The organism is Pseudomonas sp. CAU 1711, assembly GCF_039888625.1.
Taxonomy (GTDB): domain Bacteria; phylum Pseudomonadota; class Gammaproteobacteria; order Pseudomonadales; family Pseudomonadaceae; genus Aquipseudomonas.
Genome location: NZ_JBDQQT010000003.1, coordinates 286,526 through 330,365, shown reverse-complemented (window position 1 = coordinate 330,365; position 43,840 = coordinate 286,526). Strand labels below are relative to the sequence as shown.

Below are 43,840 nucleotides of genomic sequence, written 5' to 3'. Positions count from 1 at the left end.
CGCCGCTGAAGTCGGCGCTGGCATCGATGGACAGGTCGCTCTCGTCCACCACCAGGGTCGGGTACTCGGCGTCGGCCAGGCTGATGCTCGGGCCGTCGTCATGGAAGCTCAGCAGCCCGCCCATATCCAGGCTGGCACTGGCCTGGTCGCCATCGCGGTCGGTGATGGTCGCCACCAGGCTCACCGCGCCGCTGGCCAGGCTCACCGCGTCGTTCGGGTCACTGCCGTCCGGGTGTTGCAGGGCGCGCAGCTGGTCGAGGGTCACCGTGCCGCTGGCGTCCACGCTGAGGGTGAAGGCCACCACCGCCGGGTTGCCACCGACCCAGCCTTCCACCACGCCGCCATTCAGGCCCAGCACGATATTCAGGCCGCTGGCCACGTCCACCAGGCCGCTGGGGCCACCTCCGAGGCTGAAGGCGTAGCTGATGCCGCCGGCACCGTCTGCGCCGAATGCCGAGCTGAAGGCGCCGCTGAAGTCGGCGCTGGCATCGATGGACAGGTCGCTCTCGTCCACCACCAGGGTCGGGTACTCGGCGTCGGCCAGGCTGATGCTCGGGCCGTCGTCATGGAAGCTCAGCAGCCCGCCCAGATCCAGGCTGGCGCTGGCCTGGTCACCATCGCGGTCGGTGATGGTCGCCACCAGGCTCACCGCGCCGCTGGCCAGGCTCACCGCATCGTTCGGGTCACTGCCATCCGGGTGTTGCAGGGCGCGCAGCTGGTCGAGGGTCACCGTGCCGCTGGCGTCCACGCTGAGGGTGAAGGCCACCACCGCCGGGTTGCCACCGACCCAGCCTTCCACCACGCCGCCATTCAGGCCCAGCACGATGTCCAAGCCACTGGCCACGTCCACCAGGCCGCTGGGGCCACCGCCGAGGCTGAAGGCGTAGCTGATGCCGCCGGCACCGTCTGCGCCGAATGCCGAGCTGAAGGCGCCGCTGAAGTCGGCGCTGGCATCCAGCGCCAGGTTGCTTTCATCCACCACCAGGGTCGGCAGTTGAGTTTCAGCCAAATCGATGACCGGGCTATCGTCATTGACCGCAATAGACAGGCTGCCGGAGGCAGTGCTGCCGTTAGAGTCGGTAATGGTGTAGCCGAACAGGAAATTCAGGTTGTTCTCGTCACTGGTTCCCGGCAGGGGCAGTGGATGATCGAGGGGTTGCAACAGCGTGAAGGTGTATGCCCCCGTCGCCAGGTTAGTCAGCGTCAGGGTAAAAACCGTCGTTTCCCCTGCCGTGGCTGTCAGCGTCAGGCCATTTGCGCTGACGCTGTAGACCAATGCCACGCCACCGGATGTGACCGCCGGCAGACCTGCCGTACTCCAGGAGAAGCTACCGGGACCGTCCGGCCCGAAGCTGTAACCCAGCACGCCGCTGACACTTCCGCTTTCGCCTGCTATGTCATTCGGACCCCCGGGGATACCACCGGGCAGGCCTTCCTCATCCACCGCCCCGGTATCTTCGCCGGCTGTCGGCAAACCATCGACCACGATGGCGGGTGCCGGCTCGTCCGTCACGATCGGCTCTGCATCCGGAAACTCTGGGCCGGTGTTGAAGCCCTCGGTCGGGAAACCGATCACAGGGTCAAGCGCGCCACCGACCTCACTCAGCAGCACGAAGCTGTGCCCACCGCCGAGAGCACCGGCACCGCCTGCGCCACCCGCACCACCGGCACCGGGACCGGCCGCGGTGGCCTCGCCCTCGACAGTCGGGTCGACACCGGCCTCGATAGCGGCCTGCAGTTGTTCGACATCAGTCAGTTGGGAATCGGAGGGCGCCGGAGGCGTATCGCTAGGCTGGGCCGCGACAGTCGGGCCTTCACCGGCCGCGATCATCTGTTCGGTCAGAGCAAGAGAGCTGTCGCGCCCGAGCGTAAGAACCTCACCATTGCTGAGGCTAATCGCGACCGCTCCCCCGGCACCAGTAACCAGTTGCTCGCCGGCATAGACCCGATCGCCTTCGACTAGCGGTCGACGCGTTCCATCGCCGGCTACCGCATAGACTTCGCCGACAACCTGACTGACGACACCAATCAAAGTAGCCATGATTCCTTCCTCCGCACTACAGCTGCCGACCACCGTCGACACGTTTCAAAAGGGCCTAACCACCTTTCGAACCTGGGATTGCGTGCGAAGAAGAAACTGAACGGACTGAAACGGTGCGATAACCCAACTCTTGAAACGCGACAAAAAAGTGTCGCCCCAACTGCACCCGCTTACTGCCTCAGAACATCCCCGCCCCTTATGCTCCAAACTGCGATTGCCCACCTGCTTTAACTGCGAACAGAGCTGAAAGCCCCGTTTTTCGCGGCTTACACCCGAAACAATGTGCCCGATCTCACGGAGTGCATAAGACTTTTTTCTCATTAACCTTGTGCAGATTTTTTCTTAGCTACTCTTATGAATGTTCTTAGCTGTGATGTTAAAGGCTTGGGCAGGTCTCCAGGCAGAAGCGTCAGCAATTTGGCGACAGGAACCGAGCATATATAAATAAGGAGAAACCTCATGCGCGTTCTGACCCCGCTCTGTAGTGGCATCCTGCTGGCCATGGCCTGCTCCCAAGTACAGGCCATGACGCTCTCGGAGGCCATCCAGAGCACCATCGACAATCATCCCGAGCTGCACTCCAGTATGAACGACCGTCTCTCGGCGGATGAGGACGTGAAAGTCGCCAAAGGGGGCTACCTGCCGACCGTCGACCTGCTGGTAGGCTACGGCCGCGAACAAACCGACAGCCCGACTACCCGCGCGCTCGGCGACCACAACAAGGAAACCCTGAACTATCGCGATGCCGAACTGCGCCTGCGGCAGATGCTGTTCGACGGCTTCAACACCCCCAACGAGGTGGCCCGCACCGAGGCAACGGTCAACTCACGCGCCTACTACGTGCAAGCCACTGCCGAGAGCCTGGCTCTGCGCACCGTCGAGGTCTATCTGGACGTGCTCAAGCGCCGTGAGATGGTGACCCTGGCACAGAACAACCTGCAGGCCCACGAGCGGGTCAACGATCAGATCAAGCTGCGCAGCGAACGCGGTGTGGGCAGCACCGCCGACCTCGATCAGTCCGAGGCTCGTCTCGCCCTGGCCGCCAACAACCTGTACACCGAGGAAGTCAACCTGGCCGACGCCGAGGCCAACTTCTTCAGCGCCACCGGGCGCATGCCGGACGAACTGGAGCAGCCCGGCACCATCAAGGGCGAAATGCCGGAAAGCCTGGACATGGCCCGGCAGATGATGATGGACAGCAACCCCTATCTGAAATCGGCCCAGTCCGACGTGTATGCCGCCGAGAAACAATACGAAGTGGCCAAGTCGCCCTTCTACCCGCGCTTCGACCTCGAGTTGGCCACCACCGCCGACGACAACACCCAGGGCGACGAAGGCCACTACAACACCTGGCGCGCCGCCGTGGTGATGAACTACAACCTGTTCAACGGCATGCGCGACAAGGCCCGTCTGCAGGGGGCGGCGCACAAGATCAACCAGTCGATGGACATCCGCAACAACGCCTTGCGGGTACTCAACGAGAACCTGGCGCTGGCCTGGAACGCCATGGAAAACGCCCGCCTGCAGACCCCGAAGGCGCGCGACTACGCAGACTACTCCTCGCGCTCGCGTGAGGCCTACCAGCAGCAGTTCAGCCTCGGCCAGCGCACCCTGCTGGACCTGTTGGACAGCGAGAACGAACTCTTCACCGCCAACCGCCGCTACACCGAGGTGCGCTACACCGAAGAGTTCTCCATGTATCGCGCCATCGCAGCCATGGGCGAGCTGTTGAAGAAACAGAACGTCGTGGTACCGGCTGAAGCCGTAGCCCTCACCGAAGTGAAGAGCGAGGCCCGCCTGCCGGCAATGAAGTAGCCCCGGCGAAGACGCTGCCCGGCACCCGCCGGGCAGCGTCTCAGGAGTAGTGACCTTGACCACCATGGAGCGGAGACCCTCCGATGACCAGCGGCAGAGTCACGACGATCCGCTGCTGGATGGACTCCTCATTCTCTGCAACCTGCACGAATGCTCGGCCAGCCGCGCCAGCCTGACGGCGGGGCTACCCATGCCCGAGCAACGCCTCAGCCCGGAACTGCTGCCGCGTGCGGCGGCCCGCGCCGGCCTGCAGGGACGCATCCTGCGCCGTGAGCTCGCCTCCATATCACCGCTCAACCTGCCCGTGCTGTTGCTGCTCAAGGACGGCCGCAGCGCCGTGCTGCGCAAGATGGCGCCGAAGAACCAGATGCTGATCCTGCCCTGCGAGGCCGATGGCGGCGAGCAGTGGGTCAACCGTGACCACCTGGCCATCGAGTACAGCGGCCAGGCCTTCTTCGCCAAGCCGCAGCACGAGCTGGAGGATGCCCGCACCCCGTTGGTGCCACGGGTCGAGGCCTGGTTCCGCGACACCCTCAAGCTGTCGCGCTGGCTCTATACCGACGCGGTGCTGGCCAGCCTGCTGATCAACCTGCTGGGCCTGATGGTGCCGCTGTTCGTCATGCAGACCTACGACAGGGTGGTGCCCAACCAGGCCGTGGCCACCCTCTGGGTGCTGGCCATCGGCCTGTTCATCGGCACTTCCTTCGAGCTGCTGCTGCGGGTGCTGCGCGCCTATCTGCTGGACGTCGCCGGGAAGAAGACCGACGTGGTGCTGTCCGCCACCCTGTTCGAGCGCATCACCGGCATGTCGATGAAGGCCAGGCCGGCCACGGTTGGCGGCTTCGCCCAGAGCATCCACGACTTTCAGGGCCTGCGCGAGTTTCTCACCGCGGTGACCCTGACCAGCCTGATCGACCTGCCCTTCTCCCTGCTGATGATCCTGGTCATCGGCCTGCTCGGCGGCTGGCTGGTGGCCATCCCGCTGCTGGCCTTCCCCATCACGGCGCTGTTCGCCTTCATCATCCAGACCCGCCTGCGCGACACGGTGCAGAAGAGTCTGGCCCTGGGCGCCGAGCGTCAGGCCCTGCTGATCGAGACCCTCGGCGGCCTGGAAACGCTCAAGGCCTGCAGCGCGGAGAGCGAACGCCAGCACCACTGGGAGAAGACCCACGGCGCCCTCACCCGCCTCGACAGCCATGCGCGCTTCCTCGCATCCCTGGCCACCAATGGCACCCTGTTCCTGCAGCAGTTCGCCGGCATGTCCACCATAGTCGCCGGGGTCTACATCATCATCGATGGCAAGCTCAGCGTCGGCGCCCTGGTCGCCTGCTACATGCTCGGCAGCCGGGTGCTGGCGCCACTGGGGCAGATCGCCGGGCTGATCACCCGCTATCAGCAGGCACGCCTGACCATGGTCAGCACCGACGCCTTGATGGCCCTGCCACAGGAGCGCCAGCCCAAGCAGAGGCCGCTGGAGCGCACCCACCTGAAAGGCGCCCTGGATGTACGCCAAGTCAGCTTCAGCTACCCGGGGCAGAGCACGCCCGCGCTAAGCAAGGTCAGCCTGCACATGGCCACCGGCGAGCGGGTCGGCATCATCGGCCGCAGTGGCTCGGGCAAGAGCACCCTGGCGCGCCTGCTGATGAACTTCTACAGCCCGGACGAAGGCCAGATCCTGCTCGACGGTCTGGACCTGCGCCAGCTGGACGTAGCCGACCTGAGGCACCAGATCGGCTATGTCGCCCACGATCTACCGCTGCTGGCCGGCAGCCTGCGCGACAACCTGACCCTGGGCGCTCGCTATGTCAGCGACGCACGCATGCTGGAGGTGGCCGAACTGGCCGGCGTCTCCGAGCTGGCCCGGCAGCATCCGCAGGGCTTCGACCGGCCGGTGGGCGAGCGCGGCCAACTGCTCTCCGGCGGTCAGCGTCAGGCCGTGCTGCTGGCCCGCGCCCTGCTGCTCGACCCGCCGATCCTGGTACTTGACGAGCCGACCAGCGCCATGGACAACACCAGCGAGGACATCCTGCGCAACCGTCTGCAGGGCTGGTCACAGGGCAAGACCCTGCTGCTGATCACCCACCGTGCCTCCATGCTCAGCCTGGTCGACCGGCTGATCGTGCTGGACTCTGGGCACATAGTGGCCGATGGTCCGAAGGAAGCCGTGATCGATGCCTTGCGCAAGGGCCGCGTCGGCCCCGCCGCGGTCTAGCCGGAGGCAGCCATGCAACTGAACCAGGGCCTGCGCGACTACTTCGGTAGCCTGAACCGCTCTAAACCGGATACCGAGTTCATGCCCGAAGTGGATGGCGCCATCCTCGAGGACTCGCCCTGGCTGGCCCGTGCCACCGTCTGGGCGGTCACCGCCTGCCTGATCGCGGCGCTGGTCTGGGCCAAGTTCGCCGAGCTGGAAGAGGTCACCACCGGCGAAGGCAAGGCGATTCCCTCGAGCAAGGTGCAGGTGATCCAGAATCTGGAGGGCGGCATCGTCACCGAGATCTTCGTGCGCGAAGGCCAGGTGGTGGACAAGGGCGATGTGCTGCTGCGCCTGGACGCCACCCGCTTCATCTCCAACAAGGGCGAGACCGAGGCCGACCGCCTGGCCCTGCTGGCGCGGGTTGAGCGCCTCAGCGCCGAGGCCGAGGGGCGCCCCATCGCCCTGCCGGAAAGCCTGGTCAAGCAGGCGCCGCAGCTCGCCGAGGACGAACTAGCCCTGTACCGCTCGCGCCAGCAGCGCCTGGCCAGCGAGCAGAACACCCTCAATGAACAACTGCGGCAGAAGACCCAGGAACTCGCCGAGTTTCGCGCCAAGGCCCAGCAATACCGCTCCAGCCTGGGCCTGATCCAGCAGGAGCTGAACATGTCGCAGCCGCTGGTGGCCACCGGGGCGATCTCCGAGGTGGAGATACTCCGCCTGCGCCGCAGCGCGGTAGAGATGCGCGGCTCCCTGGAGGCCACCAACCTGGCCATACCCCGCGCCGAGGCGGCCATGCAGGAGATCGAGAGCAAGCTCAAGGAGTCGACCCTGGCCTTCCAGACCGAGGCGCTGAAGGAGCTCAACGAGGTGCGCACCGAGCTGACCAAGATCACTTCCACCAGCATGGCCATCGAGGACCGGGTCAGCCGCACCACAGTGGTGTCCCCCGTGCATGGGGTGATCAAGTTGCTCAAGGTCAACACCATAGGCGGCGTGGTACAGCCCGGCGACACCATACTCGAGGTGGTGCCGCTGGAAGACAACCTGCTGATCGAGGCGCGCATCCGCCCGCAGGACGTGGCCTTCCTGCACCCCGGGCAGAAGGCCATGGTCAAATTCACCGCCTACGACTACACCATCTACGGCGGACTCAAGGCCAAGCTGGAGCTGATCAGCGCCGACACCATCACCGACGAGGAAGGCAACAGCTTCTACCTGATCCAGGTACGCACCGATAAGAGCCACCTGGGCAACGACGACCACCCGCTGCTGATCATCCCCGGCATGGTCGCCACCGTGGACATAGTCACCGGCGAAAAGAGCGTGCTGGACTATCTGCTCAAACCGGTACTCAAGGCCCGTGCCGAAGCGCTGCGCGAACGCTAGAAAGGAAACCTAAGCGACTCTCCCCTCTCCCTCCGGGAGAGGGGCCGGGGGTGAGGGAGCTCTAGGCAACAGCTTCTTCGCGGGTCGCACAGCACTACGACTGCACCTCCCTCATCCGGCCTTCGGCCACCTTCTCCCGGAGGGAGAAGGAAGAGAGCCCCTACTCCAGTACCTCGACCGGCATGCCGACACGCAGCTCGCCGACCCCGCGCGGCAGCAGGTTCTGCCCGAAATACACATCACCCTCGCGCTCGCGGTAGCTCTTCAGGGTGGTCAGCGGCTCGCGGTCGGCACTGCGCTCGCCGGTCTGCGGGTCGATGGTAGTGAGAATGCAGCGGCTGCAGCCCTTGGCCACCTCGAACTCCAGCTCGCCGATGCGGATGCGCTTCCAGCCGTCTTCGGCATAGGGCGCGCTGCCCTCGATCACCAGGTTGGGACGAAAGCGCAGCATCTGCAGCGGTCGGCCGACCCGCGCCGACAGGTCGTCCAGCGAAGCCTGGCCGATCAGCAGCAGTGGAAAACCATCGGAGAAGGCCACCCTGTCGCCGGGCCGGGCGTAACCGGTGTCGACCTGGCGGGCCCGCGCCTCGGGCACCTGCACCAGGCGACAGGGCCGGCCGATGAAGGCGCTCAGCCACTCGGCCGCGGCGTCGCCGGCATCCGGCACGCGCAGGCTGTCGCGCCATACGGTGACGCCGCGCAGATCGGCGTCCGGCTGCGGCAACGCCACCTCCAGACTGCCGAAACCCGGCGCACTCAGGCTGAGCCCTCCTGCGGCGTTGTACAGCGCCGTCAGCTGGCTCATCTGCGGCAACAAACGCTGGGTCAGGAAGCGTCCGCTCTCCGGCTCCACCAGCATCCAGCGCCGGTCGCCGGCGAGGCCCAGCGCCTCCAGCGGCGAACTGGACAGACTCTCGCCGCGGGCGGACTTGAGCGGGTAACGGTAGAGGGCGGAGAGCTGCATGGGACCGGCATCCTTGAGGTTGAGATGCCGGTTATACGGGGAGCGCGACGAGCGCTCAAGCGTCGCGACGCAAACGGTCCAGGATGACGTCCACCAGCTTGTCCGGCTGGAACTTGGAAAGGAAGTTGTCGCAGCCGACCTTCTTCACCATGGCATCGTTGAAGCTGCCGGACAGCGAGGTGTGCAGCACCACGTAGAGGTCGCGCAGGCGCGGGTCGTTGCGGATCTCGGTGGTCAGGCGGTAGCCGTCCATCTCCGGCATCTCGGCGTCGGTGATCACCATCAGCAGCTTGTCGGTCATGTTCTCGCCGGCGTCGGCCCACTTCTTCAGCAAGTGCAGGCCCTTGAGGCCATCGCTGGCGGTGTGCGGGCGAATGCCCAGCTGGGTCATGGTGTCGCGCAACTGATTGAGGGCCACGCTGGAGTCGTCCACCAGCAGCACCTCGCGGCCCACGGCGCGGGCCAGCAGAGGTTCGGCCAGCTTCTCGTCGGAGACCTTGGTGTTCATCGGCGCGATCTCGGCCAACACCTTTTCCACGTCGATGATTTCGACGATCTGGTCGTCCACCTTGGTGATGGCGGTCAGGTAGTGCTGACGCCCGGCGCCCCCCGGCGGCGGCTGGATGGACTCCCAGTTGAGGTTGAGGATGCGGTCCACCCCACCGACCAGGAAGGCCTGCACCGAGCGGTTGTACTCGGTGACTATGATGGTGCTGTTCTCGTTGGGGGTCAGCGGGCGCATGCCGATGGCCTGGGACAGGTCGATCACCGGCAGGGTCTGGCCGCGCAGGTTGACCACCCCGCAGACGTAAGGATGGCGATGCGGCATCAGCGTCAGCTTGGGCAGCTGCAGGACTTCCTGCACCTTGAACACGTTGATGGCGAACAGCTGACGCCCGGCCAGGCGGAACATGAGAATCTCCAGACGGTTCTCGCCCACCAACTGCGTGCGCTGATCAACGCTATCGAGAATGCCGCCCATCGTTCACTCCTATCGTGTCTTTCGAGTCTAGCCCAGTACTACGGGACCTGGTCCAGATATCGGCCGATGGCGCCGCCGCTGAAGCCGGCCGTTTGCCATCATGCCAGTGCGTGTATCGGGGCGCCAGCGGGGGTGCCAGCGGAACTCCCCCTAGGGGCGTCTAGGGGGCTCCCCGATTTCGGCCCTGCCTGGGCGCCTCTATCGTTCATGGCATAGTCCACCGCCGGGACCCTCTCCGTGCTCGTCTACTCCCTGCTCTGGCTGGGTCTGCTGATCGCAGGCATCGGCATCTCGCTCACCCAGCCCTGGCTCGCCGCCGCCGGCCTGCTGCTTGCCGCGGGCGCTGCGCTGCCACTGCGCCCCCTGGGCCAGGCCGAGGCGCGCCAGCCCGAGGCTGCCGCCGCCCCCGAACCCGCCCCGCCGCCCTACCCGCCGCTGCTGCAGGCGGTGCTACCGGTCTGGGCGGAAAACCTCGGCCAGGTCCGCAACGTCCTGCGGGACAACATCGGCCAGCTCTTCGAACGCTTCGCGAGCCTGACCCAACGCCTGGAGCAGACCCTCGGCCACTCCGAGAGCGTGATCGGCGGCGACGGCATCGCCGCCGACCTGCGCCACACCAACCAACGCCTGGACGAAGTGTCCTCCGCCTTCCACGCAGCCGGCGAACGCAAGCACCAGCTGCTCGGCACCATCGGCAGCCTGAACCAGTTCGCCAGCGAGCTGCAGGCCATGTCCAAGCACGTCCAGGACATCGCCAGCCAGACCAACCTGCTGGCCCTCAACGCCGCCATCGAGGCGGCCCGCGCCGGGGAATACGGCCGCGGCTTCTCGGTGGTGGCCGACGAGGTACGCAAGCTGTCCAGCCTGTCGGCGGAAACCGGCCAGCGCATGGTGGAGAAGGTCAGCGAAATCAATGCCGCCATCCGCGGCACCGTCACCGCCGCGGAAGAGATGTCGGTCAGCGAGGACAGCAACCTGCAGTACCTGGACCAGGTCACCGGCGAGCTGATGAGCAGCCTGTCCGGCAATCTCGCCGAGCTGAGCGAGACCACGCGCTTGCTGCAGCAGGACCTGCGCATCACCCAGGCCGACATCCAGCAGATAGTGGTCGGCCTGCAGTTCCAGGACCGCGCCGACCAGATGCTCGACCACCTGCAGGCCGACCTGCACAGGCTCGAAGGCACCACCGCCGAGCCTCATCCCGAGCTGCAGCCCGAGCGCTGGCTGGCCGACCTGCGCCGGCGCTTCACCACCACCGAGGAGCGGCACGGCCGTCGTGCGCAGCCCCAGGACGACATCACCTTTTTCTGAGGCCCTCCCATGAGCAAGACCATCCTGATCGTCGACGACTCCCTGTCCATGCGCCAACTGGTGAAGATGACCCTCACGGGAGCCGGCCACCAGGTCATCGAGGCGGTCGATGGCCAAGACGCGCTGAACAAGCTCAACGGCCAGAAGATCAACCTGATCATCAGCGACGTGAACATGCCGAACCTGGACGGCATCGGCCTGGTGAAGGAGATCAAGACCCGCAACGAGTACCGTTTCACGCCCATCGTCATGCTCACCACCGAGGGCGAGCAGAGCAAGAAGGCCGAAGGCCAGGCGGCAGGAGCCAAGGCCTGGATCGTCAAGCCGTTCCAACCCCAGCAACTGCTCTCGGCCGTCGACAAGTTGGCCAGCTGATGTTCGCCCTGAACCAGACCACCGCCAGCGACCTCAGCCTGGCCGGCAGCCTCACCATCTATGAAGTGGCCCAGGCGCGCGACGCCCTGCTCGCGGCCTTTGCCGAAAGCCGCGATGCCAGTTGGCGCCTCGACCTGCACGAGCTGGGCGAGCTGGATAGCGCCGGTGCCCAGCTACTGCTGGCCGCCCACCGTCACCTGCGCGAAGCCGGTGGCGACCTCCAGCTGAGCGCCCTCAGCGAGGCGGCGCGCGAGCTGCTCGGACTGCTGAATCTGGGCACCCTGCTAACGGGAGAACCGCATGCTCAATGAGAACCAGTGGGGACAGCTGCTGCGCGGCTTCATCGAGGAAGGCCGCGACCTGGCCAAGCAGGCGGAGGAATACCTGCTGGCACTGGACCAGCAGCCGGACGACGAACAGGCGATCAATGGCCTGTTCCGCGCCGTACATACGCTCAAGGGGTCAGCCGGGTTGTTCACCCTGACGCCGCTGGTGAACTTCGCCCACCACCTGGAAAACCTGTTGATGGCGGTGCGCGACGGCGAGCGGCGGCTGACCCCGCCGCTGATCTCGCTGATGCTGCGCTGCATGGACGAGATCGCCTCGATGCTCGAACTGATCGACCCGGACAGCGGCGACCTGCCGGTGGACGAGGCCCATCAGGCCCAATTGCTCGATGCCCTCGCGCAGGAGACCGGCGGCCCCAGGCTGGCCGTCACCGCGCAAGAGGAAGAGAGAGCGCGCGCCGCCGATTGCAAGGTGAGCGGCGCCTGGCACATCTCCCTGCGCTTCCAGCCGGACCTGCTGCGCAACGGCTTCGATCCGGCCGCCTTCGTCCGCTATCTGGCCCGGCTGGGCGATATCCTGCATCTGGAAACCCTCGCCGAGCAGATGCCCGATCTCGCCGAGATGGACCCGGAAAGCTGCTACCTGGGCCTGGAAATCGCCCTGCACAGCGACGCCAGCAAGGTGGAGATCGAGGAGGTATTCGAGTTCATCCGCGACTTCTGCACCCTGCGCATCCTGCCGCCGAACAGCGCGCTCGGCGACTACCTGCAACTGATTCACGAGCTACCGGAAACCGATGAGCGCATCGGCCGCATCCTGATCGCCAGCGGCCTGCTCACCGAGCGCGAACTGGCCGAGGGCCTGGCCCTGCAGGCCCAGGATCGGCAGAGTGCCAAGCCGCCGCTCGGCAGCGTGCTGGTGGAGGCCGGCCTGGTCCCGCCGCAGGCAGTCAGCGCGGCACTGGCCAAGCAGCAGTCGGCCCGCGAGCGCGCGCCGCGTGAGAGCAGCCACATCCGCGTCGCCGCGCACAAGCTGGACGAGCTGATCAACCTGGTCGGCGAACTGGTGATCAGCGCCGCCGGCGCCCAGCTGCAGGCCCAGCTACAGGGCAGCACCGAGTGCATCGAGAGCAACCAGACCGTCAATAACCATGTCGAGGCCATCCGCGAGGCGGCGCTGAAGCTGCGCATGATCGAGATCGGCGACACCTTCAACCGCTTCCACCGCGTGGTACGCGATGTCAGCCAGCAACTCGGCAAGCAGATTCGCCTGGAGATTCAGGGCGCCGACACCGAGCTGGACCGCTCGGTGATCGACAAGCTGGCCGACCCGCTCACCCACCTGGTGCGTAACGCCATCGACCATGGCATCGAGTCCGCCGAGCAGCGCCTGGCCGTCGGCAAGCCCGCCGAGGGCCGGCTCGGTCTGAACGCCTACCACGACTCCGGCATGATAGTGATCGAGGTGACGGACGACGGACGCGGGCTGAACACCGAACGCATCCGCGAGAAGGCCATCGAGCGCGGGCTGATCGATGCACAGGCCGCGCTCGGCGAGGCCGACACCCATATGCTGATCTTCGCCGCCGGCTTCTCCACGGCCGATGCGGTGTCGGACCTGTCCGGGCGGGGCGTCGGCATGGACGTGGTGCGCAGCGCCATCGACGCCCTGCGCGGCAGCATCGAGATCGAGTCGCGCCCCGGCCAGGGCTGTACCTTCCGCATCCGCCTGCCGCTGACCCTGGCGATCATCGACGGCTTCCTGGTCAGTCTGGGCGACGAACACTTCGTGGTGCCGCTGGACCTGGTCACCGAATGCCTGGAGCTGGACGCACCGCTGGAGGGGCGCTACGGCTACCTCAACCTGCGCGGCCGGCCCCTGCCCTGCATCGACCTGGCGGCGCACTTCGAGCTGCCTTCGCGGCCCCATGGGCGGCGCAACATCCTGGTGGTCAACCTGGGCCGACAGCGGGCGGGGCTGATCGTCGACCGCCTGCACGGCGAACTGCAGACCGTGATCAAGCCGCTCGGCCTGCTGTTCCAGCACCTGCAGGGCATCGGCGGCTCGACCATCCTCGGCTCCGGACAGATCGCCCTGATCCTCGATGTCACCAGCCTGCTGCGCCATCTGCAACGGCAAGTCGAAGCCGAACTCAATCCCCCCCAACCGCGCGTCGAACTGACCGGCGCGTAGGAGATCCGCCATGCAATTCATCCGCAACCTGAGAATCGGCGTGCGCCTGATCGCCGGTTTCACCCTGGTGGTGCTGCTGACCGCCCTGGTTGGCGCGCTCGGCATCCTCAACCTGGCCAAGGTCAGCGAACTGTCGGATCAGATGTACGAGCGCGAAATGCTCGCTCTGGACTCCATGCAAACGGCCAACCTGAATCTGGTCTATATCGGCCGCGGACTGCGCTCCGTCCTGCTGGCCACCACGCTGCAGGATCGCGATGCCGCCCTGGCCCAGGTGCAAAACGCCATCAAGGCCATGCATGAGGCGGTGGAGAAAGCCGACCCCAGTTTCGCCAGCGCCGAGTCGCGCGCCGATCTGGAACGCCTCGGCCAACTGATGCGCGACTACGAGCAGAGCGTACAGCAGGTCATCGACAGCCATCGCGCCTCCGGCAGCCTGGCCGAGGCCAGCGCGATCGACAGCCTGATGCCGCAGTTGCGCGAGCGGGGCAGTGCCGCCGACAAGGCCATGACCGAACTGGTCGAGCACAAGAAGCAGCGCGCCAAGGAAGCCAGCGAAACCATCGCCGACATCTACCTGGGCTCGCGCACGCAGATGATCGCCCTGATCCTGATCTCCGCGCTGGTCGGCTTCGCCATCGGCATCTTCATCACCCGCAGCATCTCGCGGCCGCTGAACCGCGCCGTGAGCGTGGCCAACAGCCTGGCCGAGGGCGACCTCGGCGTGCAGGTGGTGGTCGACAGTCAGGACGAGACCGGCCGCCTTCTGACCTCCATGCAGCACATGACCGAGCGCTTGCGCAACGTCATGGCCGACGTACGCAGCGCCGCCGACTCGCTGTCCTCGGCCTCCGAGCAGGTCAGCGCCACATCCCAGTCCCTCAGCCAGGCGGCGACCGAGCAGGCCGCCAGCGTCGAAGAGACTTCCGCCTCGGTCGAGCAGATGTCCGCCTCCATCGCCCAGAACACCGACAGTGCACGGGTCACCGACGGCATCGCCGGCAAGGCCGCCAACGACGCCGTGGAAGGTGGCCGCGCCGTGCGCGAGATGGTTCAGGCCATGAAGCAGATCGCCGACAAGATCGGCATCATCGACGACATCGCCTACCAGACCAACCTGCTGGCGCTCAATGCCGCCATCGAGGCGGCGCGCGCCGGCGACCATGGCAAGGGCTTCGCCGTGGTGGCCGCCGAGGTGCGCAAGCTGGCCGAGCGCAGCCAGATTGCCGCCCAGGAGATCGGCGGCGTGGCCGGCAGCAGCGTGCAGCTGGCCGAACAGGCGGGCGCCCTGCTGGATGAAATAGTGCCGAACATCCAGAAGACCTCCGACCTGGTCCAGGAGATCACGGCCGCCTCCCAGGAGCAGAGCAGCGGCGCGGCGCAGATCAATATCGCCATGGCGCAGATGAGCCAGATCACCCAGCAGAATGCCTCGGCCTCCGAAGAGCTGGCCGCCACCTCCGAGGAGATGAACGCCCAGGCGGGCCAGCTGCTGGAGCTGATCGGCTACTTCCGCCTCGGCAACCAGAGCCCGGCGGCGAACCCGCGGCGCGTCCAGGCGCCACGCCCGAGCAACCTGCGCGAGCTGCGCCGTCCCGAACGCCAGGCCCCGGCGGCGCTGGGCGACGATGGCCAGTTCGTCAGCTTCAACTGACGGAGCGCGCCATGACCGCCCTCGAGACCCTCGACGAGCCGCTCGACTACAAGGTGCAGCACCTCTCCTTCCGGGTTCGCCAGGCGCGCTATGCACTGCCCATAGAACTGGTGCGCGAGATCATCGAATACGGCCAGGTCACCGCCGTGCCGATGATGCCGAGCTTCATCCATGGCGTGATCAACCTGCGCGGCAACGTGGTGCCGGTGCTGGACCTGGCGGCGCGCTTCGGCTTCGAGCTGACCCAGCCCGGCCGGCGCACCTGCATCGTAATCATCGAGCTGTCGCTCAATGGCGATGACCAGGCGCAGCGCACCGGCCTGGTGGTGGACGCCGTCGACGCCGTGCTGGACATCGACCCGCACGACGTGGAGCAGGCGCCGCCCTTCGGCACCGGCATCCGCACCGACTTCATCGCCGGGATGGCCCGCGACGAGCGCGGCTTCACCATCATCCTCGACGTGCGCCGGGTGCTGTCGGTCGACGACATCCGCCAGCTGAGCCTGGCGGTGCAACAGGCGAGCTGATGGCTCAACCACGACTGCCGCACCTGTCCGACGAAGATTTCCGCTACCTGCAGCAGGTCATGCTGCAGGCCTCGGGCATCCACATGGCCGAGAGCAAGCGCATGCTGGTGGCGGGGCGGCTGATGTCGCGCCTGCGCGCACTGGAGCAGGGCGACTTCTACGAGTACGTCAGCTTCCTGCGCCAGCCGGCCAACGAGGAGGAGCGCCGGCTGGTGGTCGACCTGCTGACCACCAACGAGACCTACTTCTTCCGCGAACCACAGCACTTCGCCTTTCTCGGCGACTGGGTCGCCGCCCAGCGCGGCCCGCTGCACCTGTGGAGCGCCGCCAGCTCCTCCGGGGAGGAGGCCTACAGCATGGCCATGACCCTGGCCGAGCACGCCCGCACCCCGCACTGGTCGATCTTCGCCAGCGACCTCAGCCGCCGCGTGCTGGAGCGTGCCCGGCAGGCCATCTACCCTCTCGAGCAGGCCCGGCAGTTTCCCTCCGGCTGGCTGCAGCGCCACTGCCTGCGCGGCGTCAACGAGCATCAGGGGCACTTCCGCATGAACCAGGCGATGCGTCACCGGGTGGCCTTCGCCGAACTCAACCTGATGCGCGAGCTGCCCCAGGAGGTCGGCCCGTTCAACGCGATCTTTCTGCGCAACGTGCTGATCTATTTCAACAACCCGGACAAGCTCGGCATCGTCCAGCGCCTGGTCGAGCGCCTGCGCAGCGGCGGCCTGCTGTTCATCGGCCATGCCGAAAGCCTGCAGGGCTTCAAGCTACCGCTGCGCACCCTGCGCCCCTCCGTCTTCGAGCGCCTGTGAGGCTTTCATGATCAAGGTATTCATAGTCGACGACTCGGCCCTGGTGCGTCAGGTACTGACCGCCTGCCTCGACAGCCACCCGGGCATCAGCGTGATCGGCCAGGCCGCCGACCCGCTGTTCGCCCTGGAGAAGATGAACCGGGAGTGGCCGGACGTGCTGGTGCTGGACGTGGAGATGCCGCGCATGGACGGCATCACCTTCCTGCGCAAGATCATGGCCGAGCGGCCCACGCCGGCGATCATCTGCTCCAGCCTCACCGAGAGCGGCGCGAACATTACCCTGGAGGCCCTGGCTGCCGGCGCCGTGGGGGTGTTCACCAAGGCCCGGCTGCGCCTGAAGGAGAGCCTGCAGCAGCTCGCCGGCGATCTGGCCAGGCAGATCGAGACCGCCGCCCGCAGCCGGCCGCACGCCATGCCGCGCACGGCGCCTACCCCGGTCGCTACGCCCAGCCCCGGCAAGGTCACCAGCACGACGGGCTTCGCCACCACCGACCGGGTCGTGGCCCTGGGCACCTCCACCGGCGGCACCCAGGCCCTGGAAGTGCTGCTGCGTCAGTTGCCGGAGGATTGCCCCGGCATCGTCATCGTCCAGCACATGCCGGAGAAATTCACCGCCGCCTTCGCCCAACGCCTGGACGGCCTGTGCCGCATCGAGGTGCGCGAGGCCCAGAATATGGACAGGGTGCGCACCGGCCTGGCGCTGGTGGCCCCGGGCGGGCGCCATATGCAGCTCAAGCGCAGCGGCGCGCAGTACTTCGTGGAGATCCTCGACGGTCCGCCGGTCAATCGCCACAAACCCTCGGTAGACGTGCTGTTCCGCTCGGTGGCACGGCATGCCGGGCACAACTCGCTGGGCGTCATCATGACCGGCATGGGCGACGACGGCGCCCGCGGCCTGCTGGCCATGCGCGAAGCCGGAGCCCGCACCGTGGCGCAGGACGAGGCCAGCTGCGTCGTCTTCGGCATGCCCAAGGAGGCCCTGCGCCTGGGCGCGGCGCAGCATTGCGAGACGCTGCAGGACCTGCCCAGGCTGATCGTCCAGTACGGACGCAGCGGCTGAGCGCGAATAGCGTCGGGCGAACCTTGACCACTCGGACGAATCCTTAACTACAGTATTCGTTAGCCCCCGACGTCGCCCATGGCCGACGCGGCGAATCGGGGCGCCGGGAGGGAACCGAGTATGCCTTGTATGCCTTTGCTTGAGTGCCTTGTACCGCATGCGCCAGAACACCCGGGGAGACGCTGATGAGCTGCCGTCTCCTGCTCGCGGACGACCATGCCATGATCCGCGTCGGCGTTCGCGCCATGATCAGCGAGTTGCCCGGCTTCGAGGTGGTCGGCGAAGCCGAGGACGGCCAGCAGGTGGTCGAGAAGGCGCGCGAACTGAAACCGGACATCATCCTGCTGGACATCTCGATGCGGGATGTCAGCGGGCTGGACGCCCTGCGGCCACTGGCCGAAGTGGCGCCGTCCTGCAAGGTGCTGATGCTGTCCATGCATGACGAGGCCGAGCTGGTGCTCGACTCCCTGCGCCGCGGCGCCCATGGCTATCTGCTGAAGGATGCCGCCATGGCCGAGCTGCACCTGGCCCTGCGCGCCATCGACCGCGGCGAGCGCTACCTCAGCTCGGCCATCGCCCAGGCGGTGATCGATCAGGCGCTGGCGCAGCGGGCGCCGCTAGAGCATGGCCTGACCCAGCGCCAGATCGAGATCCTGCGCCTGATCACCCGGGGCGCCGGCACCCGCAGCATAGCCAACGGCCTCGGCCTCAGCGTGAAGACGGTGGAAGCGCACCGCGCGCAGATCATGAAGCGCCTCGGCATCCACGACGTACCCGGACTGGTCTTCTACGCCCTGCGCGAGGGCATCATCAGCACCGACGACTAGGGCCCGCCGAGCAGCGGCGAGCCGTCCGGCAAGTGCAGGCGCAGTGCCGCCGCGCGCACGCCGAAGCGCGACGCGCTGCGCCGCAGCGGCTCGCCATCCAGATTGATGTCCAGGCCCTCGGGCGCCTCCACCTCCAGCCAGGGCAGGCGAGCCGTGACGGCCACCGCCTCCAGGCCGAGAATGCCACCGGACAGCAGGGTGCCCAGGGTCTGCACCGGGTCCTGGGGAGCCGGCAGGATGCAGATGTCCAGCCGGCCGTCGTCGATGCACGCCTGCGGACACAACAGATGGCCGCCTCCGGCCTGCCGACCGTTGCCGATGCCGAGGGCGAGAAACTCGCCCTCCCAGGCGAAACCGGGCCCGCGGAAACGGCCGAAGGCCGAGTGCACCTCGGTGAAGCGGCTCAAGCCGGTGAGAAAGTAGGCCGCACCGCCGAGCAGGCGCTTCAGCTCTTCCGGCGTATGGGCCGTCACCTTGGAGCCGAAACCGCCGGTGGCCATGTTGAGAAACAGCTGGCCGTCCATCTCACCCAGATCGACCGCGACCGCCGGGCGCTCGAGCAAGGCCAGGGCGGCCTCGGCCGCCTGGGGGATGCCGGCGGCGTGGCAGAAGTCGTTGGCCGTGCCCAACGGCAACAACGCCAGGCTGGCCTGGCCACCGCTCAGCGCCAGGGCCTCGGCCACCTCGCGCAGGGTACCGTCGCCACCGCCGGCGATCAGCCTCGGGTAGCCGGCGGCCAGGGCCTCGTCGACCAGGCGCGCGGCATCGCCGCCCTCCCAGGTCAGGCGCACGGCCAGTTGCCAACCGCTGTCGCGCAGCGCCTGCACGGCGGCGCGCACCTCCTCGTTCTGGGCCTGCTTGCCATGCAGAATCAACAGCGCCTTGCGCTCGCTCACGGCTCGTCCCTCCGGCTGCTCTCCCGAGTACAGCAGACCGCCGGAGAGGAGCGAAAGTTTAGGCCGGGTAGCCGGTGATCTCGCGGATGCTGCCGTACAGCGGCTTGAGCTGCTTGTACATGCGCAGGTAGACCTCGCGATACAGGCGCTCGTACACCGCCACCGCCTGCGGGTTGGGCTGGAACACCCGGCCGACGCGGGTCATGGCGGCGATGGCGGTGGGGAAGTCCGGGTGCAGGCCGAGGCCGACGGCGCAGTCGATGGCCGCGCCCAGGCCGGAGGTCTCGTACAGGTGCGGGCGCTCGGCCGGCAGGTTGAAGATGTCGGCGGTCAGCTGCATCGCCGCATCGCTCTGCGAGCCGCCGCCGGAGATGCGCAGGCGGCGGATGCGCGTACCGGAGCGCTTCTCGATGCGCTCCTTGCCCTGGCGCAGGGCGTAGGCCAGGCCTTCGAGGATGGCGCGATAGAGGTGGGCGCGGGTGTGCACATCGCCGAAGCCGATGATCGAGCCCTTGGCCTCCAGCCCCGGCTCGCGGATGCCCGGCGACCAGAACGGCTGCAGCATCAGGCCCATGGAGCCCGGCGGCACGCTCTCCACCAGCTCGTCGAACAGGGTCTCGGCCGCCACCCCCAGCTCCAGGCCGCGCTGGCGCTCGGCGTGGCCGAACTGCTCCTTGAACCAGCTGACCATCCAGAAGCCACGGAACACCATGACCTCGGTGTTGTAATGGTCGGGGATCGCCGCCGGATACGGCGGAATCAGCGGGATGGTCTCCAGGTACCTGGCCCGCGTGGTGTTGATGGTCGCCGTGGTGCCGTAGGACAGGCACGCCGTGCTCGGCTCCACGCCGCCGGCGCCTATCACCTCGCAGGCCTTGTCCGAGGCCGCGGCGATCAGCGGCAGGCCCTCGGGAATGCCGGTGTGTCGGCTGGCCTCGGCGCTGATGGCGCCGAGGCGTTCGCCCGGCTTGACCAGCTCCGGCAGCATCTGCGGGCGCACCGGCATGGCCTGCCACTTCCAGTCGCTGGGCCCCGCCCAGCACAGGCGCTTGTAGTCGAACGGCAGGTAGGCCACGCAACTGCCCACCGAGTCGGCGAAGCGCCCGCACAGGCGGTGGGTGAGAAAGCCCGACAGGAGCAGGAACTTGTGCGTGCGCGCCCACAGGTCCGGCTGCTGCTGGGCGATCCAGTTGGCCTCGGCCTGGCTGCGGAAATGGTCGATGGTCTCATCGATGCGGATCAGCTTGAACAGCCAGCCCCAGGGCCCCTCGATGCCCCCCTCGACCTCGGCGCGGCGCTGATCCAGCCAGAGGATGGCCGGGCGCAGCGGCCTGCCGGCCTCGTCCACGTTGATCAGGGTGCCGCGCTGGGTGGTCAGCGACACGCCGGCGATCCGGCTCCTGTCGATCTCGACGCTGGCCCACAGGCGGCGACAGGCCTCGCCCAGGCTCTCCCAGTAATACTCCGGGTCCTGTTCGGCCCAGCCGGGATGCTCGGAGTAGTAGGGTTCCAGCTCTACCTTGCCCTTGCCGAGCAGATTGCCGGCCAGGTCGAAGAGCAGCGCGCGCACGCTCTGGGTGCCGTTGTCGATGGCCAGCAGATAGTTCTTGTCGTTCACACGGAAGCCCTTTTGATCTGTAGTAGCGAGGGACGCGCCTACTCCGGCAGGCTGTAGCAGTCGCGCCACAGCTGCAGATAGCGTTGTTGTTCCTCATCCCAGCGCGCATCGCTCCAACCCAGACGCGCCTGGCACAGCTCGCGGATGCGCGGCAGCTCGGCCGCCGCACCGTGCGCCAGGAGCAGGCCGATGCGCGTGCGGCGCAGCAGCAGATCGTCCAGATGCAGCACCAGCTCACCTTCGCAGGCCAGGGCCAGCTCGGCCCAGAGCGTGGCGCTGGCGCCTATGCATTGCGCGCCGACCTCATTAAGCAGTTCGGCCAGACGCGGCAGCGCGCGGCCATGGCGACCGGCCAGGCGGCGCTGCTGGCTCAGGCACAGGCCCGGCAGCGCCACTGCCGGCGGCGCATGGAAGACCGCCTGGCCGATGTCCGCCACCTCGCGGCCGAGCATGGGCGCGCAGGCGCGCAGCACTTCCAAGGCCAGCAGGCGGAAGGTGGTCAGCTTGCCACCGGCCAGGGTCACGCAGCCGGGATCGACCCACAGGGCGTGCTCGCGCTTCTCGTCCGAAGGCTTCCTGCCGGCGCCCTGCTCCTCGCTGACCACCGGGCGCACCCCGGCCCAGCTGGACAGCACGTCGGCACGGCCCACGCCGGCATGCGGGAACGCGTTGGCGCAGGCCGCCAGCAGATACTCGACCTCCTCGTCGCTGATGCGCGCATCGCGGTTCAGCGCCTCGCCATGGTCCAGATCGGTGGTGCCGATCACCGTGGCGCCTTCCCAGGGGAAAACGAACACCGGACGCTGGTCGGCCGGGTGCATGAAGCTGATGGCCTGGGCCACCGGCAGGCGCCAGGCCGGCAGCAGCAGGTGGCTGCCGCGCAGCGGGCGGATATGCTCCAGGCCGTTCCTGCTTCTCAGCTCGTCGGCCCAGGCACCGGTGGCCTGGGCCACGACGCGGGCGCGGAAGGCGAAGCGTCGGCCGCTCTCGGCATCCTCGGCCGTCAGCCCGCTCACGCGGCCATTGTCGCGGCACAGCTCGACCACGCGCAGGCCATTGAGCGCCTCGCCGCCGTCCGCGCGCGCCTCCTGCAGCACGCGCATCACCAGGCGGGCATCGTCGGTGACCGCATCGAGGAAGCGGGTGGCCCCGAGCAGCTCGGCATCGCGCAGCCCCGGCGCCAGGTAGTGCAGCTCTCCGGCCGGGTGGTAGCGATGCAGGCGCTGGCCGGCCAGGGCGTCGTAGACGCCGAGCAGGCCGCCGAACACGCGGGGGCCGGGAAACTGGCCGCGATAGTGGGGGAACAGGAACGGCAGCGCATCGACCAGGCCCGGCGCCTCGCCGAGCAGGCGCTGGCGCTCGCGCACCGAGTCGCGGGTCAGCCCCAGCTGGCCCTTGGCGATATAGCGCAGGCCGCCGTGGACCATCTTCGAGGAGCGGCTGGAGGTGCCCCAGGCGAAGTCGCGCTGCTCCAGCAGCAGGCAGCGCCAGCCGCGCCGCGCCGCCTCGCGCAGGATGCCGGCGCCGCTGATGCCGCCGCCGATCACAATCAGGTCCCAGTCGCGCGCCGCCAGCTCGGGCAGCGCCGTCTCGCGCCAGGCGGCGTTCCAGGCTGGCATTATCGAAACCCTTGAAGAAGCCGTCGCGAGCGCCCCGAGAGCAAGGCGGACGGAGCGCAGCGACGAGACATATCAAGTCGATAGGCGAGGAGCGAGCACCGCCTCACAGCCGCTTGCGGCTGAACTGCCACAGGCAGGCCCGCAGGGCGAGCGCAGCGAGTCACGCAGCTATCGGGGCGCGCAGTAGGCTTATTCATGGGTTTCCAGCAGCACGCCGGGGGCGAGGCGCTGCTCGGGGTCGAAGTGCCTGGCCATGGCCTTGAGCGCCGCCATGCCCAGCTCGCCCTTCTCCACCGTCAGATACGCCGCATGGTCGCGCCCCACGCCATGCTGGTGGCTGATGGTGCCGTGGTTGAGGGCGATGGTCTGGCTGGCCGCATGCTTGAGCCTGGCCCAGCGCGCCTCGGTCTGGGCGTAGTCGTCGCCCGGGCGGAACACGTAGGTGGTGTAGATGCTCGACCCCTGGCCATAGACATGCGACAGGTGGGTGAACACATGGACCCTCTCGCCCTCCTCGGCCAGCCCCTGGCGCAGGCTGTCCTCGACCCGGTTCAGCAGGTTGTCGACGTTGTGCCAGTCGGTGGCGGTCTCCAGGGTGTCCACCGCGTAGCCGGCCTCCCACAGACCATGGCGCAAATAGGGGAAGCGGAAGCGGTTCTGCGCCCACTTCTTGCCCAGCAGGGTGCCGGTGAACACGCCGCCGAACCCCTTCAGCAGCTTTTTCGCCTGTTTCACCGACAGGGCGTTCTGGCTGCGGTTGCCGGTGACGCCGAAGGTCAGCATGCACTTGCCGGCGCGGGCGCCGCGCAGGGCCAGGTATTTTTCCAGCAGGGCGATCTGCTCGGGGTGGCCGGCCAGGGCCAGCTGGGTCTCGGTCTCGATGGCGTTGGACAGGCGCAGCATGGACAGCGGAATGCGCGCCTGCACCAGGGCGCGAATGCCGGCCAGGGCCTGCTGCCAGCTGGGCAGGAACACGGCGAAGAACTTCTCCTGCTCGGCCAGCCTGGTCACCCGCACCTTGACCTCGGAGATCACCCCGAAGCGGCCCTCGCTGCCGAGGATCAGCTCGCGCAGATCGGGGCCGGCGGCCGAGGCCGGGAAAGTCGGGATGTCCAGGGTGCCGGCGAAAGTCTCGACCTTGCCGCCGGCGAACAGCTGCTCGATGCGCCCGTAGCGCAGCGACTGCTGGCCGCTGGAGCGGCTGGCGACCCAGCCGCCGAGGGTGGACAGCTCCCAGGACTGCGGGAAATGGCCGAGGGTGTAGCCACGCGCGCGCAGTTGCGCCTCCACCTGCGGGCCGTTGGCACCGGGGCCGAAGGTGGCGATCTGGCTCTCCTCGTCCAGATCGAGCAGGCGCGTCATGCGCTCCAGCGACAAGGTCAGCACCGCCTTGGCCCCGGCCACCGGGTTGATATGCCCGGCCACCGAAGTGCCGCCGCCGTAGGGGATGACGATGGCGTCCTGCTGCCGGGCCCAGGCCAGCAGCTCGCGAATCTGCGCCGGCGTCTCCGGCAGCGCCACGCCGTCGGGGAACACACCGAACTCGCCGGAGCGCATGGCCAGCCAGTCCGGCAGGCTCTGGCCACGGGCGTGGCGCACGCGCACTTCGGCATCGACGCTGACCAGCGGATGGCGCAGCACCAGGCGCGACTGCGGCACCCGCGCCAGCACCTGCGCCAGGGTGGCGTCGGGCAGGCGCCGGCCGGCGCCGATGCGCTCCTCGAGGAAGGCCGCGCCATGCGCCGGCAGCTCCACCACGGTGGCCTCGTCGCCCCATCCGTTCCAACGTCTCATGCTCGGTCCTGCCTATTCCGGTCGTTCTCGATGGCTGCCTATACTAGCCAGCCGCCCTGCCCGGTCACTGTCGAATCGGGCCAGCGACTGTCGCCAATCAAGACAAGCAGAACAACAAGAAAACATGCTGACCCTCGGCTATACCTCGGTTCCCGCCCTGCTCAAGTACCTGCGCCACGCCGAAGCCCTCGGCCTGGACCTGGAGGCCGCGCGCGCCGCCGCCGGCGTGACCCTGGATGACCTGGCCGACAACGGCCGGCGCATTCCCAGCGAGGCGCACGAGCGCCTGCTGCAGCACCTGACGCAGGTCTCAGGCGACCCGCTGTTCGGCCTGCATGCGGCGCGCTACGTGCAGCCCGGCTCCTGGAGCGTGCTCGGCTACATCACCATGAACTGCGCCACCCTGGGCGAGGCCATGGGCCGCATCGTGCCCTATGAGAAGCTGGTCGGCGACATGGGCACCAGCCGCCTGGAGACGGTCGGCGACCATGTGCGGCTGATCTGGAACTGCCGCCACCAGAGCCCCGGCATCCGCCGCCATATGGTGGAGAACGTGCTGGCCTCCTGGCTGCTCTACGCGCGCTGGATCGCCGAGATGGACGAGTCACCGCGCGAGGTGTGGTTCGAGCACCAGCGCCCCGCCGAGGCGCCGCAGGCGGACTACGAGGCCGTGTTCGGTTGCCCCGTGCTGTTCGGCCAGAGCTGCAATGCCCTGCTGGTGCCACTGGACTACCTGGCCATTCCCCTGCGCCAGGCCGACGCCAACCTGCTGCGCACCCTGGAAGAGCACGCGCTGACCATGATGGCCGGCCTGGACGACGACGAGCCCCTGCCGCTACGGGTGAAGAACGCCCTGCGCCTGCTGCTCAAGGACGGCCTGCCGCGCAAGGAGAAGGTCGCCGAGAAGTTCCACATGACGGTGCGCACCCTGCAGCGCCACCTGCAGCAGGCCGGCACCAGCTACCAGGAGATTCTCGACCAGCTGCGCCAGGAACTGGCCGAGCATTACCTGCTGCGCAGCGACCTGGCGATCCAGGACATCGCCAGCTACCTCGGCTTCACCGAATCGCGCTCATTCCACCGCAGCTTCAAGGCCTGGACGGGGATGACCCCGGGCGAATACCGCGAAAAGCGCAAGGGCGCGCCGCTGTAGGGTGGGTCGGACCGCGCAGGCTAGCCGCATAACGGCGTAACCCCGCGAACGGAGTGTCGAGCGACTCGGTGCTGGGTTACGGCCTGCGGCCTAACCCAGCCTACGTTCTGGGCCGGCACATCAGGACAGCAACTCGCTCAGCGGGATAAAGCGCAGCCTATCGCCCTCGGCATAGGTCCTGTTCTCCAGCACCTCGACCAAGCCATCGGCCCAGGCAACGCCGCGCAGCACGCCGGAACTCTGGTTCGCGTAGAGCACGGCGCGGCCGCCCTCGATGCGCGCGCGCAAATACTCGCGGCGCGTGCCCGGCTTGCTCCAGGCGAAGCCGGCCGCCACCTCGAAGGCCAGTGGCTCGACCCGTTGCACGCCCAGTCGGCGCAGCAGATAGGGCCGCGCCAGCAGGGCGAAGGTCACCAGGGTAGAGGCCGGATTGCCCGGCAGGCCAAGCACCGGCACGCCACGGAAGTGCCCGCAGGTCAGCGGCTTGCCCGGCTTGATCGCCAGCTTCCACAGCGCCAGCTCGCCTTCCTCGCGCAGCGTCTGGCCGAGGCAGTCGGCCTCGCCCACCGAGACGCCACCGGTGGACAGAATCAGGTCGGCGTCGCCCAGCGCCGCCAGCGCCTCACGGGTGCGCTGCAGGTCGTCGGGCAGGATGCCGGCGTCGCGCACCTCGCAGCCCAGGCGCTGCAGCCAGGCGCAGAGCAGGCTGCGGTTGCTGTTGTAGATCTGCCCCGGACCGAGTGACTGGCCGGGCTCGACCAGTTCGTCGCCGGTGGAAACCAGCGCCACCCGGGGTTTACGCCGCACCGCCAGCACCGCACAGCCGAGCGACGCGGCCAGGCCGATCTCGACCGCCCCCATGCGCGTGCCGGCGCTCAGCACCACCTCGCCGGCACGGCTCTCCTGGCCCTGGGGACGCACGTTCTGTCCGGCCTTGATGGGTTCGAGGAAGCGCACCCGGCCGTCGGCCAGGACCTCGGCGTTCTCTTGCATTTCCACGGCGTCGGCGCCCGCCGGCAGCGGCGCACCGGTGAAGATGCGCGCGCAGGTGCCCGGCTGCAGCGGGCCGGGCGCCTGACCGGCGAGGATGCGCTGGCTGACCGGCAGTGGCTCGCCCGTCCATTCGGCCAGGCACAGGGCGTAACCGTCCATGGCGCTGTTCGGCCAGGGCGGCAGGTCCAGGCCGGCGACCAGGTCGGCGGCCAGCACGCGGCCATCGGCCTGGGCCAGCGCCACGCTTTCCTCTTCGCCAATCGGCGCCGCCTCGGCCAGCGCCAGCAGCCGCTGCAGCGCCTCCTCGACCGGCAGCAGGCTCATCCGCCGCTACCGCAGGGCACGGCCGGCTTCAGGTGCGGCACGAAATTGCAGGGCCTGTGACGGTTGTCCAACTGCTCGCCGAGGATGCCGTCCCAGGCGGTGCGGCAGGCGTTGGTCGAGCCCGGCAGGCAGCACACCAGGGTGCCGTTGGCCAGCCCGGCCAGGGCGCGCGACTGCATGGTGGAGGTGCCGATATCGGCCACGGAGATCTGCCGGAAATATTCGCCGAAGCCCTCCACCTGCTTGTCCAGCAGGCAGGCAACCGCCTCGGGCGTGCTGTCGCGGCCGGTGAAGCCGGTGCCGCCGGTGATCAGCACCACCTGCACCTCGTCCTCGGCGATCCATTGCGCCACCTGGGCACGGATGCGGTACAGGTCGTCCTTGAGCAGCACTCGCGCGGCCAGGTTATGCCCGGCGGCGGCGAGGCGCTCGACGAACAGCTGACCGGAGGTGTCGGTTTCCAGGGTGCGGGTATCGCTGACGGTGAGAACGGCGATGTTCAGCGGCACGAAAGCCGCCTCGGCCTTGTGGCTCATGGCGTGGTCCGGTTGTGGCGAAAACTGCCCGGTGTTATATCACAGGCCCCGCACCAGAGCGCCTGCCATGACCAGCCCGCACCTGCCTCCCTGCTCCATCCTGCTGCTGGCCGGCGGTCGCGGCCAGCGCATGGGCGGGCGCGACAAGGGCCTGGTGGAATGGCGCGGCAGGCCGCTGATCGCCCACCTGCACAAGGTAGCGCGGCCACTGACCGACGACCTGATCATTTCCTGCAACCGTAACGCCGAACGTTACGCCGCCTATGCCGACAGGCTGGTGACGGATGCCGAGGCAGGCTTTCCCGGCCCGCTGGCGGGCATACTCGCCGGGTTGGCCTGCGCGCGCCATGAATGGATGCTGGTGCTGCCCTGCGATGCGCCGCAGGTGGACGAGGCACTGATCGCCCGCCTGCGCGAGACGGCCCTTGCGGCGCCCGCCGCTCCCACGCTGCTGCGTCAGGGCCAGCAGTGGCAACCGATGTTCTGCCTGCTGCCCCGATCTCTGCTGCCCGCCCTGCAACAGGCCTGGCGCGATGGCCAGCGCAGCCCCCTGCGCGCCCTGCTGCAACTGCACGGGCAACCTTGCGACTGCACCCCGGACGATCCGCGCCTGAGCAACCTGAACAGGCCTGATCTGCTGTAGCTCCAGTCGGCGAGTCCCTCTCCTCGACGCCCCGAGCATCGGGGGCATAGAACCTCGAGCGCGCGACGGTATAAAAAACTTTTAGCTAACCCCTTGTGCGGCAAAACTTTTTCGGTAGAATGCGCGCCATCATTCGGAGCGTAGCGCAGCTTGGTAGCGCGTCTCGTTCGGGACGAGAAGGTCGCTGGTTCGAATCCAGTCGCTCCGACCAAATCCCGAATCGGCATCAGTCGATCAGAAAAACCGGCCCCAGTGGCCGGTTTTTTATTTCCACCACAAGCACAGAAAAAAGCCCGCAGACCTCTCGGCCTGCGGGCTTTTTGCATATGGCGTCCCAGAGAGGGGTCGAACCTCCAACCTTCCCCTTAGGAGGGGGATGCTCTATCCAATTGAGCTACTGGGACATTTCGTGACGGGGCGGCATGTTAGCGGGCGCAAGCGGTTTTGTCATGCGCTCGGGCACTCGCGCGCCCCGCCACGCCGGACGCCCCACGCGAAAGGCAACCAGCCCCCATAACATACCACCAAAACCTCACGAAAGGCTCTAGAATGCGCCTTCGCGCCAGAGGCGATACTGACCGGTGTACCAGTTTTGCTGAATCGTGCGCATTTCGGACGACTGGTGCTGGCAATGCGCCTGCACTCGAATCAGAATACGACACGTAATTGGCGTCAATTAGTCGACCGACTAAAAAGAACCGATGCTGTACCGGCTGAACGGCTAGCGCCTATCATGGTCAAAGCAGTAACAATTCAGTAGCTGAATGCCAGCATCGCTTTCCTGAACTAACCGGTTTAATGTACACGCCCTATGAAACAGGCCATCTATTCCAGCCGCACGGCTGACAAATTCGTAGTCCGCCTGCCCGACGGCATGCGCGAGCGCATCGCCGATGTCGCTCGCAACCATCATCGCAGCATGAACTCCGAGATCATCGCCCGCCTCGAGCAGAGCCTGATCCAGGAGGACGCCCTGGGTGATGACCTCGGCCTGCGCCTGGACAGCCCGGAGCTCTCGCTGCATGAGCGCGAGTTGCTGCAGCGCTTCCGCCAGCTGTCGCGCCGCCAGCAGAACGCCCTGGTCGCCCTGATCGCCCACGACGCGGAGCTGTCCAGCGCAGAGGCCTGACCCTCGCACGGCAAGCCGACAGCCACCCAAGGCACCGAGGAGCCAGGCCCTAAGCCCCACTCCTCCTGGGCCAAAAAAAGAAAACCCTCGGAAGACGACTCTCTCCGAGGGTTTTCTTTTTCAGGCCGCGAGGCACCTACAGCAGGAACAGGGTCGCCAAACCGAGAAAGATGAAGAATCCGCCACTGTCGGTCATGGCCGTGATCATCACGCTCGCCCCCATGGCCGGATCGCGCCCCATGCGCATCAGGGTCATGGGTATCAGCACCCCCATCAACGCCGCCAGCAGCAGGTTGAGCGTCATGGCTCCGGTCATCACCACACCCAGCGACCAGCTGCCATACAGCCACCAAGCCACAGCGCCGATCACCCCGCCCCAGAGCACGCCATTGATCAAGGCCACACCCAGTTCCTTGCGCAGCAGGCGCGAGGTATTGCCGGTACTGACCTGATCCAGTGCCAGGGCGCGCACTATCATGGTGATGGTCTGGTTGCCCGAGTTGCCGCCGATACCCGCCACTATGGGCATCAACGCCGCCAGTGCCACCAGCTTCTCGATCGAGCCCTCGAACAGGCCGATCACCCGCGACGCAACGAAGGCGGTAATCAGATTGATGGCCAGCCAGGCCCACCGGTTGCCGACCGATTTCCACACCGAGGCGAAGATGTCCTCCTCCTCGCGCAGACCGGCCATGTTCAGCACTTCGCTCTCACTCTCCTCGCGAATCAGGTCGACCATCTCGTCGATGGTCAGACGGCCGATCAGCTTGCCGTCGACATCCACCACCGGCGCGGAAATCAGGTCGTAGCGCTCGAACGCCTGAGCCGCGTCATGGGCATCCTCGTCCGGATGGAAGCTCACGGGGTCGCCGGCCATCACCTCGCCCACCTGCTTGTCCGGATCATTGACCAGCAGGCGCTTGATCGGCAGCACCCCCTTGAGAATGCCGTCGTAATCGACCACGAACAGCTTGTCGGTATGACCCGGCAACTCCTTGAGACGACGCAGGTAACGCAGCACCACCTCCAGGCTGACGTCCTCGCGAATGGTGACCATCTCGAAGTCCATCAGCGCACCGACCTGGTCCTCCTCATAGGACAGCGCAGAGCGCACTCGCTCGCGCTGCTGGGCATCCAGCGACTCCATCAGCTCGAGAACCACGTCGCGCGGCAACTCGGGCGCCAGGTCGGCCAGCTCGTCCGCATCCATGTCCTTGGCGGCAGCGAGGATTTCATGATCGTCCATGTCCGCGATCAACGATTCGCGAACCGCATCGGACACTTCGAGCAGGATGTCGCCATCACGCTCGGCCTTGACCAGCTGCCAGACGGTCAGACGGTCGCCAAGGGGAAGGGCTTCGAGGATATGGGCGACGTCGGCGGAGTGCAGCTCATCGAGCTTGCGCTGCAACTCGGCGAGGTTCTGCCGGTGGACCAGGTTTTCCACCAGATCCTGGTGCTGCCCCTCCTGACGATGAGTCAGGTTCTCCACCAGCTTGTGACGATGCAGCAGGTCGACCACCTGGGCGAGGCGGTCCTGCAGGCTTTCTTGCGGCTTTTTGGCTTCGACTTCAGTCATACGGCACGCTCCACCCCAGCAGCAGGGCGCGCCGCGGGGCTCAATCGATCAGATCGGGCAAAAGGAAGGTTGAGTAACTACTGGGTAAGTCCATGGTGGCAATCCACAAGCCCCGACGGGGCTGACTCGGCAATGATAGCACCCCACCCCGCCGCGGCGCGACAAAACAGGCCTAGAACAAGCGCTTGCAGCGCTTTTCTAGAGCGGCACACAGCCCAATTTTCCGACGCATGCGCCAGATCACAAGACACGCTGGCACCAGCGAAAAGCCGGACTAGGCTGGAAATGCCATCGTCAAGGAGGACGAATCATGTTGCGACTGCTCTGCGCAGGACTCTGCGCGCTCCTGCTCCAGCCATCCGCCCAGGCCTCCACCGTGTTCCGCTGCGAGGACGACAAGGGCCACATCACCTACACCCTGCACGGCTGCCCGGAGCTCAGCAGCCAGCACCTGCAGAATGCCCACAACCCCACGCCGGGCACAGGCAAGGCGGTGCCCATGGCCAAGAGCACGAAGGCGCGCAGCAAACCAAAGGGAGAGCCAAAGGAGAAACTGGTGGTGGTCGGCTCCAAGCAGGATGGCTGCGGCAATCGCGTGACGGGCAGCGACAGGCGCACCGCCATCATTCGCCAACAGGTGCGCAGCGGCATGACCCAGAGCGATGTGGAAAGCGCCCTGGGCAAGCCCGACAAGATCACCAACCACGACAGCCAGACGCGCTATCACTACGCTGACAGCCAGGGCAATCGCCGCCAGGTGACCTTCGACGAGTCCGGCTGCGTGAAGGAGAAAGGCAAACGCTAGAAAGCAAAAGGCCCGCATCGCTGCGGGCCCTTTGGCAGATGGCGCACTCAGGAGGATTCGAACCTCCGACCGCCCGGTTCGTAGCCGGGTACTCTATCCAGCTGAGCTATGAGTGCGTGTGGCGCTTTTAGACCAGATCACCGCTGGTTGAAACAAAATGGCTTGCATCACTGCAAGCCATTCGAAGATGGCGCACTCAGGAGGATTCGAACCTCCGACCGCCCGGTTCGTAGCCGGGTACTCTATCCAGCTGAGCTATGAGTGCGTGGGCTGCGCATTTTAGTGATCTTAACCATCAGGTCAAGCACTTTTCCGAATTAGCTCAATAACTTATCGGACTTAGCGCAAACACAACCTAGGCTGTGAATATGGCGGAGAAGGGGGGATTCGAACCCCCGACACCCTTTTGAGGTGTACTCCCTTAGCAGGGGAGCGCCTTCGGCCACTCGGCCACCTCTCCGCAACACGGGGCGCATGATAACCATGTTTTCCCCGTTTGCAAAGCCAAAATTTCGAGAAAAATTAGTGGCTTGGTTCGTCGCCTTTCTCTTTTTGGATGCGCTGGTAAATCTCCTCACGGTGCACGGCAACTTCCTTCGGAGCGTTAACACCGATGCGCACCTGATTACCTTTCACGCCCAACACGGTGACGGTGACATCATCACCCACCATCAGGGTCTCTCCGACCCGGCGAGTCAGAATCAGCATTCCTTTCTCCTTACGGATTCACAACAGTCTGCAGAAAATAAGAGGTGGCAGCGCCGCGCCTTTCATGGGCGACGCCTTCACCCAAGTATTGACCAGCCCGGACAAAAGGAAAGTTCCCGCCGAACCGGCCAAAAAAGCGAAAGGCGCGGATGACCGCGCCTTTCTGGATAGGGCATCACTCGCTCTGTCGGGCCGCCGGAGCATCCAGATCGAAAGCGGTGTGCAGTGCGCGCACGGCCAGCTCCAGGTACTTCTCCTCGATGACCACCGACACCTTGATCTCGGAGGTGGAGATCATCTGGATATTGATGGTTTCCTTGGCCAGCGCCTCGAACATGCGACTGGCGACACCGGCATGGGAACGCATGCCGACACCGACGATGGAGACCTTGGCGATGTTGGTGTCGCCGATCACCTCGCGCGCACCGAGCTCCTCGGCGGTGCGTTCCAGCACGGCCTTGGCACCGTTGTAGTCGTTGCGGTGCACGGTGAAGGTGAAGTCGGTAGTGTTATCGTGCGCCACGTTCTGCACGATCATGTCCACCTCGATATTGGCGGCGCTGATCGGGCCGAGGATCTTGAAGGCCACTCCGGGAATATCCGGCACGCCACGGATGGTCAGCTTGGCTTCGTCGCGGTTGAAGGCGATGCCGGAGATGATCGGCTGTTCCATGGATTCCTCTTCATCAAGGGTAATGAGGGTGCCCGGACCCTCCTGGAAGCTGTGCAGCACGCGCAGCGGGACGTTGTACTTGCCGGCGAACTCCACCGAGCGGATCTGCAGCACCTTGGAGCCGAGGCTGGCCATTTCCAGCATCTCCTCGAAGGTGATCTTGTCCAGGCGCTGGGCCTTGGGCACCACGCGCGGATCGGTGGTGTAGACGCCATCCACGTCGGTGTAGATCTGGCATTCGTCGGCCTTCAGCGCCGCGGCCAGGGCCACGCCGGTGGTGTCGGAGCCGCCACGACCGAGGGTGGTGATATTGCCCTGCTCGTCCACGCCCTGGAAGCCGGCGACCACCACCACGCGACCGGCCTTGAGATCGGAGCGGATGCGCTGGTCGTCGATCTGCAGGATGCGCGCCTTGGTGTGGGCGCTGTCGGTGAGGATGCGCACCTGGTTGCCGGTGTAGGACACCGCCGGCACGCCACGCTTGATCAGCGCCATGGCCAGCAGGGCGATGGTCACCTGCTCGCCGGTGGAGACCATCACATCCAGCTCGCGCGGCACCGGCTCGCCGTCGGTAATCTGTTTGGCCAGGTCGATCAGGCGGTTGGTCTCGCCGCTCATGGCGGAAACCACAACCACTATGTCGTCGCCGCCTTCGCGGAATTTCTTCACCTTCTCGGCCACCTGCTGGATACGCTCCACGGTGCCGACTGAGGTGCCCCCAAACTTTTGTACGATCAAAGCCATGTCAAAAAGCCGCCTGATTCCTCGAAGGGCGCCCATTAAACCCAGATCGGGTCACACTGCCAAGGCCCGCCGGGCGTAGCGCGGGCCTGGTTCTTGCCGTCTTACAGGCCCTGCTCGACGAAAGCCTGGGCCAGAGCCAGTGCTTCGTCCAGCTTGCCGGCCTCGACACCACCGCCCTGGGCCATGTCCGGGCGACCGCCGCCCTTGCCGCCCACGGCGGCCGCCGCCTGACGCATCAGGTCGCCGGCCTTGAGCTTGGCGGTCAGGTCCTGGGTCACCCCGGCGACCAGCACCACCTTGTCGTCCAGCACGCCGCCGAGCAGGATCACCGCGCTGCCCAGCTTGTTCTTCAGTTGGTCGACCATGGCCAGCAGGGCCTTGCCGTCCAGGCCGTCGAGACGCGAGGCCAGAACCTTGACGCCCTTGACCTCGACGGCCGCGCCGGCCAGATCGTTGCCGGCGGCGCTAGCGGCCTTGGCCTTGAGCTGCTCCAGCTCCTTCTCCAGCTGGCGGTTGCGCTCGACCAGCGCGGACAGCTTGTCCAGCACGTTGTCGCGACTACCCTTGACCAGGTTCGCCGCTTCCTTGAGCTGCTCCTCCGCGCCGTTCAGCCAGGCCAGCGCCGCGGCGCCGCTGACCGCCTCGATGCGACGCACGCCGGCGGCCACGCCGCCCTCGCTGGTGATCTTGAACAGGCCGATGTCGCCGGTGCGCGCCACGTGGGTGCCGCCGCACAGCTCGACGGAGAAGCCGCCGCCCATGGTCAGCACGCGCACCTCATCGCCGTACTTCTCGCCGAACAGCGCCATGGCGCCCTTAGCCTTGGCGGTCTCGATATCGGTTTCCTCGGTCTCGACCGGCGTGTTCTTGCGAATCTCTTCGTTGACCAGCTCTTCCAGCTGCTTCAACTGCTCGGGCCTGATCGCCTCGAAGTGGCTGAAGTCGAAGCGCAGACGCTGACTGTCGACCAGCGAGCCCTTCTGCTGCACGTGCTCGCCGAGCACCCGGCGCAGCGCGGCGTGCAGCAGGTGGGTGGCCGAGTGGTTCAGCGCGGTGGCCTGGCGCACCGAGGCATCGACCTCGGCCTTCACAGAGGCGCCGACGGACAGGCCGCCCTTGGCCACCACGCCGTGATGGAGGAAGGCGCCGCCGGCCTTGGTGGTGTCGCGCACATCGAAACGCACGCCGGCGCTCTCCAGGTAACCACAGTCACCGACCTGGCCACCGGACTCGGCGTAGAACGGGGTCTGGTCCAGCACCACCACGCCCTCCTCGCCCTCGGCGAGGCTGTCGACGGCCTCGCCATCCTTGAACAGGGCCAGCACTTTGCCCTCGCCACGGGTATCGGCATAACCGGTGAAGAGGGTGTCGGCATCGACCTTGACCAGACTGTTGTAGTCCATGCCGAAGGCGCTGGCGGAACGGGCGCGCTCGCGCTGGGCCTGCATCTCGCGCTCGAAACCGCTCTCGTCCAGGGTCAGGCCGCGCTCGCGGGCGATATCGCCGGTCAGGTCGTAGGGGAAACCGTAGGTGTCGTACAGCTTGAACACCGTTTCGCCCGGAATCACCTTGCCCTTGAGGCCGACCAGATCCTGCTCGAGGATCTTCAGGCCCTGCTCCAGGGTCTTGGCGAACTGCTCTTCCTCGGTTTTCAGCACGCGCTCGATATGCGCCTGCTGCTGCCTGAGCTCGGGGAAGGCCTCGCCCATCTCGGCCACCAGGGCGGCGACGATCTGGTGGAAGAAGGCGCCCTTGGCGCCCAGCTTGTTGCCGTGGCGGCAGGCGCGGCGAATGATGCGGCGCAGCACATAGCCGCGGCCCTCGTTGGACGGGGTCACGCCGTCGGCGATCAGGAAGCCGCAGGAACGGATATGGTCGGCCACCACCTTCAGCGAGGCCTGGCCTTCGTTGGCGCAGCCGATGGCCTTGGCCGCGGCGCCCAGCAGGTTCTGGAACAGGTCGATCTCGTAGTTCGAGTTGACGTGCTGCAGCACCGCGCTGATGCGCTCCAGACCCATGCCGGTGTCCACGCTCGGTGCCGGCAGCGGGTGCAGCACACCATCGGCAGTCCGGTTGAACTGCATGAACACGTTGTTCCAGATCTCGATGTAGCGGTCGCCATCTTCCTCCGGTGAGCCGGGCGGGCCGCCCCAGATGTGCTCGCCGTGGTCGAAGAAGATCTCGGTGCAGGGGCCGCACGGGCCGGTGTCGCCCATCGCCCAGAAGTTGTCGGAAGCGTAGGGCGCGCCCTTGTTGTCGCCGATGCGGATCATGCGCTCGGCCGGGATGCCGACCTCCTTGTGCCAGATGTCGTAGGCCTCGTCGTCGCTGGCGTAGACGGTGACCCAGAGCTTCTCCTGCGGCAGGTTCAGCCACTTGTCGCTGGTCAGGAACTCCCAGGCGTAGGTGATGGCGTCGCGCTTGAAGTAGTCGCCGAAGCTGAAGTTGCCCAGCATCTCGAAGAAGGTGTGGTGGCGCGCGGTGTAGCCGACGTTTTCCAGATCGTTGTGCTTGCCGCCGGCACGCACGCACTTCTGGCTGGTGGTGGCGCGGGTGTAGGCACGCTTCTCCAGGCCGAGGAAGCAGTCCTTGAACTGGTTCATGCCGGCATTGGTGAACAGCAGGGTCGGGTCGTTCGCCGGAATCAGCGAACTGGAGGCGACGCGGGTATGGCCCTTCTCTTCGAAGAAGCGGAGGAAGGCTTCACGGATTTCTGCGCTTTTCATCTATTCCATCCAGGCAAACGGCGGCCACGGCAAAAGCCGGCAAAGGGACGCATTATATCGGCCTGGCGCGGGCTGGACAGCCCGTTTACGGGGAATTTGGATAGAAAACGACTATCGAGCTATCAGCCAGTCACAGTGCGCGCGGGCGGACACACCCTCTCCCCCGCCCCTCTCACGGAGGGAGAGGGGAGTCACAGCTCGGTGGGGACGATCAGGATGCCGGCGCGCAGGCCGTTCTTGACCCTGGGGTTGGGGAAGATGATGCGCGCGCCCTGCTCCTCCACCAGCCAGCGGGTGCCGGCGATGTCCTCGGCCAGCAGGAAGCCGGGCTCCAGCTCGGTGAAGTTCTCGATATCGCCCGGCAGGTGCAGCTTGAAGGCGTCGCTGTGCTTGATCACCTCGCGCGACACGGCGAACAGCTGCAGGCCGTCCAGCGACTCGGTAGGCGGCTCGCAGTTCTCCACCAGCTCGCGCAGGCGCCGCTCCAGCAGGTCGAGGTTGACCTCCTGGTTCTGCCCGAACGGCCGCGCCTTGCCCAGCTCCAGGGTGAAGGCCTCGGCGCCCAGGCGCGCATAGGTGTAGGAGCTGAAGGTGATACCGGTCTTGCGCTGCAGCAGCACGGCGTCGATGCCGGCGGCGCGCAGGCGGGCCAGCTCGGCGCGCGAGTGCTCGCGGCCCTCGACATAGGGGTAGAGGGCGAACTGCTCGATCTTCGAGCCGCGGATCGCGGTGTGCAGGTCGTAGTGCAGGCGCGCCCGCCCCTCCCTGCTGAAGAAGGCGGCGGCGTGCCGCTCCAGCTCGTTGGCGCGCAGCGCCTCGAGGCCGCTGCTCTGCTCGTGGCGCCCGTCGAACAGGCGATTGATGTCGTGTTCAACATAGCGCTCGCCGCGACGCATCGCCTCGGGATTGCCGAGCAGGAACAGGATGCGCGCCTTGGGCAGCAGCTGGCCGGAGGCGATGGCCTGCAGCAGGCGGTCGAGCAGCTCGATCGGCGCCGTCTCGTTGCCGTGGATGCCGGCCGACAGCAGCAGGTCGAGGCCGCTGTCGTCGTGGGCGGTCGGCGTCACTTCCAGCACGCCCTCGGCCAGCCAGTGCAGGCGCGCCCCCTCGCGGGTCAGCTGAATCTTCTCGGTCGGCTCGCGGCCGGCCAGGGTGAGTTCGAGCAGTTTGCCGAGGGCGAGCATGGGATTACCTCAGTCTTTACGGTCCGGCTCAGTGCTTGCAGTCGGGGCCGTGTACATGATCCTCGTCGTCGCCGCCCAGATCGGCCGGCTCCATTTCCAGCTGCAGGCCGACCAGGTTGGTGGCCTGCGGGCGCAGCAGCAGGTTGGCGTACTCGGTATCGCCCTCCTCCACGTCCACGCCGATCAGCAGCTGGTCGCCGACCGCCTGGATCCACACTTCCTTGCCCTGCCAGACGACGGCGAAGCGGGTGCAGGAAGTCTCCAGCTGGGTGCCGTCGGTGTCTTCGAGAATGAGTTGCAGGGCGTCGGACATGATTCAGAGCTCCAGGCTTCGGGCCTCACGCGACAGGCCGGGTGCGGATGCACCCGAAGCCTGCCGTTTGCAGCTGGCCGCTATCAGTTTAGTTGGAAGGGATAAACGGAGCCCAGTTTAAGGATCTGCGTCAATTCATCCAATGCCGTGCGGCATTCGATCAGCAGTTGCGGGTCGGCCAGGTCGCTCTCGGCCAGGCGGTCGCGATAGTGCTTGTCGACCCAGGCGTTGAGGGTGTCGAACAGCGCCGGCGTCATCACCACGCCCGGATTGACCGCCGCCAGCTCCTGCTCCTTGAGCGCCACGCGCAGGCGCAGGCAGGCCGGGCCACCGCCGTTCTGCATGCTCTGCTTGAGGTCGAACACCTTGACCTCGCGGATCGGGCCGTTGCCGCTGGTCAGCTCGTTCAGGTAGTTCCACACGTTGGCATTGTTGCGGCACTCCTCCGGCACGATCAGCAGCATGCCGCCATCGGCGCGACTCAGCAGCTGGCTGTTGAACAGGTAGGACTTGACCGCGTCCTCCACGCTCACCGCGCTGGACGGCACACGCACGGCCTGGAAGTTGCCGCCGCGGCGGGCCAGCTTGTCGCCCAGCTCGGCCAGCACCTTGTCGGTATCGAGGAAGGCGTCCTGGTGGTAGAACAGCACCTCGCCGTTGCCCACCGAGATCACGTCATTGTGGAACACGCCCTGGTCGATCACCGCCGGGTTCTGCTGGGCGTAGACCACGCCGGCCTCGCTCAGGCCATGCAGGCGGGCCACCGCCTGGCAGGCCTCCAGGGTCTGCCGCGCCGGATAGCGCTGCGGGGCCGGGAAGCGGGCGTCGAAGGCGCTGCGACCGAACACGAAGAACTCCACGCCGGCATCGCCATAGCCCTTGCAGAAGCGCGTGTGGTTGGCCGCGCCCTCGTCGCCGAACTGGCCCACGGCCGGCAGTGCGGCGTGGTGGGCGAAGTGCCGCTCGTTGTTGAACATGGCGCGCAGCACGCGGCTGGTGGTCGGGTGCTCGATTGAGCGGTGGAACTTGCAGTTGAGGTTGGCGGCGGTGAAGTGCACGCGGCCGTCCGCGGTATCGGCGCTGGGGCTGACGGTGCAGGAGTTGGCCGTCCACATGCTGGAGGCGGAGCTGCAGGCGGCCAGCAGCGGCATGGCTTCCTTGGCGGCCCGGGCGATCACCTCGGCATCGCTGCCGGTGAAACCGAGGCCGCGCAGGGCGGCGACGTCCTGGCGCTCCTGCGGGGCGAACACGCCCTGCTTGAAGCCCATGTCCATCAGCGCCTTCATCTTGCCCAGGCCCTGCTTGGCGGCTTCCCTGGGGTTGGAAACCGCCTGGCTGTTGCTCTGCGAGGCCACGTTGCCGTAGGACAGGCCGCCGTAGTTGTGGGTCGGGCCGACCAGGCCGTCGAAATTCATTTCATAGGCAGACATCACAGACTCACTCCCGGGGTCAGGGTGGCGGGCAGGCTCAGGGTCGCGCTCTCCAGCGAGGCAACCGGATAGGCGCAGTAATCGGCCGCGTAATAGGCGCTGGCGCGGTGGTTGCCGGAGGCGCCCACGCCACCGAAGGGCGCACTGCTGGCGGCACCGGTCAGCTGCTTGTTCCAGTTGACGATGCCGGCACGGCTCTCGATCAGGAACTGCTGGTAGCGCTCGGCGGAATCGGACAGCAGGCCGGCGGCCAGGCCGTACTGGGTGTTGTTGGCCTCGGCGATGGCGGCGTCGAAGCCCTCGTAGCGGATCACCTGCAGCAGCGGGCCGAAGAACTCCTCGTCGACGCGCTCGGCCAGCGCCGTGACATCGAGGATGCCGGGCGTCAGCAGGGCGGCACGAGGAAGCGGCTGGGTCATTTCCAGCAACGCCCGGGCGCCCTTGTCGATCAGCTGCTTCTGCGCCTCGAGCAGTTGCTCGGCGGCGGCCAGCGAGATCACCGAGCCCATGAAGGGCGCCGGCTGCTCGTCGAAGGCACCGACCTTGATGGACGAAGCCACCGCCACCAGGCGCGCCAACAGGGCATCGCCCCAGGTGCCTGCCGGCACCAGCAGGCGGCGCGCGCAGGTGCAGCGTTGGCCGGCGGAGATAAAGGCGGACTGCACGATGGTGTAGACGGCGGCGTCGACATCGGCGACCCGATCCACCACCAGCGGGTTGTTGCCGCCCATCTCCAGCGCCAGGATCTTGTCCGGGCGGCCGGCGAACTGGCTGTGCAGCAGGTTGCCGGTACGGCTGGAGCCGGTGAAGAACAGGCCGTCGATGCCGGCGCTGGCGGCCAGGGCCACGCCGGTCTCGCGGGCGCCCTGCACCAGATTGAGCACGCCGGCGGGCAGGCCGGCCTCGATCCAGCACTTGACCGTCAGCTCGGCGACCTTGGGGGTCAGTTCGCTGGGCTTGAACACCACCGCGTTGCCGGCCAGCAGCGCCGGCACTATGTGGCCGTTGGGCAGGTGGCCGGGGAAGTTGTAGGGGCCGAACACGGCGACCACGCCATGCGGCTTATGCCGCAGCACGGCGGTGGCGTCGGCCAGCGGGCCGCTCTTCTCGCCGGTGCGCTCGCGGTAGCTCTGCACGGAGATGGCGACCTTGTTGACCATGCTGGTCACCTCGGTGGCGGACTCCCACAGCGGCTTGCCGGTCTCCTCGCCGATGGCGCGGGCCAGCTCGTCGGCATGGCTCTTCAGGGTGGCGGCGAACTGCTCGAGAACGCCGATGCGCTCCTCCAGCGGGCGCCGGGCCCAGGCCGGGAAGGCGGCGCGGGCGGCGGCGACGGCCTGCTCGACCTGCCCGGCGCTGGCGCCCTGGCCGCTCCACACGGTCGCCTGGGTCACCGGATTGAGCGAGTCGAAGGCCTCGCCCTGCCCGGCCTGCCAGAGGCCTGCGATGTAATGAGTGGTCATTGCTTGCTCTCCTTGGCCGACAGCGGCACGGCACGCACCTGGGCGCCGACGCTGAGCTGCAGGCGCTTGGCGGTCAGCGGGTCGACCACCAGGGTGCCGGCGGCGACGCGCGCCGGGGCGGCGGTGATGCGGCAGTCTTCGCGCTTGCGGTTATGAATCAGGTAGGGAATGGCGTCATCGCCCGGGGTGCCCACGGCCAGCACCAGGGTCTGGCTGGCCTGCACCGCGCGGATCTTGTCGGTCTGCACCTCGATGGCCGGGCCGGCGTCGAAGATGTCGACATAGCCCTGGTAGCTGAAGCCCTCGCCCTTGAGCATGGCCAGCGCCGGCTCGGTGTCCGGGTGCACGCGGCCGATCACGCCACGCGCCTCCTCGGAGAGGAAGCAGGTATAGAGCGGGAACTTGGGCATCAGCTCGGCGATGAAGGCCTTGTTGCCGACGCCGGTGAGGTAGTCGGCCTGGCTGAACTCCATCTTGAAGAAGTGTCGGCCCAGGCTCTCCCAGAACGGCGAGCGGCCACTGGCGTCGGACATGCCGCGCATCTCGGCGATCACCTTGTCGCCGAACAGCTCGCGGAACTCGGCGATGAACAGGAAGCGCGCCTTGGACAGCAGGCGGCCGTTGAGGCCGCTGCGGTGACCGGCATGCAGGAACAGCGAGCACAGCTCGGAGTTGCCGGTCAGGTCGTTGGCCAGGAACAGGGTGGGGATCTCGCGGTGGATCTTCAGTTCCTGCGAGGCGCAGACGGTGAGGCCGACCCGGTAGTTGTACCAGGGCTCGCGCAGGCCGACGGCGCCGGCGATGGCAGAGATGCCGACGACCTTGCCGTCGTCGTCCTCGAGCACGAACAGATAGTCGGCGTCGGCGCGCTCGACCTCGCCACGGAAGGTCTTCTCCGCCCAGCCGACCCGGTGCGCCAGGCGCTCCTCGTTGGCCGGCAGGGTGGTCAGGCCGGTGCCGGTGCTGCGGGCCAGGTCGATCAGCGCCGACAGGTCGGCGCTACGGACGGGACGAACGATCATGGATCCTCCGGATCAGCTATCAGCTTCAAGCGGCAAGCTACAAGTTGACGGGCAGACTGGCTTGCCGCTCGTGGCTTGCAGCTTGCCGCTCGGGTTTTATACCGCCACCAGCCGTACGCTGGCGCCCTCGCCTACACCCAGTGCCTCGGCGACCTCCAGGCTCAGGGTCACCGGCTTGCCGGGCACCCAGTCGAGGTCGGCGATGATGGCGCGAAAATCCTGCAGCTGGCCGTTGCTCACCAGGTACGGGCGCCCGCCCTTGCCCGGCTCGCGCCCGCCGTCAGAAGCCAGCCGCACCGGCACCACGCGGCTCTGGGCGATGGAGCGGATGCCCGAGGTGCGCGCGTGCAGGGTCGGACCGCCATCGAAGATGTCGATGTAGTGGTCGGTCTCGAAGCCTTCGCGCATCAGGATGTCGAAGGTCACCTGGGCGCGGCTGTACACCTGCCCCATGGCTTCCTGGGCACTGTCCGGCAGCAGCGGCACATAGATCGGGTAATGCGGCATCAGCTCGGCGAGGAAGGTGCGGCTCTTCAGCCCGCACAGGCGTTCGGCCTCGGTGTAGCTCATGTCGAAGAAGTTGCGCCCGACCGCCTCCCAGAACGGCGAGTCGCCGTTCTCGTCGCTGTAGCCGACGATCTCCACCACCACCGCATCGGAGAAACGCTCGGGATGGGCGGCCATGAACAGCAGACGGGCCCGCGAATTGAGCTCGGCGAAGGGCGTCTCGACCAGTTCGCGCTGCACGTAGAAGCTGGTCAGCAGGCTGTTGCCGGTCAGGTCGTGGCACAGCGACAGCACGTGAATCTTGTTGTGGATCGAGAGCGACCGCGAGGCATGCACGAAGGTCTCGTTGCGGAAGCTGTAGAAGGGTTCGGAATAGCCGGCCGACGCGACTATGGCCGAACAGCCGAGCAGCTTGCCGCTGGCCGTGTCTTCGAGGACGAAGAAGTAGCTCTCTTCGCCATTGAAGCTGACCTCGGCGGCGAAGGACGCCTCGGACGCGGAGATCTTGTCGGTCAGACGGCCGGCGTCATCGGGCAGCGAAGTAACGCCCACCGGGCTGTCTGCAGCCAGGCGCTGCACTTCAGCGAGGTCGGACATCTGCGCGGGGCGCATCACCAGCATGGCGTTACTCCTCTCCTGACAACGTGCCCCGCGACGAAGGCGGAGCGAGGTGCGAATAAAAGCTCCAACGGGCCTGAGGATGCCCACTGGAGAAAGATCGGAGCACTCCGATCACGCATGGAACGGCTCTTCCTGAGAATGCGGGCGGCCGACCCTGGCCGCCCCACGGGCTCAGCCCTGGACCAGCTTGGCCACGGCACGCTCGAAGCGCGCCAGACCCTCGGCGATATCGGCGTCCTCGACCACCAGGCTGGGGGCGAAGCGCACCACGTCCGGACTGGCCTGCAGCACCAGCAGGCCTTCGGCGCTGGCGGCATCCAGCACGGCCTTGGCCTTGCCCTTCCAGGCATCGTTCAGCACGCAGCCGAGCAGCAGGCCGAGGCCACGCACCTGGGTGAACAGGCCGTACTGCTCGCCGATCGCCTGCAGGCGCTGCTTGAACTGCTCGCTCTTGGCCTTGACGCCGTTCAGCACCTCGGGGGTATTGACGATGTCGAGCACCGCCTCGGCCACCGCACAGGCCAGCGGGTTACCGCCGTAGGTAGTGCCGTGGGTACCGACCGCCAGGTGTTTGGCCAGCTCGGTGGTGGTGAGCATGGCGCCGATGGGGAAACCACCACCCAGGCTCTTGGCGCTGGAGAGGATGTCCGGGGTGACGCCGTAATTCATGTAGGCGAACAGTTCGCCGGTGCGGCCCATGCCGCTCTGCACCTCGTCGAACACCAGCAGCGCATTGTGCTGGTCGCACAGGGCGCGGGCACCTTCCAGGTAGGCCTGATCGGCCGGCAGCACACCGCCCTCGCCCTGGATCGGCTCCAGCACCACGGCGCAGGTCTTGTCGGAAATGGCCGCCTTCAGCGCCTCCAGATCGTTGTAGGGCACATGGGTGATGCCCTCGATCTTCGGCCCGAAGCCGTCGGAATACTTGGGC

General features: G+C 66.9%; 37 protein-coding genes and 5 tRNA genes (1 of these 42 only partly in view). 18 read left to right on the top strand and 24 right to left on the bottom strand.

Features of this window, described 5'->3' with window-relative positions; genetic code table 11:
* A partial coding sequence (locus AAFN46_RS05175; RefSeq protein ID WP_347807617.1) for a DUF5801 repeats-in-toxin domain-containing protein occupies nucleotides 1–1,009 on the bottom strand: 1,009 nt, incomplete at its 3' end.
* On the opposite strand from AAFN46_RS05175, the gene AAFN46_RS05170 reads away from it, so the two are divergent.
* The 4 genes from AAFN46_RS05170 to AAFN46_RS05155 all read left to right on the top strand — a co-directional run bounded on the left by AAFN46_RS05170 (nucleotide 995) and on the right by AAFN46_RS05155 (nucleotide 7,439).
* Nucleotides 995–1,963, top strand: a complete 969-nt coding sequence (locus AAFN46_RS05170; RefSeq protein ID WP_347807616.1) for a hypothetical protein — start codon at nucleotides 995–997, stop codon at nucleotides 1,961–1,963. The two genes, AAFN46_RS05175 and AAFN46_RS05170, sit on opposite strands and share 15 nt — an antisense overlap.
* A gap of 537 nt (nucleotides 1,964–2,500) precedes the next feature.
* Nucleotides 2,501–3,856 carry a TolC family outer membrane protein gene (locus AAFN46_RS05165; protein WP_347807615.1) on the top strand — a complete coding sequence of 452 codons (1,356 nt, stop codon included), beginning with the start codon at nucleotides 2,501–2,503 and terminating at the stop codon, nucleotides 3,854–3,856.
* 64 nt (nucleotides 3,857–3,920) lie between these two features.
* The gene (locus tag AAFN46_RS05160) at nucleotides 3,921–6,068 is read left to right on the top strand and encodes a type I secretion system permease/ATPase (protein WP_347807625.1); all 2,148 of its coding nucleotides are present in this window, start codon (nucleotides 3,921–3,923) and stop codon (nucleotides 6,066–6,068) included.
* Nucleotides 6,069–6,080: 12 nt separating this feature from the next.
* A complete protein-coding gene (locus tag AAFN46_RS05155; protein WP_347807614.1) occupies nucleotides 6,081–7,439 on the top strand; it encodes an HlyD family type I secretion periplasmic adaptor subunit in 1,359 nt (452 codons plus the stop codon).
* Nucleotides 7,440–7,599: 160 nt separating this feature from the next.
* On the opposite strand, the gene AAFN46_RS05150 is transcribed toward AAFN46_RS05155, so the two are convergent.
* On the bottom strand, nucleotides 7,600–8,403 hold the full coding sequence (locus tag AAFN46_RS05150) for an MOSC domain-containing protein (protein WP_347807613.1): 804 nt from the start codon (nucleotides 8,401–8,403) through the stop codon (nucleotides 7,600–7,602).
* A gap of 55 nt (nucleotides 8,404–8,458) precedes the next feature.
* Entirely contained in the window at nucleotides 8,459–9,385 is a 927-nt protein-coding gene (locus AAFN46_RS05145) for a chemotaxis protein CheV (RefSeq protein ID WP_347807612.1), read from the bottom strand.
* Between the two features lie 237 nt (nucleotides 9,386–9,622).
* Here AAFN46_RS05145 and AAFN46_RS05140 point away from each other — a divergent pair, with 237 nt between their 5' ends.
* The 9 genes from AAFN46_RS05140 (at nucleotide 9,623) to AAFN46_RS05100 (ending at nucleotide 18,429) form a co-directional block, all read left to right on the top strand.
* Nucleotides 9,623–10,696 (top strand): methyl-accepting chemotaxis protein, encoded by a 1,074-nt coding sequence (locus tag AAFN46_RS05140; RefSeq protein WP_347807611.1) that lies wholly within the window; start codon nucleotides 9,623–9,625, stop codon nucleotides 10,694–10,696.
* 9 nt (nucleotides 10,697–10,705) lie between these two features.
* Complete coding sequence (locus tag AAFN46_RS05135; RefSeq protein WP_347807610.1) at nucleotides 10,706–11,071, top strand: response regulator; 366 nt, start codon at nucleotides 10,706–10,708, stop codon at nucleotides 11,069–11,071.
* Nucleotides 11,071–11,382, top strand: a complete 312-nt coding sequence (locus AAFN46_RS05130; RefSeq protein WP_347807609.1) for an STAS domain-containing protein — start codon at nucleotides 11,071–11,073, stop codon at nucleotides 11,380–11,382. Before AAFN46_RS05135 ends, AAFN46_RS05130 begins: the two co-directional genes overlap by 1 nt.
* Complete coding sequence (locus AAFN46_RS05125) at nucleotides 11,372–13,552, top strand: chemotaxis protein CheA (protein WP_347807608.1); 2,181 nt, start codon at nucleotides 11,372–11,374, stop codon at nucleotides 13,550–13,552. Before AAFN46_RS05130 ends, AAFN46_RS05125 begins: the two co-directional genes overlap by 11 nt.
* Before the next feature lie 10 nt (nucleotides 13,553–13,562).
* The gene (locus AAFN46_RS05120) at nucleotides 13,563–15,206 is read left to right on the top strand and encodes a methyl-accepting chemotaxis protein (RefSeq protein ID WP_347807607.1); all 1,644 of its coding nucleotides are present in this window, start codon (nucleotides 13,563–13,565) and stop codon (nucleotides 15,204–15,206) included.
* Nucleotides 15,207–15,217: 11 nt separating this feature from the next.
* Entirely contained in the window at nucleotides 15,218–15,733 is a 516-nt protein-coding gene (locus tag AAFN46_RS05115; RefSeq protein WP_347807606.1) for a chemotaxis protein CheW, read from the top strand.
* On the top strand, nucleotides 15,733–16,542 hold the full coding sequence (locus AAFN46_RS05110; protein WP_347807605.1) for a CheR family methyltransferase: 810 nt from the start codon (nucleotides 15,733–15,735) through the stop codon (nucleotides 16,540–16,542). Before AAFN46_RS05115 ends, AAFN46_RS05110 begins: the two co-directional genes overlap by 1 nt.
* A 7-nt stretch (nucleotides 16,543–16,549) precedes the next feature.
* A complete protein-coding gene (locus AAFN46_RS05105; RefSeq protein WP_347807604.1) occupies nucleotides 16,550–17,602 on the top strand; it encodes a chemotaxis response regulator protein-glutamate methylesterase in 1,053 nt (350 codons plus the stop codon).
* A gap of 185 nt (nucleotides 17,603–17,787) precedes the next feature.
* Nucleotides 17,788–18,429, top strand: coding sequence for a response regulator transcription factor (locus AAFN46_RS05100; protein ID WP_347807603.1), 642 nt, complete (start codon nucleotides 17,788–17,790; stop codon nucleotides 18,427–18,429).
* On the opposite strand, the gene yegS is transcribed toward AAFN46_RS05100, so the two are convergent.
* The 4 genes from yegS to AAFN46_RS05080 form a co-directional block, all read right to left on the bottom strand.
* Nucleotides 18,426–19,325, bottom strand: coding sequence for a lipid kinase YegS (gene yegS / locus AAFN46_RS05095; RefSeq protein ID WP_347807602.1), 900 nt, complete (start codon nucleotides 19,323–19,325; stop codon nucleotides 18,426–18,428). The two genes, AAFN46_RS05100 and yegS, sit on opposite strands and share 4 nt — an antisense overlap.
* 58 nt (nucleotides 19,326–19,383) lie before the next feature.
* Nucleotides 19,384–20,943 carry an FGGY-family carbohydrate kinase gene (locus tag AAFN46_RS05090; protein WP_347807601.1) on the bottom strand — a complete coding sequence of 520 codons (1,560 nt, stop codon included), beginning with the start codon at nucleotides 20,941–20,943 and terminating at the stop codon, nucleotides 19,384–19,386.
* Nucleotides 20,944–20,981: 38 nt separating this feature from the next.
* A complete protein-coding gene (locus AAFN46_RS05085) occupies nucleotides 20,982–22,562 on the bottom strand; it encodes a glycerol-3-phosphate dehydrogenase/oxidase (RefSeq protein ID WP_347807600.1) in 1,581 nt (526 codons plus the stop codon).
* 189 nt (nucleotides 22,563–22,751) lie between these two features.
* A complete protein-coding gene (locus tag AAFN46_RS05080) occupies nucleotides 22,752–24,356 on the bottom strand; it encodes an FAD-binding oxidoreductase (protein ID WP_347807599.1) in 1,605 nt (534 codons plus the stop codon).
* A gap of 124 nt (nucleotides 24,357–24,480) precedes the next feature.
* Between AAFN46_RS05080 and AAFN46_RS05075 the strand changes: the two genes are divergently transcribed.
* On the top strand, nucleotides 24,481–25,509 hold the full coding sequence (locus tag AAFN46_RS05075; RefSeq protein WP_347807598.1) for an AraC family transcriptional regulator: 1,029 nt from the start codon (nucleotides 24,481–24,483) through the stop codon (nucleotides 25,507–25,509).
* A gap of 120 nt (nucleotides 25,510–25,629) precedes the next feature.
* Here the strand turns inward: AAFN46_RS05075 and glp are convergent, their stop codons facing one another.
* Together glp and moaB are read right to left on the bottom strand one after the other, a co-directional pair.
* Nucleotides 25,630–26,826: a gephyrin-like molybdotransferase Glp gene (gene glp, locus AAFN46_RS05070; protein ID WP_347807597.1), complete on the bottom strand. Its 1,197-nt coding sequence runs from the start codon at nucleotides 26,824–26,826 to the stop codon at nucleotides 25,630–25,632.
* Nucleotides 26,823–27,362, bottom strand: a complete 540-nt coding sequence (gene moaB, locus AAFN46_RS05065; protein ID WP_347807596.1) for a molybdenum cofactor biosynthesis protein B — start codon at nucleotides 27,360–27,362, stop codon at nucleotides 26,823–26,825. The genes glp and moaB overlap by 4 nt, the downstream gene beginning before the upstream one ends.
* Nucleotides 27,363–27,429: 67 nt before the next feature.
* On the opposite strand from moaB, the gene mobA reads away from it, so the two are divergent.
* Together mobA and AAFN46_RS05055 are read left to right on the top strand one after the other, a co-directional pair.
* The gene (mobA, locus tag AAFN46_RS05060) at nucleotides 27,430–28,005 is read left to right on the top strand and encodes a molybdenum cofactor guanylyltransferase MobA (RefSeq protein ID WP_347807595.1); all 576 of its coding nucleotides are present in this window, start codon (nucleotides 27,430–27,432) and stop codon (nucleotides 28,003–28,005) included.
* A 134-nt stretch (nucleotides 28,006–28,139) separates the two neighbouring features.
* Nucleotides 28,140–28,216 (top strand) — tRNA-Pro (locus tag AAFN46_RS05055).
* Nucleotides 28,217–28,332: 116 nt separating this feature from the next.
* Here the strand turns inward: AAFN46_RS05055 and AAFN46_RS05050 are convergent.
* A tRNA-Arg gene (locus AAFN46_RS05050) sits at nucleotides 28,333–28,409 on the bottom strand.
* Between the two features lie 407 nt (nucleotides 28,410–28,816).
* On the opposite strand from AAFN46_RS05050, the gene AAFN46_RS05045 reads away from it, so the two are divergent.
* The gene (locus AAFN46_RS05045) at nucleotides 28,817–29,134 is read left to right on the top strand and encodes an Arc family DNA-binding protein (RefSeq protein WP_347807594.1); all 318 of its coding nucleotides are present in this window, start codon (nucleotides 28,817–28,819) and stop codon (nucleotides 29,132–29,134) included.
* 136 nt (nucleotides 29,135–29,270) lie between these two features.
* On the opposite strand, the gene mgtE is transcribed toward AAFN46_RS05045, so the two are convergent.
* Nucleotides 29,271–30,713 carry a magnesium transporter gene (mgtE, locus tag AAFN46_RS05040; RefSeq protein ID WP_347807593.1) on the bottom strand — a complete coding sequence of 481 codons (1,443 nt, stop codon included), beginning with the start codon at nucleotides 30,711–30,713 and terminating at the stop codon, nucleotides 29,271–29,273.
* 310 nt (nucleotides 30,714–31,023) lie between these two features.
* Here mgtE and AAFN46_RS05035 point away from each other — a divergent pair, with 310 nt between their 5' ends.
* Nucleotides 31,024–31,518 (top strand): DUF4124 domain-containing protein, encoded by a 495-nt coding sequence (locus tag AAFN46_RS05035; RefSeq protein WP_347807592.1) that lies wholly within the window; start codon nucleotides 31,024–31,026, stop codon nucleotides 31,516–31,518.
* Nucleotides 31,519–31,557: 39 nt separating this feature from the next.
* Here the strand turns inward: AAFN46_RS05035 and AAFN46_RS05030 are convergent.
* The 13 genes from AAFN46_RS05030 to AAFN46_RS04970 all read right to left on the bottom strand — a co-directional run.
* A tRNA-Arg gene (locus tag AAFN46_RS05030) sits at nucleotides 31,558–31,634 on the bottom strand.
* Between the two features lie 72 nt (nucleotides 31,635–31,706).
* Nucleotides 31,707–31,783: transfer RNA gene (locus AAFN46_RS05025), tRNA-Arg, on the bottom strand.
* 104 nt (nucleotides 31,784–31,887) lie between these two features.
* A tRNA-Ser gene (locus tag AAFN46_RS05020) sits at nucleotides 31,888–31,978 on the bottom strand.
* Between the two features lie 62 nt (nucleotides 31,979–32,040).
* Nucleotides 32,041–32,226, bottom strand: coding sequence for a carbon storage regulator CsrA (gene csrA, locus AAFN46_RS05015; RefSeq protein WP_003244478.1), 186 nt, complete (start codon nucleotides 32,224–32,226; stop codon nucleotides 32,041–32,043).
* A gap of 175 nt (nucleotides 32,227–32,401) precedes the next feature.
* On the bottom strand, nucleotides 32,402–33,643 hold the full coding sequence (locus AAFN46_RS05010; RefSeq protein WP_347807591.1) for an aspartate kinase: 1,242 nt from the start codon (nucleotides 33,641–33,643) through the stop codon (nucleotides 32,402–32,404).
* 101 nt (nucleotides 33,644–33,744) lie between these two features.
* Complete coding sequence (gene alaS / locus AAFN46_RS05005; protein ID WP_347807590.1) at nucleotides 33,745–36,369, bottom strand: alanine--tRNA ligase; 2,625 nt, start codon at nucleotides 36,367–36,369, stop codon at nucleotides 33,745–33,747.
* A gap of 191 nt (nucleotides 36,370–36,560) precedes the next feature.
* Nucleotides 36,561–37,553, bottom strand: coding sequence for a succinylglutamate desuccinylase (astE, locus tag AAFN46_RS05000; protein WP_347807589.1), 993 nt, complete (start codon nucleotides 37,551–37,553; stop codon nucleotides 36,561–36,563).
* A gap of 28 nt (nucleotides 37,554–37,581) precedes the next feature.
* The gene (locus AAFN46_RS04995; protein ID WP_347807588.1) at nucleotides 37,582–37,866 is read right to left on the bottom strand and encodes a topoisomerase II; all 285 of its coding nucleotides are present in this window, start codon (nucleotides 37,864–37,866) and stop codon (nucleotides 37,582–37,584) included.
* A gap of 83 nt (nucleotides 37,867–37,949) precedes the next feature.
* Entirely contained in the window at nucleotides 37,950–39,296 is a 1,347-nt protein-coding gene (gene astB / locus AAFN46_RS04990; protein ID WP_347807587.1) for an N-succinylarginine dihydrolase, read from the bottom strand.
* Nucleotides 39,296–40,759, bottom strand: a complete 1,464-nt coding sequence (astD, locus tag AAFN46_RS04985) for a succinylglutamate-semialdehyde dehydrogenase (protein WP_347807586.1) — start codon at nucleotides 40,757–40,759, stop codon at nucleotides 39,296–39,298. The genes astB and astD overlap by 1 nt, the downstream gene beginning before the upstream one ends.
* The gene (gene astA, locus AAFN46_RS04980) at nucleotides 40,756–41,781 is read right to left on the bottom strand and encodes an arginine N-succinyltransferase (RefSeq protein ID WP_347807585.1); all 1,026 of its coding nucleotides are present in this window, start codon (nucleotides 41,779–41,781) and stop codon (nucleotides 40,756–40,758) included. Before astA ends, astD begins: the two co-directional genes overlap by 4 nt.
* 96 nt (nucleotides 41,782–41,877) lie before the next feature.
* Nucleotides 41,878–42,909 (bottom strand): arginine/ornithine succinyltransferase subunit alpha, encoded by a 1,032-nt coding sequence (gene aruF, locus AAFN46_RS04975; RefSeq protein WP_347807584.1) that lies wholly within the window; start codon nucleotides 42,907–42,909, stop codon nucleotides 41,878–41,880.
* A 171-nt stretch (nucleotides 42,910–43,080) separates the two neighbouring features.
* On the bottom strand, nucleotides 43,081–43,840 hold the 3' portion of the coding sequence (locus AAFN46_RS04970) for an aspartate aminotransferase family protein (protein WP_347807583.1). The gene runs 461 nt beyond the window's last position; the window shows 760 of its 1,221 coding nt (coding positions 462–1,221); its start codon lies beyond the right edge, outside the window — the gene reads right to left on this strand; the stop codon is at nucleotides 43,081–43,083.

Excerpts from the sequence above, each read along its gene's own strand:
- AAFN46_RS05125 (WP_347807608.1), top strand. The coding sequence starts at position 11,372 with ATGCTCAATGAGAACCAGTGGGGACAGCTGCTGCGCGGCTTCATCGAG.
- astA (WP_347807585.1), bottom strand. The coding sequence starts at position 41,781 with ATGATCGTTCGTCCCGTCCGTAGCGCCGACCTGTCGGCGCTGATCGAC.
- AAFN46_RS05045 (WP_347807594.1), top strand. The coding sequence starts at position 28,817 with ATGAAACAGGCCATCTATTCCAGCCGCACGGCTGACAAATTCGTAGTC.
- AAFN46_RS05145 (WP_347807612.1), bottom strand. The coding sequence starts at position 9,385 with ATGGGCGGCATTCTCGATAGCGTTGATCAGCGCACGCAGTTGGTGGGC.
- AAFN46_RS04995 (WP_347807588.1), bottom strand. The coding sequence starts at position 37,866 with ATGTCCGACGCCCTGCAACTCATTCTCGAAGACACCGACGGCACCCAG.
- AAFN46_RS05080 (WP_347807599.1), bottom strand. The coding sequence starts at position 24,356 with ATGAGACGTTGGAACGGATGGGGCGACGAGGCCACCGTGGTGGAGCTG.
- AAFN46_RS05130 (WP_347807609.1), top strand. The coding sequence starts at position 11,071 with ATGTTCGCCCTGAACCAGACCACCGCCAGCGACCTCAGCCTGGCCGGC.
- AAFN46_RS05135 (WP_347807610.1), top strand. The coding sequence starts at position 10,706 with ATGAGCAAGACCATCCTGATCGTCGACGACTCCCTGTCCATGCGCCAA.
- AAFN46_RS05120 (WP_347807607.1), top strand. The coding sequence starts at position 13,563 with ATGCAATTCATCCGCAACCTGAGAATCGGCGTGCGCCTGATCGCCGGT.
- AAFN46_RS05155 (WP_347807614.1), top strand. The coding sequence starts at position 6,081 with ATGCAACTGAACCAGGGCCTGCGCGACTACTTCGGTAGCCTGAACCGC.
- glp (WP_347807597.1), bottom strand. The coding sequence starts at position 26,826 with ATGAGCCTGCTGCCGGTCGAGGAGGCGCTGCAGCGGCTGCTGGCGCTG.
- moaB (WP_347807596.1), bottom strand. The coding sequence starts at position 27,362 with ATGAGCCACAAGGCCGAGGCGGCTTTCGTGCCGCTGAACATCGCCGTT.
- AAFN46_RS05075 (WP_347807598.1), top strand. The coding sequence starts at position 24,481 with ATGCTGACCCTCGGCTATACCTCGGTTCCCGCCCTGCTCAAGTACCTG.
- AAFN46_RS05105 (WP_347807604.1), top strand. The coding sequence starts at position 16,550 with ATGATCAAGGTATTCATAGTCGACGACTCGGCCCTGGTGCGTCAGGTA.
- AAFN46_RS05165 (WP_347807615.1), top strand. The coding sequence starts at position 2,501 with ATGCGCGTTCTGACCCCGCTCTGTAGTGGCATCCTGCTGGCCATGGCC.
- AAFN46_RS05085 (WP_347807600.1), bottom strand. The coding sequence starts at position 22,562 with ATGCCAGCCTGGAACGCCGCCTGGCGCGAGACGGCGCTGCCCGAGCTG.
- alaS (WP_347807590.1), bottom strand. The coding sequence starts at position 36,369 with ATGAAAAGCGCAGAAATCCGTGAAGCCTTCCTCCGCTTCTTCGAAGAG.
- AAFN46_RS05100 (WP_347807603.1), top strand. The coding sequence starts at position 17,788 with ATGAGCTGCCGTCTCCTGCTCGCGGACGACCATGCCATGATCCGCGTC.
- csrA (WP_003244478.1), bottom strand. The coding sequence starts at position 32,226 with ATGCTGATTCTGACTCGCCGGGTCGGAGAGACCCTGATGGTGGGTGAT.
- AAFN46_RS05115 (WP_347807606.1), top strand. The coding sequence starts at position 15,218 with ATGACCGCCCTCGAGACCCTCGACGAGCCGCTCGACTACAAGGTGCAG.
- AAFN46_RS05160 (WP_347807625.1), top strand. The coding sequence starts at position 3,921 with ATGGAGCGGAGACCCTCCGATGACCAGCGGCAGAGTCACGACGATCCG.
- astE (WP_347807589.1), bottom strand. The coding sequence starts at position 37,553 with ATGCTCGCCCTCGGCAAACTGCTCGAACTCACCCTGGCCGGCCGCGAG.
- AAFN46_RS05110 (WP_347807605.1), top strand. The coding sequence starts at position 15,733 with ATGGCTCAACCACGACTGCCGCACCTGTCCGACGAAGATTTCCGCTAC.
- mgtE (WP_347807593.1), bottom strand. The coding sequence starts at position 30,713 with ATGACTGAAGTCGAAGCCAAAAAGCCGCAAGAAAGCCTGCAGGACCGC.
- AAFN46_RS05035 (WP_347807592.1), top strand. The coding sequence starts at position 31,024 with ATGTTGCGACTGCTCTGCGCAGGACTCTGCGCGCTCCTGCTCCAGCCA.
- astB (WP_347807587.1), bottom strand. The coding sequence starts at position 39,296 with ATGTCTGCCTATGAAATGAATTTCGACGGCCTGGTCGGCCCGACCCAC.
- aruF (WP_347807584.1), bottom strand. The coding sequence starts at position 42,909 with ATGCTGGTGATGCGCCCCGCGCAGATGTCCGACCTCGCTGAAGTGCAG.
- AAFN46_RS05150 (WP_347807613.1), bottom strand. The coding sequence starts at position 8,403 with ATGCAGCTCTCCGCCCTCTACCGTTACCCGCTCAAGTCCGCCCGCGGC.
- AAFN46_RS05010 (WP_347807591.1), bottom strand. The coding sequence starts at position 33,643 with ATGGCTTTGATCGTACAAAAGTTTGGGGGCACCTCAGTCGGCACCGTG.
- mobA (WP_347807595.1), top strand. The coding sequence starts at position 27,430 with ATGACCAGCCCGCACCTGCCTCCCTGCTCCATCCTGCTGCTGGCCGGC.
- astD (WP_347807586.1), bottom strand. The coding sequence starts at position 40,759 with ATGACCACTCATTACATCGCAGGCCTCTGGCAGGCCGGGCAGGGCGAG.